The sequence below is a fragment of the Marinobacter sp. H13 genome (genome assembly GCF_059072335.1).
In genome coordinates this window covers 1,990,891-2,047,791 of record NZ_JCACRU010000001.1, presented here as the reverse complement: position 1 = coordinate 2,047,791, position 56,901 = coordinate 1,990,891, and the positions used below count along the sequence as shown (strand labels likewise).

The 56,901-nt window shown below is 56.0% G+C and carries 55 protein-coding genes and 1 riboswitch (2 of these 56 cut by a window edge); of the genes, 45 read left to right on the top strand and 10 right to left on the bottom strand.

Annotated features, from left to right (window positions below):
* Positions 1–1,542, top strand: the end of a protein-coding gene (locus AC5JQH_RS09525; protein ID WP_493805517.1) for an efflux RND transporter permease subunit. Its footprint begins 1,605 nt before the window's first position; 1,542 of the gene's 3,147 nt are visible here — the last part of the coding sequence; the start codon falls outside the window, past its left edge; its stop codon occupies positions 1,540–1,542.
* Positions 1,543–1,554: 12 nt separating this feature from the next.
* Here AC5JQH_RS09525 and AC5JQH_RS09520 read toward each other — a convergent pair whose 3' ends face one another.
* Positions 1,555–2,820: an EAL domain-containing protein gene (locus tag AC5JQH_RS09520; RefSeq protein WP_493805516.1), complete on the bottom strand. Its 1,266-nt coding sequence runs from the start codon at positions 2,818–2,820 to the stop codon at positions 1,555–1,557.
* 228 nt (positions 2,821–3,048) lie between these two features.
* On the opposite strand from AC5JQH_RS09520, the gene AC5JQH_RS09515 reads away from it, so the two are divergent.
* From AC5JQH_RS09515 to AC5JQH_RS09415, 21 genes are all read left to right on the top strand, one after another.
* Complete coding sequence (locus AC5JQH_RS09515; protein ID WP_008172565.1) at positions 3,049–4,347, top strand: MFS transporter; 1,299 nt, start codon at positions 3,049–3,051, stop codon at positions 4,345–4,347.
* Between the two features lie 339 nt (positions 4,348–4,686).
* Positions 4,687–6,573: a tRNA uridine-5-carboxymethylaminomethyl(34) synthesis enzyme MnmG gene (gene mnmG, locus AC5JQH_RS09510; protein ID WP_092030658.1), complete on the top strand. Its 1,887-nt coding sequence runs from the start codon at positions 4,687–4,689 to the stop codon at positions 6,571–6,573.
* A 9-nt stretch (positions 6,574–6,582) separates the two neighbouring features.
* A complete protein-coding gene (gene rsmG / locus AC5JQH_RS09505) occupies positions 6,583–7,227 on the top strand; it encodes a 16S rRNA (guanine(527)-N(7))-methyltransferase RsmG (protein WP_008172570.1) in 645 nt (214 codons plus the stop codon).
* A gap of 50 nt (positions 7,228–7,277) precedes the next feature.
* The gene (locus AC5JQH_RS09500; protein ID WP_008172572.1) at positions 7,278–8,072 is read left to right on the top strand and encodes a ParA family protein; all 795 of its coding nucleotides are present in this window, start codon (positions 7,278–7,280) and stop codon (positions 8,070–8,072) included.
* A gap of 60 nt (positions 8,073–8,132) precedes the next feature.
* Positions 8,133–9,008: a ParB/RepB/Spo0J family partition protein gene (locus AC5JQH_RS09495; RefSeq protein ID WP_039881967.1), complete on the top strand. Its 876-nt coding sequence runs from the start codon at positions 8,133–8,135 to the stop codon at positions 9,006–9,008.
* A gap of 272 nt (positions 9,009–9,280) precedes the next feature.
* Positions 9,281–9,679, top strand: a complete 399-nt coding sequence (locus tag AC5JQH_RS09490) for a F0F1 ATP synthase subunit I (protein WP_008172578.1) — start codon at positions 9,281–9,283, stop codon at positions 9,677–9,679.
* A gap of 19 nt (positions 9,680–9,698) precedes the next feature.
* Complete coding sequence (gene atpB, locus AC5JQH_RS09485) at positions 9,699–10,571, top strand: F0F1 ATP synthase subunit A (protein ID WP_008172580.1); 873 nt, start codon at positions 9,699–9,701, stop codon at positions 10,569–10,571.
* Between the two features lie 74 nt (positions 10,572–10,645).
* Positions 10,646–10,903: a F0F1 ATP synthase subunit C gene (atpE, locus tag AC5JQH_RS09480; RefSeq protein ID WP_012138088.1), complete on the top strand. Its 258-nt coding sequence runs from the start codon at positions 10,646–10,648 to the stop codon at positions 10,901–10,903.
* Between the two features lie 69 nt (positions 10,904–10,972).
* Positions 10,973–11,443, top strand: a complete 471-nt coding sequence (locus tag AC5JQH_RS09475) for a F0F1 ATP synthase subunit B (protein WP_482902258.1) — start codon at positions 10,973–10,975, stop codon at positions 11,441–11,443.
* 15 nt (positions 11,444–11,458) lie between these two features.
* A complete protein-coding gene (locus tag AC5JQH_RS09470) occupies positions 11,459–11,995 on the top strand; it encodes a F0F1 ATP synthase subunit delta (protein ID WP_008172588.1) in 537 nt (178 codons plus the stop codon).
* A 28-nt stretch (positions 11,996–12,023) separates the two neighbouring features.
* Positions 12,024–13,568, top strand: coding sequence for a F0F1 ATP synthase subunit alpha (gene atpA / locus AC5JQH_RS09465; protein WP_008172590.1), 1,545 nt, complete (start codon positions 12,024–12,026; stop codon positions 13,566–13,568).
* 75 nt (positions 13,569–13,643) lie between these two features.
* Positions 13,644–14,507, top strand: coding sequence for a F0F1 ATP synthase subunit gamma (gene atpG / locus AC5JQH_RS09460; RefSeq protein ID WP_008172593.1), 864 nt, complete (start codon positions 13,644–13,646; stop codon positions 14,505–14,507).
* A 55-nt stretch (positions 14,508–14,562) separates the two neighbouring features.
* Positions 14,563–15,957, top strand: a complete 1,395-nt coding sequence (atpD, locus tag AC5JQH_RS09455) for a F0F1 ATP synthase subunit beta (RefSeq protein ID WP_008172594.1) — start codon at positions 14,563–14,565, stop codon at positions 15,955–15,957.
* Between the two features lie 47 nt (positions 15,958–16,004).
* A complete protein-coding gene (locus AC5JQH_RS09450) occupies positions 16,005–16,427 on the top strand; it encodes a F0F1 ATP synthase subunit epsilon (RefSeq protein ID WP_008172596.1) in 423 nt (140 codons plus the stop codon).
* Positions 16,428–16,576: 149 nt separating this feature from the next.
* Complete coding sequence (glmU, locus tag AC5JQH_RS09445; RefSeq protein ID WP_493805515.1) at positions 16,577–17,941, top strand: bifunctional UDP-N-acetylglucosamine diphosphorylase/glucosamine-1-phosphate N-acetyltransferase GlmU; 1,365 nt, start codon at positions 16,577–16,579, stop codon at positions 17,939–17,941.
* Between the two features lie 30 nt (positions 17,942–17,971).
* A complete protein-coding gene (gene glmS / locus AC5JQH_RS09440; protein WP_008172600.1) occupies positions 17,972–19,804 on the top strand; it encodes a glutamine--fructose-6-phosphate transaminase (isomerizing) in 1,833 nt (610 codons plus the stop codon).
* Between the two features lie 101 nt (positions 19,805–19,905).
* Positions 19,906–20,376, top strand: a complete 471-nt coding sequence (locus AC5JQH_RS09435) for a hypothetical protein (protein WP_491713567.1) — start codon at positions 19,906–19,908, stop codon at positions 20,374–20,376.
* Between the two features lie 55 nt (positions 20,377–20,431).
* Positions 20,432–21,391: a helix-turn-helix transcriptional regulator gene (locus AC5JQH_RS09430; RefSeq protein WP_491713568.1), complete on the top strand. Its 960-nt coding sequence runs from the start codon at positions 20,432–20,434 to the stop codon at positions 21,389–21,391.
* A 106-nt stretch (positions 21,392–21,497) separates the two neighbouring features.
* Positions 21,498–23,651, top strand: coding sequence for a TonB-dependent siderophore receptor (locus AC5JQH_RS09425; protein ID WP_493805514.1), 2,154 nt, complete (start codon positions 21,498–21,500; stop codon positions 23,649–23,651).
* Positions 23,652–23,991: 340 nt separating this feature from the next.
* A complete protein-coding gene (gene nhaB, locus AC5JQH_RS09420; protein ID WP_491713571.1) occupies positions 23,992–25,497 on the top strand; it encodes a sodium/proton antiporter NhaB in 1,506 nt (501 codons plus the stop codon).
* A 91-nt stretch (positions 25,498–25,588) separates the two neighbouring features.
* Complete coding sequence (locus AC5JQH_RS09415; protein WP_493791913.1) at positions 25,589–26,425, top strand: substrate-binding periplasmic protein; 837 nt, start codon at positions 25,589–25,591, stop codon at positions 26,423–26,425.
* Between the two features lie 13 nt (positions 26,426–26,438).
* On the opposite strand, the gene AC5JQH_RS09410 is transcribed toward AC5JQH_RS09415, so the two are convergent.
* A complete protein-coding gene (locus AC5JQH_RS09410) occupies positions 26,439–27,170 on the bottom strand; it encodes a DUF3047 domain-containing protein (RefSeq protein ID WP_493805513.1) in 732 nt (243 codons plus the stop codon).
* A gap of 152 nt (positions 27,171–27,322) precedes the next feature.
* Positions 27,323–27,501: riboswitch (cobalamin riboswitch) on the top strand.
* A 129-nt stretch (positions 27,502–27,630) separates the two neighbouring features.
* On the opposite strand from AC5JQH_RS09410, the gene AC5JQH_RS09405 reads away from it, so the two are divergent.
* Positions 27,631–30,396, top strand: a complete 2,766-nt coding sequence (locus tag AC5JQH_RS09405; protein WP_288367896.1) for a ribonucleoside-diphosphate reductase subunit alpha — start codon at positions 27,631–27,633, stop codon at positions 30,394–30,396.
* A gap of 30 nt (positions 30,397–30,426) precedes the next feature.
* Complete coding sequence (locus tag AC5JQH_RS09400) at positions 30,427–31,485, top strand: ribonucleotide-diphosphate reductase subunit beta (protein ID WP_493805512.1); 1,059 nt, start codon at positions 30,427–30,429, stop codon at positions 31,483–31,485.
* Between the two features lie 14 nt (positions 31,486–31,499).
* Here the strand turns inward: AC5JQH_RS09400 and AC5JQH_RS09395 are convergent, their stop codons facing one another.
* Positions 31,500–32,459 (bottom strand): integron integrase, encoded by a 960-nt coding sequence (locus tag AC5JQH_RS09395; protein WP_092030678.1) that lies wholly within the window; start codon positions 32,457–32,459, stop codon positions 31,500–31,502.
* A 229-nt stretch (positions 32,460–32,688) separates the two neighbouring features.
* On the opposite strand from AC5JQH_RS09395, the gene AC5JQH_RS09390 reads away from it, so the two are divergent.
* From AC5JQH_RS09390 to AC5JQH_RS09335, 12 genes are all read left to right on the top strand, one after another.
* Positions 32,689–32,985 (top strand): hypothetical protein, encoded by a 297-nt coding sequence (locus AC5JQH_RS09390; RefSeq protein WP_008171112.1) that lies wholly within the window; start codon positions 32,689–32,691, stop codon positions 32,983–32,985.
* Positions 32,986–33,998: 1,013 nt separating this feature from the next.
* Positions 33,999–34,823, top strand: a complete 825-nt coding sequence (locus AC5JQH_RS09385) for a helix-turn-helix domain-containing protein (RefSeq protein WP_239247914.1) — start codon at positions 33,999–34,001, stop codon at positions 34,821–34,823.
* A 43-nt stretch (positions 34,824–34,866) separates the two neighbouring features.
* On the top strand, positions 34,867–35,265 hold the full coding sequence (locus AC5JQH_RS09380) for a VOC family protein (RefSeq protein ID WP_239247912.1): 399 nt from the start codon (positions 34,867–34,869) through the stop codon (positions 35,263–35,265).
* Positions 35,266–35,360: 95 nt separating this feature from the next.
* On the top strand, positions 35,361–36,056 hold the full coding sequence (locus AC5JQH_RS09375) for an HNH endonuclease (protein ID WP_493805511.1): 696 nt from the start codon (positions 35,361–35,363) through the stop codon (positions 36,054–36,056).
* Between the two features lie 562 nt (positions 36,057–36,618).
* A complete protein-coding gene (locus AC5JQH_RS09370; protein WP_054641851.1) occupies positions 36,619–36,933 on the top strand; it encodes a hypothetical protein in 315 nt (104 codons plus the stop codon).
* A complete protein-coding gene (locus tag AC5JQH_RS09365) occupies positions 36,926–37,225 on the top strand; it encodes a helix-turn-helix domain-containing protein (protein WP_062373489.1) in 300 nt (99 codons plus the stop codon). Before AC5JQH_RS09370 ends, AC5JQH_RS09365 begins: the two co-directional genes overlap by 8 nt.
* Before the next feature lie 84 nt (positions 37,226–37,309).
* Positions 37,310–37,693 carry a hypothetical protein gene (locus AC5JQH_RS09360; protein ID WP_008170671.1) on the top strand — a complete coding sequence of 128 codons (384 nt, stop codon included), beginning with the start codon at positions 37,310–37,312 and terminating at the stop codon, positions 37,691–37,693.
* 166 nt (positions 37,694–37,859) lie between these two features.
* Positions 37,860–38,138, top strand: a complete 279-nt coding sequence (locus AC5JQH_RS09355; protein WP_349557827.1) for a type II toxin-antitoxin system RelE/ParE family toxin — start codon at positions 37,860–37,862, stop codon at positions 38,136–38,138.
* Between the two features lie 10 nt (positions 38,139–38,148).
* On the top strand, positions 38,149–38,463 hold the full coding sequence (locus AC5JQH_RS09350) for a HigA family addiction module antitoxin (protein WP_200365435.1): 315 nt from the start codon (positions 38,149–38,151) through the stop codon (positions 38,461–38,463).
* A 97-nt stretch (positions 38,464–38,560) separates the two neighbouring features.
* Positions 38,561–38,839, top strand: a complete 279-nt coding sequence (locus AC5JQH_RS09345) for a hypothetical protein (protein ID WP_228346582.1) — start codon at positions 38,561–38,563, stop codon at positions 38,837–38,839.
* 188 nt (positions 38,840–39,027) lie between these two features.
* Positions 39,028–40,908: a type VI secretion system family protein gene (locus tag AC5JQH_RS09340; protein WP_092030687.1), complete on the top strand. Its 1,881-nt coding sequence runs from the start codon at positions 39,028–39,030 to the stop codon at positions 40,906–40,908.
* A gap of 17 nt (positions 40,909–40,925) precedes the next feature.
* Positions 40,926–41,549, top strand: coding sequence for a DUF2931 family protein (locus AC5JQH_RS09335; RefSeq protein WP_092030689.1), 624 nt, complete (start codon positions 40,926–40,928; stop codon positions 41,547–41,549).
* A 166-nt stretch (positions 41,550–41,715) separates the two neighbouring features.
* On the opposite strand, the gene AC5JQH_RS09330 is transcribed toward AC5JQH_RS09335, so the two are convergent.
* Genes AC5JQH_RS09330 through AC5JQH_RS09315 form a run of 4 tightly spaced genes read right to left on the bottom strand, consistent with a single transcriptional unit; the run spans position 41,716 to position 43,409 of the window.
* The gene (locus AC5JQH_RS09330) at positions 41,716–42,171 is read right to left on the bottom strand and encodes a DMT family transporter (protein ID WP_068440519.1); all 456 of its coding nucleotides are present in this window, start codon (positions 42,169–42,171) and stop codon (positions 41,716–41,718) included.
* The gene (locus tag AC5JQH_RS09325) at positions 42,168–42,404 is read right to left on the bottom strand and encodes a tautomerase family protein (protein WP_068440516.1); all 237 of its coding nucleotides are present in this window, start codon (positions 42,402–42,404) and stop codon (positions 42,168–42,170) included. The genes AC5JQH_RS09330 and AC5JQH_RS09325 overlap by 4 nt, the downstream gene beginning before the upstream one ends.
* Positions 42,391–42,783, bottom strand: a complete 393-nt coding sequence (locus AC5JQH_RS09320; protein ID WP_068440513.1) for a nuclear transport factor 2 family protein — start codon at positions 42,781–42,783, stop codon at positions 42,391–42,393. The genes AC5JQH_RS09325 and AC5JQH_RS09320 overlap by 14 nt, the downstream gene beginning before the upstream one ends.
* Positions 42,780–43,409 carry a glutathione binding-like protein gene (locus tag AC5JQH_RS09315; RefSeq protein WP_068440509.1) on the bottom strand — a complete coding sequence of 210 codons (630 nt, stop codon included), beginning with the start codon at positions 43,407–43,409 and terminating at the stop codon, positions 42,780–42,782. The genes AC5JQH_RS09320 and AC5JQH_RS09315 overlap by 4 nt, the downstream gene beginning before the upstream one ends.
* Before the next feature lie 124 nt (positions 43,410–43,533).
* Between AC5JQH_RS09315 and AC5JQH_RS09310 the strand changes: the two genes are divergently transcribed.
* Together AC5JQH_RS09310 and AC5JQH_RS09305 are read left to right on the top strand one after the other, a co-directional pair.
* On the top strand, positions 43,534–43,896 hold the full coding sequence (locus tag AC5JQH_RS09310; protein ID WP_194856958.1) for a winged helix-turn-helix transcriptional regulator: 363 nt from the start codon (positions 43,534–43,536) through the stop codon (positions 43,894–43,896).
* A gap of 194 nt (positions 43,897–44,090) precedes the next feature.
* Positions 44,091–44,423, top strand: a complete 333-nt coding sequence (locus AC5JQH_RS09305; protein WP_092030690.1) for a putative quinol monooxygenase — start codon at positions 44,091–44,093, stop codon at positions 44,421–44,423.
* A 57-nt stretch (positions 44,424–44,480) separates the two neighbouring features.
* Here AC5JQH_RS09305 and AC5JQH_RS09300 read toward each other — a convergent pair whose 3' ends face one another.
* Positions 44,481–46,583: a molybdopterin-dependent oxidoreductase gene (locus AC5JQH_RS09300; protein WP_493805510.1), complete on the bottom strand. Its 2,103-nt coding sequence runs from the start codon at positions 46,581–46,583 to the stop codon at positions 44,481–44,483.
* Between the two features lie 163 nt (positions 46,584–46,746).
* Between AC5JQH_RS09300 and AC5JQH_RS09295 the strand changes: the two genes are divergently transcribed.
* Positions 46,747–47,520 carry a CLCA_X family protein gene (locus AC5JQH_RS09295; protein WP_092030693.1) on the top strand — a complete coding sequence of 258 codons (774 nt, stop codon included), beginning with the start codon at positions 46,747–46,749 and terminating at the stop codon, positions 47,518–47,520.
* Here the strand turns inward: AC5JQH_RS09295 and AC5JQH_RS09290 are convergent.
* Positions 47,478–49,952: a 7TM diverse intracellular signaling domain-containing protein gene (locus AC5JQH_RS09290; protein WP_493805509.1), complete on the bottom strand. Its 2,475-nt coding sequence runs from the start codon at positions 49,950–49,952 to the stop codon at positions 47,478–47,480. The genes AC5JQH_RS09295 and AC5JQH_RS09290 overlap by 43 nt on opposite strands.
* Before the next feature lie 240 nt (positions 49,953–50,192).
* Here AC5JQH_RS09290 and AC5JQH_RS09285 point away from each other — a divergent pair, with 240 nt between their 5' ends.
* The 6 genes from AC5JQH_RS09285 (at position 50,193) to ahpC (ending at position 56,580) form a co-directional block, all read left to right on the top strand.
* The gene (locus AC5JQH_RS09285; protein WP_053113332.1) at positions 50,193–50,405 is read left to right on the top strand and encodes a hypothetical protein; all 213 of its coding nucleotides are present in this window, start codon (positions 50,193–50,195) and stop codon (positions 50,403–50,405) included.
* A 195-nt stretch (positions 50,406–50,600) separates the two neighbouring features.
* On the top strand, positions 50,601–51,194 hold the full coding sequence (gene betI / locus AC5JQH_RS09280; protein WP_014578776.1) for a transcriptional regulator BetI: 594 nt from the start codon (positions 50,601–50,603) through the stop codon (positions 51,192–51,194).
* Positions 51,195–51,257: 63 nt separating this feature from the next.
* Positions 51,258–52,727, top strand: a complete 1,470-nt coding sequence (betB, locus tag AC5JQH_RS09275; protein WP_493791770.1) for a betaine-aldehyde dehydrogenase — start codon at positions 51,258–51,260, stop codon at positions 52,725–52,727.
* A gap of 27 nt (positions 52,728–52,754) precedes the next feature.
* Complete coding sequence (gene betA / locus AC5JQH_RS09270) at positions 52,755–54,440, top strand: choline dehydrogenase (protein ID WP_008172628.1); 1,686 nt, start codon at positions 52,755–52,757, stop codon at positions 54,438–54,440.
* A 196-nt stretch (positions 54,441–54,636) separates the two neighbouring features.
* Positions 54,637–55,854 (top strand): BCCT family transporter, encoded by a 1,218-nt coding sequence (locus AC5JQH_RS09265; RefSeq protein ID WP_491713698.1) that lies wholly within the window; start codon positions 54,637–54,639, stop codon positions 55,852–55,854.
* Between the two features lie 162 nt (positions 55,855–56,016).
* Positions 56,017–56,580, top strand: coding sequence for an alkyl hydroperoxide reductase subunit C (gene ahpC, locus AC5JQH_RS09260; RefSeq protein ID WP_008172630.1), 564 nt, complete (start codon positions 56,017–56,019; stop codon positions 56,578–56,580).
* Between the two features lie 77 nt (positions 56,581–56,657).
* Here the strand turns inward: ahpC and AC5JQH_RS09255 are convergent, their stop codons facing one another.
* Positions 56,658–56,901, bottom strand: partial view of a peroxiredoxin gene (locus AC5JQH_RS09255; RefSeq protein ID WP_008172631.1) — the 3' portion only. 233 nt of this gene lie beyond the right edge of the window; only the last 244 of its 477 coding nucleotides appear in the window; its start codon lies off the right edge, out of view; it ends in the stop codon at positions 56,658–56,660.

Sequence of the window (56,901 nt, the reverse complement as noted above, 5' to 3'; positions counted from 1 at the left end):
GTCGGGCTGGTCATTGCCGCCGTGGTGTATCCGAAATTGCCTCAGGAGCTGGCGCCTACCGAAGACCGTGCAGTGATCATCATGCCCACCAGCGCGCCCCGTGGCTCAACGGTGGAATACACCGACCACTACGTTCGGCAGGTGGAAGAAACACTGCTCCCGTATCTGGACGAGGGGATAGCCAACCGTTTGCTTGCTATCGTCGGATTCCGCAATGAAGAGGACAACGCGTTCATGATCATGGGCCTGGTACCCTGGGAAGAGCGGGATATCAAGCAGCAGGAGGTGACCAGCGAAATCCGCAGGAAGTTGGCTGATGTGTCCGGCATCCGGACCGTGGCCGTCAATCCGGCGGGTCTGGGCCAAAGGGGTTTCAGCCAGGCGATCGAGTTCGTGGTGGCTGGTCCGGACTATGAGTCGGTTCAGGCCTGGAGCCAGGAGATCGTGGAGCGCGCCAAGGAAAACCCGAATCTCCAGAACCTGGATACTGATTTCGAGCTGACCCGGCCGGAACTTCGGGTGAACATCGACCGGGAACGGGCCGCGGATCTGGATATCACGGTAGAAGACGTGGGCCTCACCTTGCAGACCATGCTGGCTTCCCGGCAGGTAACGACTTACATCGATCGAGGCCGCGAATACGATGTAATCATTCAGGCGGAAGATGCCAACCGGGCAACGCCCGAAGACCTCGGCCAGATTTTCCTGCGGCCCCGGGAGGGCGGTAACCTGATCCCATTGCAGGCACTGGTTTCCGTGCAGGAGATCGGCGCCAACCCGGACCTCCGCCGCATCGACCGCCTGCCCGCTGTGGTGATCAGTGCGTCTATGGCGGATGGTTACGACCTGGGTTCGGCATTGACCTACCTGAACAATCTGGCTGTGGATAACCTGCCGCCGGAAGCCCGCATTAGTTACAAAGGCCTGAGCCGGGAATTCCAGGAATCCTCGGCGGCAATCTACGTTACCTTTGCGCTGGCTTTCGTCATCGTGTTCCTGGTGTTGGCAGCCCAGTTTGAAAGCTGGATCCATCCGCTGATCATCATGTTGTCGGTGCCGCTGGCGGTAACCGGGGCTCTCCTGGCGCTCTGGTGGACGGGTATCAGTCTGAACATCTACAGCCAGATCGGCATCATCATGTTGCTGGGGTTGATGGCGAAGAACGGGATACTGATCGTGGAGTTCGCCAATCAGCTCCGGGACAAAGGCTACGAGGTGCGAGAGGCGATTCTCGAAGGCGCCTGTCTGCGTTTCCGTCCGGTACTGATGACCACCATATCAACGATTTTCGGTGCCGTGCCCCTGGTGATTGCCACCGGCGCCGGAGCCGAGAGCCGGGAGTCGATTGGTATGGTCATTCTGGGCGGGCTGATCTTCGCCACCACGCTGACCCTGTTCATCATTCCGGTGCTCTACAACCTGTTGGCCCGGTTTGCCAAGTCTTCCAATGCGGTGGAAAAAGAACTGGAACGTCAGGCGTCCGGACAGGCGGGTGGCACTGGATTGGCCGCCGCGCCACAGAAACGCGCCGACGATTTCTGACTGACCGGATGATTACAGGGTGGCCGGGAACTCCAGCTGGCCGCCAAATATCTCATCCGGATGTATGTCGAGGCAGAAGACCTGTTGCCCCGGCAGCATTGTTGAGAGGGTGACGGTACGTTTTGCATCCGGCAGACCGACATAGGGCCGACAGCTGCTGATGTGCTGGGGCCGTTCCAGGGCATTCCGGAAGTACTCCCGGTGGGTCCATTGAGCGCCGGCGGAATGATACAGCGGATTGAACTTTCCGCGATGAATGTCCGGATTGGCGCGGGCAAGGTTGCCTTGCTGAATGCCCTGGGGATTCAGCAGGAAGCAGCGTTTCACGCCATCCACTTCCAACAGCTTGTTGCAGGCGGTGCTGAACGGCAACTCCCGGCTCAGGGAATGGCAGGCTTCGAGAATTTCGAAACGCAGAAGGCGGAAATAACTCTCCTGATCGCGTATGTCCTGGGCTGATGACTCGCTGGAATCGGCAATGATGCGTTTTAGCGCCTGTTCGGTCAGCTCCGGCTCGTGTTGTTTCAGGTTGGACGGCCTTGCGAACAGGAAACCCTGCAGAAGATCGGCCTCCGTTTGCAGGGCAATGTGAGCCTGGTTGTGGTTCTCGATCCCTTCCAGAAGCACGAGGCTGCCGCTTTCGCGGATCATCTTTACCAGACTCTCCAGCAGCATTCGGGCGCGACTGTTGTTCTCGGCGTTTACCAATAGGCTCCGGTCGAGTTTCACAATGAGCGGATTGATGCGCCACAGGCGCTCAAAATTGGAATCGCCCATACCGAAATCGTCGATAGCGATCTGAAAGCCGTGTGCTTTGGCCTTGAGGATGAATTCCAGAAGTGCGGCCGGGTTGTCTGATGCTGTTTCGACCAGTTCCAGAACCACTTTCTCGGGATCTATTCCGCTACGCTGGCATTGCAGAGCAAGCTTCTCCAGGGAAGCTTCCGGATGGATGCAGGTACCGGGATTGATATTCAGGAACAGCCAGACGGCCTGGGAGCTGGCCGCAAAGTTGTCCAGGTGAAGCTGCAACAGGTGCCGATCCAGCTCCGGTGTCTGGTTGTTTTTTTCGGCCTGTTCGAAAAGCGTAAACGGAGAGATGCTCTCATTGTTCTTTCTGACCCGGACCAATGCCTCGTAGCCAACCAGTTTTCGATGGGTTGGGCTCAGGATCGGCTGGTAAACAGAACTGAAATCATAGTCGTCGATGATCTTGGGAGTCCTGGATATTTCGGCTCCGCGATAGATGCGCCTTGGAAGTCGGACTACGCTGCTCATGGTCAGGAACCTTTATAGTGCCAATAATCCAGCCATCCTGGCCTGATAAAATAGTGTCTGAACAAGGAGATCAAGCGAATTGCGTACCAGACGGCCAAAAATCAAGCGTTTAACTAAGCTTAACCCCGTCAAATAAATGAACATGATTGCCGCTTTCTACGCTACCGCACCGGATCCGGGCAGATTTTCGGTCGCAATGCCGGCAACGCACCAAAACAGGGTTTCTTGATGCCATCGAAAAGTCAGTTCCGTTTGCTTGGCCAACGCCGGTTCCTGCCGTTTTATCTGACCCAGTTCTCTGGCGCCTTCAACGACAATCTGTTCAAGAACGCGCTGCTGCTGCTGATCACCTACAGTGCCGGCGGTCTGATGGGGTTGTCGGTGAATGTGGTGGTTAACCTGGCCGCTTTCCTCTTCATACTGCCGTTTTTCCTGTTTTCGGGTATTGCCGGCGAGATGGCGGATCGTTACGAAAAATCCCGGATTATCCGGAATGTGAAGCTGGCGGAAATTGTCATCATGGCCGTTGCCGCACTCGGACTGTGGTTCGGCTGGTACGAGTTGTTGCTGGTTCTGCTGTTCCTGATGGGTACCCAGTCCACGTTCTTCGGTCCGGTGAAATACGCGATCCTGCCCCAGGTGCTGGCGGACGATGAGCTGGTGGGCGGCAATGGCCTGGTTGGTATGGGCACGTTTGTGGCGATTCTTCTGGGCACCATTGCGGCAGGGCTTTTGATGGGCTTTGAGATGGCCGCCCGGCTGACGGCGGTTGCCGTTTTTGTCATGGCGGTGTTCGGCTATCTGGCGGCGCGTCAGGTTCCGGTGACCGAATCCGATGGTTCCGGTGTCAATGTCCGTTTTCGCCCGGTGCTCGAAACCTGGAAACTGATGGCTCTGGCGGCCGAGCGCCGGCAGGTGTTGCTGGCGGTGCTGACGATCTCCTGGTTCTGGTTCCTCGGAGCCGCCTATCTGACCCAGTTTCCCAATTTTGCCCGCACCAACCTCCTGGGTGACGAGACCGTGGTGACCCTGTTATTGGCCATGTTCACGATCGGCATTTCTATCGGCTCCATGATGTGCGAGCGACTCACCAAACACCGCATTACCCTGTCACCCGTGCCCTGGGGCGCCCTGGGGTTGAGCCTGTTCGGAATAGACCTGTATTTTGCGGTGCCGGATGATCCCATGGCCTCCACCTGGTGGACCCTGTTGACCGATCCTGTCTATCTGAGGGTTTTGATGGATCTGGTCGGTATCGGGATTTGCGGCGGTCTTTTCATCGTGCCTCTGTACGCCTTTATCCAGCACGAAACGCCACGGACCAAACGTGCCCGTATCATTGCTGCGCTGAATGTCATTAATGCGTTGTTCATGGTGGTGAGTGCCCTGGCCGGAATTGTGGTGCTTGGTGTATTGGAGGTAAGCATTCCGGGGTTTTTCCTCCTGCTCTCGCTCCTGAACGGGTTGGTATTGCTGGTGGTCTGGCGGCTTCGACGAAAAACAGCCGGCAGTTCTGTGGATAATTAGTTGGACAACCTACGGAAAGCCTCTGGATTACTTTCTGTAAAATAAAATAAAACAATAGCTTAGGTGTTTTTTTAGGGTGATTAATAAGTAGTCTTGCATGTGGATAACTTTCTTGAAAACTTTTCTGAGAAGAGTGATCCAAACCCATGAAAAGCCGTAGGTTTCGGTTTTCCACTATCCATTTAACGCTCGGAAAAGTCCCCTTTGAGCCCTGACCAGGCCACTGCCGCTTTCAACGTAGTTCGTCTCTGGTTAAAATTTGCACATCCTGACTGCAATTTCCCGGGTGAAGCGTTATACTCGCCGCCCGATTTTATCCCCCGATTTCCGAGGTGAGCTGTGGATTTTCCGACCCGTTTCGATGTCATTGTCATTGGTGGTGGCCATGCCGGTACCGAGGCCGCGCTGGCGGCTGCGCGCATGGGTTCCCAGACCCTGCTGCTGACCCACAACATTGAGACCCTGGGCCAGATGTCCTGCAACCCGGCCATCGGCGGTATTGGTAAAAGCCATCTAGTGAAAGAAATCGATGCGCTTGGCGGTGCCATGGCCGAGGCCACGGACAAGGCTGGCATCCAGTTCCGGGTCCTTAACAGTCGCAAGGGACCGGCCGTGCGCGCCACCCGTGCCCAGGCTGACCGTGTGCTTTACAAAGCCGCCATCCGCCATACCCTGGAAAGCCAGCCAAACCTGACACTGTTCCAGCAGGCGGCGGACGATCTGATTGTGGAAAACGACCAGGTGACCGGTGTCGTGACCCAGACCGGTATTCGCTTCAACGCCAGGACCGTGGTGCTTACCACCGGTACTTTTCTGGGCGGTGTTATTCACATTGGTATGCAGCACCATGCCGGCGGCCGTGCCGGTGATGCGCCGGCCAATGCCCTGGCACAGCGCTTGCGGGAACTGCCGTTCAACGTTGGTCGCCTGAAAACCGGCACGCCGCCTCGCATCGACGCCCGGTCTGTGGATTTCTCGGTGATGCAGGAGCAGTGGGGGGATGACCCCACCCCGGTGATGTCCTTCATCGGCAGCCGTAGCCAGCATCCGGAACAGGTGTGCTGCTACGTGACCCGGACTACCGAACAGACCCACGATATTATCCGCAGCGGTTTCGACCGTTCGCCGATGTTTGCCGGCAGCATCGAAGGTGTGGGCCCCCGCTACTGCCCGTCGATTGAGGATAAGGTAAACCGCTTTGCCGACAAGGATTCACACCAGATCTTTGTAGAACCGGAAGGCCTGACCACCAACGAGCTCTACCCGAACGGGATTTCCACCAGCCTGCCGTTTGATATCCAGTTGGCGGCGGTGCGTTCGATTCCCGGTTTTGAAAATGCCCATATCACCCGGCCGGGTTACGCCATCGAATACGACTACCTGAATCCGCAGGACCTGCGCCATACCCTGGAAACCAAGTTTATCCAGGGCCTGTATTTTGCCGGCCAGATCAACGGCACCACCGGCTATGAAGAAGCGGGCGCCCAGGGCCTGCTGGCCGGGATCAACGCTGCCCTGCGGTCGCAGGAAAAAGACGAGTGGTACCCGCGCCGGGACGAGGCTTACCTGGGTGTGCTGGTGGATGACCTGATCACCATGGGCACGTCCGAGCCCTATCGCATGTTTACCAGCCGCGCCGAGTATCGCCTCATCCTGCGCGAGGACAATGCCGATCTGCGTCTGACCGAAACCGGTCGTAAGCTCGGCCTGGTTAATGATGAGCGCTGGCAGAAGTTCAATGACAAGCGCGAGGCGATCGCTACCGAGCGTAGCCGCCTCGAGGTCACCCGGATTCATCCGAATACCGAGGCCGGTGAGCGCGCCAACGGCTTTCTCAAGCAGCCGATGACCCGTGATCAGTCCCTGGCAGAGCTGCTGCGCCGGCCCGAGATTGTCTACAGCCACATTGCCGAGATCGGTGCCGAGAAAGCGGAAGATCCGGTGGTCGCGGATCAGGTGGAAATCGAGATCAAGTACGAGGGTTATATTTCCCGTCAGACGGACGAGATTGAGCGGCTCCGTAAAAACGAGAACACCGCCCTGCCGGTGGATCTGGATTATGACGTCATCGGCGGCCTGTCCAACGAGATCAAGCAGAAGCTCAAGACCGTGCGGCCGGAAACCGTGGCTCAGGCCTCACGTATCCAGGGTGTGACCCCGGCGGCGGTGAGCCAGATCCTGGTGCACCTGAAAAAGCGCGACCTGCTGCGCAAACAGTCGGCCTGATCCGCGCCCATGACCAAGTCACTCTGGCACGGCCAACTCCGGGATGGACTGGCCACGATGGGCCTGTCCCTGGATGAGGATCGGCAGGAAAAGCTGCTGGCTTTTCTGGGCCTGCTTAACAAGTGGAACCGGGCTTACAACCTCACTGCTGTACGTGATGAGCGTGTGATGGTGTCCCGGCAACTGCTCGACAGCCTGAGCATTCTGCCGTGGGTAACGACGGACCATCTTCTGGATGTGGGCGCCGGCGGCGGTCTGCCCGGTATTCCCCTGGCGATCGCCCTGCCCGAGAAGCGCTTTACCCTGCTCGACAGCAACGGCAAGAAGACCCGCTTTCTCAACCAGTGTGTGCTGGAGCTCGGCCTGAAAAATGTCGAGGTTGTCCACGGGCGCGCGGAAGATTGCAATCCTCCGGAACCCTTCAGCCAGATCAGCAGCCGAGCCTTTACCGCGCTCGAGAATCTGGTGAGCTGGTGCGGTGATCTGTTGGCAAATGAGGGTGAGTTCCTTGCCATGAAAGGTCAGTTTCCGGATGATGAAGTGTCTGCCCTTCCGGCTGGCTGGCAGGTAACATCCAGCCATTCCCTGGACGTACCGGGCGCCGATGGCGACCGCCATCTGCTGGTGATCGCCCGGACCGTGAATTCCCGGTAGTTTGGCAGTCCGATTTCTGAACCGGTAACCCATAAACAAGGAGGCAGGACATGGCGCGCGTGATTGCAGTGACCAATCAGAAAGGCGGTGTGGGCAAAACCACCACCTGCGTCAACCTTGCTGCCTCCCTGGCCGCCACCAAGCGTCGGGTGCTGCTGGTGGATATGGATCCCCAGGGCAACGCCACCATGGGCAGCGGTGTGGATAAAAACGCCCTGGAACTGTCTGGCTACGACATGCTGACCAAGCGCGCCAGCGCCGCCGAGGTGATCATTCCCGCCGAGGCTTCCGGCTTCGATATCCTTCCGGCCAACGGTGACCTGACGGCGGCCGAAGTGGAACTGATGAACGAGATCGGTCGCGAACACCGCCTGAGACTGGCGTTGAACACCGTTCGTGATAATTACGATTATATCCTCATCGATTGCCCGCCGTCGCTCAGCCTGTTGACGGTGAATGCCCTGTCGGCGGCAGACTCTGTGCTGATTCCAATGCAGTGCGAGTACTACGCCCTTGAGGGGTTAGCGGCGCTGATGAACACCGTTGAGCAGATTCAGGAAACGGTCAATCCGAATCTGCAGGTGGAAGGCATTCTGCGCACCATGTACGACCCTCGCAACAGCCTTACCCTGGACGTTTCCGGCCAGCTGAGCGAGTACTTTGGCGACAAGGTGTATCGTGCAGTGATTCCCCGCAATGTCCGTCTGGCCGAGGCCCCCAGCTATGGGGTTCCGGCCCTGAAATACGACCGCGCCTCCAAGGGTGCGATCGCCTACCTGGCCCTGGCCGGTGAAATGGTACGCCGCCACGGTTCAAAAAAGACATCCGCGCCGGTTGCGGTGTAACATACCGCCCTGTCACTCACTTAAGCACAACGATATTCAACGGGAAGAATGACTGACACCATGGCGGCGAAGAAACGAGGTTTGGGTGAACGCGGACTGGGCGCCCTGCTGGCGGGCTCCAAGGTCAATCTTGACCAGGAGCTGAAAGACCACGACGGTGAGCTCCGCGAAGTTCCCATTGATCTGATCCAGCGCGGCCGGTACCAACCCCGGCGCGACATGGACCCCGCCGCCCTGCAGGAACTGGCGGATTCCATCCGCCAACAAGGCGTGATGCAGCCGGTGGTGGTTCGTCCCATCGCTGAAGGACGTTACGAGCTGATCGCCGGTGAGCGCCGCTGGCGGGCCACCCAGATGGCCGGCCTGGACAGCATCCCTGCCATCATCCGGGATGTCCCCGATGAAGCCGCCATCGCCATGGCGCTGATCGAGAACATCCAGCGTGAGAACCTCAATCCTATTGAGGAAGCTTTCGCTCTTCAGCGCCTGCAGGACGAGTTTGGCCTGACCCAGGCCCAGGTGGCCGAAGCCGTGGGCAAATCCCGTACGACTATTACCAACCTGCTTCGACTGATCGGTTTGTCCGAAGACGTTCGTATTATGCTCGAGCATGGCGATCTGGAAATGGGCCACGGCCGGGCAATGCTGACCCTGGCGCCAGAACTGCAGATGCAGGTGGCCAAACAGGTGGTGGCCAAATCCCTGTCGGTTCGCCAAACTGAAGCCCTGGTTCGGCGGGTGCAACAGGAAACACCGGACAGCAAATCCCGGAAAAAGGGAGTGGTGGACCCCAACATTCGCGCGCTTCAGGATGATCTGGCGGAGCGATTGGGTGCACGAGTGTCGATCGATCATGGCCAGCGTGGCAAAGGCAAGCTGGTGATCGAGTACAGTTCCCTTGACGAACTCGACGGCATACTGGGCCACATCAAATAAAATCGTCGGGGTTTTGTGCGTCGTCCGACCCCCCTACGAAAGTTCGTATCTGGTTACGTACACAACATGTAGTGGTGAAAAACTGAACGGCCGTCTATTTGTGACGAAAATTGCCAAAACCCAGTTATTACGCCGCTTTTGACGGATCAGCCGGTTCCCGGTTTTGTTGATTCGTGCACATTGAACACATATAATCTGCGGCGCTCGTGTCGGTGTATTTGCTTACTTTTTAAACGACATCGACCGAAAAGCACCGTACTTCCGGAACGAACATGACGAAGGCAGCTTCAGGCGGCATTGGCCGTCCACCCATCGCACGATGGTTTGTTATAGAGAGTGTGGTACTTGTCTTCGTCAGCCTGGCGTTTCTCTTGCGAGGCGAGGTTTCCGGTTATTCAGCGCTGCTGGGTGGACTTATCTTTCTGATCCCCCATGGTTATTTTGCGCTCAAGGCATTCCGCTACGCCGGCGCGCGGTCTGCCAAGAAGATCATGACGTCTTTTTATCAGGGTGAGGCCGGCAAGCTCATCCTGTGCGCCATCCTCTTCACGATGGTGTTCAAATGGATTCAGCCGCTTGATATTGCGGCACTTTTTTTAACATTTGCGATCATGCTGGTCACCAACTGGTTGACACCGCTTCTGGCGGGCAGCAATACGCAGCAAAGCTAACTGGACCTGGGAAACCGTTATGGCAGGAAGTGCATCCGAATATATCCAGCATCACCTCCAGAACCTCACCTACGGTAAACTTCCGGCAGGCTATGAGCGTGCCGACGGTACCGTACTTCAAGATGCAACCTGGACGCTGGCTCACACCGGCAGGGAAGCATCCGACATGGGCTTCTGGGCTCTGCACATCGATTCACTGGGCTGGGCAGTCGCCCTCGGTGCCCTGTTCCTGTTTATTTTCCGCTTGGCCGCCAAGCGCGCCACCTCAGACCAGCCCGGCGGGCTCCAGAACTTTGTTGAAGTGATGGTTGAGTTTGTCGATCAGAGCGTCAAGGAAACCTTCCACGGCAAGAACAAGGTGATTGCGCCGCTGTCGCTGACCATCTTCTGCTGGGTATTCCTGATGAACCTGATGGACCTGGTGCCCGTGGACTTCCTGCCCCAGCTGTTCCACCTGATGGGTCTGGAATACATGAAGGTCGTTCCGACTACGGATGTAAACGTAACTCTGGGCATGTCCCTGTCCGTATTCGCTCTGATCATCTATTACAGCCTGAAAGTGAAGGGCGTGGGTGGCTTCGTTGGTGAGCTGACCCTGCACCCCTTCTCTTCAGACAACCTGTTCCTGAAGATTTTGCTTGTCCCGATCAACTTCCTGCTGGAAGGCGTGAGCCTGATCGCCAAGCCGATCTCACTGGCGCTGCGTCTGTTCGGTAACCTGTACGCAGGCGAGCTGATCTTTATCCTGATTGCACTGCTGCCGTTCTGGGCACAGTGGGCACTGTCTGTACCCTGGGCGATTTTCCACATTCTGGTTATCACCCTGCAGGCATTCATCTTTATGATGTTGACGATCGTGTACCTGAGCATGGCTCACGAAGACAGTCACTGATCGGACACCATTAAGCCGTAGTTCTAAACCTAAACCCTTAAACTGAAAAACCTAACTGAAAACTGGGAGTTATCATGGAAACTGTAGTTGGAATGACCGCTATTGCCGTTGCACTGCTGATTGGCCTGGGTGCCCTGGGTACTGCGATTGGCTTTGGTATCCTCGGTGGCAAGTTCCTGGAAGGCGCTGCGCGTCAGCCGGAAATGACCCCGATGCTGCAGGTTAAAATGTTCATCGTTGCAGGTCTGCTGGACGCCGTAACCATGATCGGTGTTGGTATCGCACTGTTCTTCACTTTCGCCAACCCGTTTGTCGGCCAGATCGCCGGTTAATCGAGTCGCCAGAGCCGGGGTTTTGCCCCGGTCAGATGATTCTTAACAAAACAGGCGAGAGGTGAAGACGTGAACATTAATTTGACGATGATTGGTCAAGCCATCGCGTTCTTTATCTTTGTCGTCTTCTGCATGAAGTACGTGTGGCCGCCAATCATGGCCGCACTGCAGGAGCGTCAAAAGAAGATCGCTGACGGACTGGCTGCCTCAGACCGCGCTGCGCGCGATCTGGAACTGGCTCAGGAAAAGTCAGCTCAGGAACTGCGTGAAGCCAAGCAGCAAGCTGCTGGTCTGATTGAACAGGCCAACAAGCGCGCGGCCCAGATTGTGGAAGCATCCAAGGATGACGCCCGCAAGGAAGGCCAGAAGCTGATTGAGCAGGCCAAGGCCGAAATTGAACAGGAGCGGAATCAGGCTCGTGACGCTTTGCGTGCAGAAATTGCCAGCATTGCCGTTGCCGGTGCCGAGAAGATCCTGGAAACCTCTGTCGATGCCTCCAAGCACAACCAGATGTTGGAAAAACTGGCGGCAGAACTTTAAACGACGAGGTTCATCATGGCAGAACTGAGAACGCTGGCCCGTCCCTACGCAAAGGCAGCATTTAGTGCCGCTCAGGAGCATGAACAGCTGGCTGAGTGGTCCAAGGTGCTGACGATCGCCGGGCAGGTCACCGCGAACAAAGACATTCGACAGCTTCTCGCGAATCCGGGTCTGGAAGAGCAGAAGAAGGCTGAACTGATTCTGGAGGTCGCTGAAGATGGCGTCACCGATCAGGTCCGCAACTTTTTCGCTGTACTGGCTGAAAACCGCCGGCTGACTCTTCTTCCTGAGATTGCAGCGCTCTTCAACACGTACCGGGCTGATCTGGAGCGCACTGTTGATATCGAAGTTACCGCGGCTTTCGAGCTGACGGACGAACAGCAACAGAAGCTCGCCCAGGCACTTTCGAAGAAACTCGAGCGGCAAGTGTCACTCGCAGCGTCATTGGACAAGTCTCTGATTGGCGGCGTGATTATTCGCACCGGCGATCTGGTCATTGACGCATCTGTACGCGGAAAGCTGACCAAGCTGGCCGACGCTCTGGGCTCCTGATTTCAGCACAAGGTTTGAGGATATTGGCATGCAGCAACTGAATCCATCCGAGATCAGTGACATCATCAAGAAGAGAATCGAGAAACTCGACATCTCTTCCGAAGCAAAGAACGAAGGTACGATCCTGTCGGTATCCGACGGTATCGTGCTGATCCACGGTCTGGCCGACGTTATGTACGGCGAGATGATTGAATTTGCCAACGGCACGTTCGGCATGGCTCTGAACCTGGAGCGTGATTCCGTTGGTGCGGTTGTGCTGGGTGACTACGAAGATCTGGCTGAAGGCCAGAAAGTTCGTTGCACCGGCCGCATCCTGGAAGTACCGGTTGGTCCGGAACTGATGGGCCGTGTGGTCGACGCTCTGGGTAACCCCATCGACGGCAAGGGCGACCTCGGTACCGACCTGACCTCTCCGGTCGAAAAGGTTGCACCGGGTGTTATCGCTCGTCAGTCCGTTGATGAGCCGGTTCAGACTGGTCTGAAGGCAATCGACACCATGGTGCCGATCGGTCGCGGCCAGCGTGAGCTGATCATCGGTGACCGTCAGATCGGTAAGACCGCTGTCGCCATCGACGCGATCATTAACCAGAAAGACACCGGCATCAAGTGTATCTACGTTGCCGTCGGTCAGAAGCAGTCTTCCATTGCCGCCGTTGTGCGCAAGCTGGAAGAGCACGGTGCCATGGATCACACCATCGTGGTTGCCGCCGGTGCCGCCGATCCTGCAGCGATGCAGTTCCTGGCTCCGTACTCCGGTACCTCCATGGGTGAATACTTCCGTGACCGTGGTGAAGACGCCCTGATCATCTATGATGATCTGTCCAAGCAGGCTGTGGCTTACCGCCAGATCTCCCTGCTGCTGCGTCGTCCGCCAGGCCGTGAAGCATACCCGGGTGACGTATTCTACCTGCACTCCCGTCTGCTGGAGCGTGCGTCCCGTGTTAACGCTGATTACGTTGAGCAGCTGACCAACGGTGAAGTGAAAGGCCAGACCGGTTCCCTGACCGCTCTGCCGATCATTGAAACCCAGGCTGGTGACGTATCCGCGTTCGTACCGACCAACGTAATCTCCATTACCGACGGTCAGATCTTCCTGGAAACCAACCTGTTCAACTCCGGTATCCGTCCGGCGATGAACGCCGGTATCTCCGTATCCCGGGTAGGTGGTTCGGCCCAGACCAAGATCATGAAGAAGCTCGGCGGTAACATCCGTCTGGCTCTGGCCCAGTATCGTGAACTGGCAGCTTTCGCACAGTTTGCTTCCGACCTCGACGAAGCAACCCGTCAGCAGCTTGAGCACGGTCAGCGTGTAACGGAACTCATGAAGCAGAACCAGTACAGCCCGATGTCTGTGGCTGAAATGGGTACGGTTCTGTTCGCAGCCAACGAAGGCTTCCTGGACGACGTTGATGTCGACAAGGTAGTGAAGTTTGAAGCGCAGATGCTCGACTGGATGCGCTCCGAGCAGAAAGACCTCCTCGACAAGATCAACGAGAAAGGCGATTACAACGACGAAATCGCTGCCGGCCTCAAAGCTGCACTTGAGAAATTCAAGACCACTCAGAGCTGGTAAGAAAACGGGCCTGCGGCAATTGTCGCGGGCCGCTTTTCGTAGCAACGAGTGTCTAACTTGAGAAGGCAGTGAGTTATGGCCGTCGGCAAAGAAATACGTAACCAGATTTCAAGCATCAAGAGCACGCAGAAAATCACCAGCGCCATGGAAATGGTGGCTGCGAGTAAAATGCGTAAGGCTCAGGAACGCATGCAGGCAACTCGCCCGTATGCCGACAAGATGCGTCAGGTGATCGGGCACATTGCCAAGGCGAATGCTCAGTACAAGCACCCGTTCATGGTCGAGCGCGAGGTCAAGCGCGTGGGCTATATCGTGGTGTCAACTGATCGTGGCCTCTGTGGTGGTCTGAACATCAACCTGTTCAAAGCGCTTGTCCGTGAAATGAAAGCGTGGAAAGAAAAAGGAGTGGAAACCGATCTGTGCGCCATCGGGCAGAAAGGGGCTTCCTTTTTCCGGAGCTACGGCGGCAATGTCGTCGCGGCGCTGACCCATCTGGGGGACAGCCCGAGCTCTGAAAAACTCATCGGCAACGTCAAGGTTATGCTGGATGCGTTCTCGGAAGGCAAGATCGACCGTCTTTATGTGGTCAGCAACGAGTTCGTCAACACCATGACCCAAAGCCCGAAGGTGGAGCAGCTTCTGCCCCTGCCTGAGAGCGAAGACGAAGAAGAGATCAAGAACCAGTGGGATTATCTCTACGAGCCCGATGCCAGGCAGATCCTCGATGGCCTTCTGCCACGTTTTATTGAATCCCAGGTGTACCAGGGTGTGGTAGAAAATCTGGCATGTGAACAGGCAGCCCGGATGATCGCCATGAAGAGCGCAACTGATAACGCCGGTAGCATTATCGACGAGCTTCAGTTGGCTTATAACAAGGCGCGTCAGGCAGCCATTACCCAAGAGATATCGGAGATTGTGAGCGGCGCCGCTTCGGTCTGATCCGACCCACAATCCAACTGGTTTTATTGACTATCAAGATAACGAGGAACCGAGCATGAGTAGCGGACAAATCGTTCAGATCATTGGCGCGGTTATCGACGTGGAATTCCCACGTGACTCCGTACCCAAAGTATATGACGCACTGCTGCTTGAAGGTGGCGAAACAACTCTGGAAGTCCAGCAGCAGCTGGGTGACGGCATTGTTCGTACCATCGCCATGGGCAGCACCGAAGGCCTGAAGCGTGGCCTGAAAGCAGAAAACACCGGCAACCCGATTTCGGTACCGGTTGGTACCCAGACTCTGGGCCGTATCATGGACGTTCTGGGTCGTCCCATCGACGAAGCCGGCGAGATCGGCGAAGAAGAGCGTTGGGCGATTCACCGTAAGGCACCGGGCTATGCCGATCAGGCAGCGTCTGCGGACCTGCTGGAAACCGGCATCAAGGTTATCGACCTGATCTGCCCGTTCGCCAAGGGTGGTAAGGTTGGCCTGTTCGGTGGTGCCGGTGTTGGTAAAACCGTAAACATGATGGAGCTGATCAACAACATCGCGAAAGAGCACTCCGGTCTCTCCGTATTCGCAGGTGTTGGTGAGCGGACCCGGGAAGGTAACGACTTCTACTACGAAATGAAGGAGTCCAACGTTCTCGATAAGGTTGCCATGGTTTACGGCCAGATGAATGAGCCCCCCGGAAACCGTCTGCGTGTGGCCCTGACCGGTCTCACCATGGCCGAGAAGTTCCGGGACGAAGGTCGTGACGTACTGTTGTTCGTCGACAACATCTACCGTTACACCCTGGCAGGTACCGAAGTATCCGCACTGCTCGGCCGTATGCCGTCTGCGGTAGGTTACCAGCCGACTCTGGCTGAAGAGATGGGTCAGCTGCAGGAGCGTATTACCTCCACCAAGAACGGTTCCATCACGTCCATCCAGGCGGTATACGTACCGGCGGATGACTTGACTGACCCGTCGCCTGCAACCACCTTCTCGCACCTGGATGCTACCGTTGTACTGAGCCGTGACATCGCTTCCAAGGGTATCTACCCGGCGATCGATCCGCTGGATTCCACCTCTCGTCAGCTGGATCCGCTGATCATCGGTCAGGAGCATTACGAAGTGGCCCGTGGCGTGCAGACCAACCTGCAGCGCTACAAGGAGCTGAAAGACATCATCGCCATCCTGGGTATGGATGAACTGTCAGAAGAAGACAAGCTGACTGTAGCCCGTGCCCGTAAGATCGAGCGTTTTCTGTCCCAGCCGTTCCACGTTGCTGAAGTATTCACCGGTTCCCCCGGTAAGTACGTTTCCCTCAAGGAAACCATCAGCAGCTTTAAGGGCATCCTGAATGGCGACTATGATGAACTGCCCGAGCAGGCGTTCTACATGGTTGGTACCATTGAGGAAGCGGTCGAGAAAGCGAAGGAAATGAAGAGCAAGGCAAAGAGCTAATCTGAGCCGACGCATTTGTTTCCGGATCGATCAAAGAGGCAACTGACATGGGTATGACCGTGCATTGTGATGTGGTAAGTGCCGAAACAAAGATCTATTCCGGATTGGTGGAAATGCTGATCGCAGCGGGCTCTGAAGGTGACCTGGGTATTGCCCCGGGTCACACCCCGCTGCTGACCCAGCTGAAGCCGGGCCCTATTCGGATTATCAAGCAGGGCGGTGAGGAAGAAATTCTTTACGTGTCCGGCGGGTATCTGGAAGTCCAGCCCAATCTGGTGACTTTGTTGGCGGATACCGCTGTTCGTGCAAAGGATGTGGACGAAGCAGCCGCGCTCGAAGCTCAGAAAGAAGCCGAGAAAGCACTTGCCAACAAGACTGGTGAATTCGAGTACTCCCGTGCCGCTGCAGAGCTGGCCGAGGCTGTTGCCCAGCTTCGTACCATCCAGCAGCTGCGTAACAAAATGCGCTAAGCATTTCCGTTTCGGGTTTGCCGAACACCGAAGCCGCATCCTGAGCGGCTGGAAGACCAACGTGTTGCGTTGGCTGTCCGGCCCTGAAGGGTGCGGTTTTTTTATTTTCAGCATTTAGAGAGTAAACACTCCGGGAGCCTGACTTTTCCATGAGCCCGCTACACGTCGTCATTCTGGCCGCTGGCCAGGGTTCCAGAATGAAATCCGCACTGCCAAAGGTGCTGCACCCGATTGCCGGCCACCCTATGCTTCATCACGTGATCGACACCGCCAAACAGCTTGGCGCCGAGAGGATCCATACGGTCATAGGTCATGGTGCTGACAAGGTTCGGGAAACCACCGATGAGGCCTCGGTAAACTGGGTCACCCAGAGTGAGCAGTTGGGTACCGGCCACGCTGTGGCTCAGGCCCTGCCGGATCTTCCCGATGACGCCCGTGTTCTTGTGCTTTACGGCGATGTGCCTCTGACTCGTCATGAGACACTCGATGGATTGGTCGGGACACTTGATGACCACACCCTGGGTTTGTTGACCGTCACCATGGACAATCCCCAGGGATACGGACGGATTGTCCGGAATGCTGATGGCGACGTGCAGTCGATCGTCGAGCAGAAAGACGCCTCCGCCGAGCAGCAGCAGATCCGCGAGGTGAACACCGGGATTCTGGCGGTGTCGGCGAAACACCTGAAAACCTGGTTGCCGACGCTCTCCAACAGCAACGCCCAAGGCGAATATTATCTTACCGACATCATTGCCATGGCGGTGGAACAGGGTCTCCGTATTGCGGTGTCCCAGCCGGAGAATCCCTATGAAGTGCAGGGAGTCAACAATCGCCTGCAACTGGCTGAACTGGAACGCTGGTTCCAGCGCCAGCAGGCTGACCGGCTGATGACAGAAGGAGCGACACTCGCGGATCCCGCCCGAATAGATGTCCGTGGCGAGCTGAGTATCGGCAATGACCTCTGGATTGATGTGAACGTGGTGTTCGAGGGCAAGGTCAGCCTTGGCAGTAATGTATCCATTGGCCCTGGTTGCGTCATCAAGGACGCCACCATTGCAGATGGCGCGGAGATCAAGGCCAACAGCGTGATTGAAGGGGCCGTAATTGGCGCCAGCGCCCAAATCGGGCCGTTTGCACGTATCCGGCCGGGCACGGAACTGGCGGCCAACACCAAAGTGGGCAACTTCGTGGAAACCAAAAAGGCCATTGTGGGTGAGGGCAGCAAGATCAACCATCTCAGCTATGTGGGTGATGCCTCACTGGGCCGTAATGTGAATGTGGGTGCAGGAACCATCACCTGTAATTATGATGGTGTGAACAAGTACCGGACGGTGCTCGGCGATGGTGTTTTCGTAGGTTCTAATTGTTCGCTGGTCGCCCCGGTTACCGTTGCGGCCGAGGCCACCATTGGCGCAGGATCGACCATAACTCGCGACGTTGCCGACCACGAGTTGGCTGTCGCACGGGGCCGGCAGCGCAATATCGCCGGTTGGGAAAAGCCGAAGAAACACTGATACAAACGATCAACAGACAGGTAGAACAGCATGTGTGGAATTGTAGGCGCGGTTTCGGAAAGGGACGTTCAGGGTATCCTTCTTGAGGGTCTGCGCCGTCTGGAATACCGGGGATATGATTCGGCCGGTATGGCTGTAATCGGTGGCGACCACAGTGTCCAGCGCGCTCGGGAAGTGGGTAAAGTTGCCGCACTCAGCGATGCCATGGAAGCAAACCCTCTCGCGGGCCACCTGGGCATTGCCCATACCCGCTGGGCAACCCATGGCGAGCCCTCTCAGATCAACGCCCATCCGCACATGTCCGGCGACCGGCTGGCTATTGTCCACAACGGGATCATCGAAAACTATCAGGAGCTGCGTGAAGAATTGCGGGCTGACGGTTTCGAGTTTACGTCCCAGACCGATACCGAAGTCGTCGCGCACCTGATTGAGAAACACTACCGCACACTGGGTAATCTCCATGATTCCGTGCGTTCGGCGATCGCCCGTTTGCGTGGAGCCTATGCCCTGGCGGTGGTACACGCCGACGAACCGGAGCACCTCGTGGTATGCCGTGAGGGCAGCCCCCTGGTCATTGGTGTGGGTATTGGCGAAAACTTCATCGCGTCTGACCAGCTGGCGCTGCTGCCAGTGACCGACCGGTTCATGTTCCTGGAAGAAGGCGATATCGCCGATATCCGAAAGGACGCCATTGCCATACTCGATCGCGATGGCAGCCCCGTCGAGCGGGAGGTAACCCGCTTTGAGCACGGCACCGACTCGGCGGATAAGGGCGAGTACCGTCACTTCATGCTCAAGGAAATCTACGAGCAGCCGAAAGTGATCAAGGCCACCATGGAAGGCCGGGTCACCAAAACCCGGGTGCTGGAACAGGCCCTGGGTACCGAGGCTGCGAACCTCCTTGAGAACGTTCGTCATGTCCAGATCATTGCCTGTGGCACCAGTTACCATGCCGGTATGGTGGCCCGTTACTGGATTGAGGAGCTGGCGGGCGTTGCCTGTTCCGTCGAGGTGGCTTCCGAATTCCGCTATCGCAAACACGTGATCCAGCAGGACACCCTGTTCCTCTGTATTTCCCAGTCCGGCGAAACCGCCGATACCCTGGCGGCCCTGCGTCAGGCGAAAAAAGCGGGTTTCCGGGCAGCATTGGCCATCTGTAACGTGCCGGGCAGTTCCCTGGTTCGCGAATCCGACCTGGTGATCATGACCCAGGCGGGGCCGGAAATCGGCGTGGCCTCTACCAAGGCGTTCACCACCCAGCTCACGGCTTTGCTGATCTTTACCCTGGCCCTGGCCCGTCATAATGGGCTGCCCGAGGAGCAGGAAGCTGAAATCGTCGAGGCTCTTCACCTCGTGCCTGGCCAGGTCAGCGATGTGCTGGCCCTGGATGGCGAGATCGCCGAGATGTCCAAGGCATTCATGGATAAGAACCACAGCCTGTTCCTGGGGCGCGGTTCCCAGTTCCCGGTGGCTCTTGAAGGTGCCCTCAAGCTCAAGGAAATCTCCTACATCCACGCCGAGGCCTATCCTGCCGGCGAGCTCAAGCACGGCCCCCTGGCCCTGGTTGACAGCGAAATGCCGGTTGTCACTGTCGCTCCCAACAATGACCTGGTTGAGAAGCTGAAATCCAACCTGGAAGAGGTCCGGGCCCGCGGCGGCGAGCTATTTGTCTTCGCCGATAAAAAGGCCGACGTCAAAGCGGAAGAGGGTCTGCACGTGATGCAGATTCCGTCCGTGCATCCGATTACCGCGCCGATCGTGTACACCGTGCCACTGCAGTTGCTGTCCTACCATGTGGCCGTGTTGAAGGGTACCGATGTGGACCAGCCGCGGAACCTGGCCAAGAGTGTCACTGTAGAGTAGCCCCGCAGGCCAGCAAGGCCTTGATCACAGAATAAACGTTTTCTTGTATTTCACGATAATGATAACTATTATCATTATCGTGAATAAACAAGGAGAACGTGATGGAATTTCTGTGTCCCAATCACCGCCAACAGTTCGCGGACCTGCCGCTGGAAGAACGCAAAGACCTGTGGCTGTTCTGGATGGAGAATGCCCACGACTGCAGTGAGCAGGGGCAGTGGCGGGATGTTATCTCGCTGGCTGGCAGCGCTTTCGATCTTGCTTGCCTGCATGGGTCGCGGGATGAATCCTGCATGCACATCGAACTGACTCTCTCAGCCATACTGGTCTCCCGGGCCCTTTCCGATCGCGGTGAGCGGGCCGGTACGGACGCGGTGATTCTCCGGGCACTGGAGAGTCTTCAGCACCCGGACCATGCCGCCCCCATCGACGGTTGCTGTGATATCCACGACTGCGTTTCTGTGCTTATAGATCCTTCACGGCACGCAGACTTTTTTGCCGACTACCTGAACTGGCCCTCCTTACCTTTCGTTCCACCAAAACGGGCAACTATGGTACGGACGCTCCATTGACCTCGTAACCGGACAACAGAGGCATAGTTAGCAGACCAGGTTGGATAGGCGTGGAGTGGACAGGTTGCACACATTCAGTCAGGCAGATTTCGAACGTTTCGGGCAGCTTTACGACATAGAATTTCGGTTCCCGGCCATCCAGGGCGACACCGGAAGTGATGACCGTATCGTTGCCCGGGGTGAGATTGCCGAGTACAGCCTGGCTTCGGGTTTTCGGTTTACGTTTTCTTCGCTTCAGGTGCTCCAGGCGTATGAATCAGTCTCTTCTGGTCATGCGCCGTTGCTTGTGCTGGTCGTTCTCGATGGCACCGTTGAGCTTACCCTCGGGTCGGTCGAACACGTTCTGTCACCGGGTAATGCTGTCAGCATGCAGCTGCACCCGGACTATCCGTTACGGGCGCACCAGCCTGAGCAAGAGCATATGCAAATTGTGGCACTCGCTTTCGACCCACGCGGCGCAACATTGGGCCACGTCTCCCCCAGCTTACAAGACCTGACCATTCTTCCCCGGGTTCCCCTGCGCCAATGGAGTGTGCCCCACCCGTTCGAGGAGTTGCTGCGGACCCATGCACGCCTCACGATGACCGTCGCACAGAAAAACCTGGTTTTGGAGGGCCTGGCACTGCAGCTTGCGGGACTGGGTCTGGTAGGCGAAGAGCATGAATCTCCGGATGTTCCGGTGGTTCCGGTCCAGCAACGTCAGCGCCTTGAGTTGGTAAGGCAGCACCTCGAGTTCACGCCGGATCATCATCACACTCTGAAAGACCTCGCCGACATGGCGGCTATGAGCCCAAGCGGCCTGCGAGCGAAATTCCGGGCGATGTACGGCGTGCCGGTGTTCGACTATCTCAGAAAATGCCGACTTCGGTTGGCAAAACATTATCTGGAGCAAGGCTTCAGTGTTGAACAGAGCGCGAACAGTGTGGGTTACACCCACGCGACCAATTTTTCGACGGCGTTTCGCCGGGAATTCGGATTTTCTCCCCGACAACGCACCCTTGACCAAAAAAAATAGCACTCCGCATAGATTTTTTGTCTTCCTGAATACCAAATATCGGATATAAACGACAATAATTCGCATTACAGTTTAGCCTGTAAAGCGCGTTGTTTGGAGCTGATCAATGAATTCGTTACGTGATAATCGCCAGTACTTACTCCCGTCCGGCCTGGCCGTGGCCATAGCCGGGGTTCTGGCAAGCCCGATAGTGTACGCGCAGGAAGCGAATATTACCGAGCTGGATGCCATTGAAGTATCGGCAGATGCCGCCGAACCGAGCGGCACCGCACCGAGTGATGGCTACACCGCAGAGGCGACCGTTACCGGCACGAAAACAACCACCAACGTGGTTGAAACGCCCCAGTCCATTTCCACAGTCACAGCGGATCAGATCGAGGACCAGAACGCGGCCAACCTGGGCGAAGTTCTGCGTTATACAGCCGGCGCCCGAGGCGAGACCTTTGGTTTCGAGCCGCGCACCACGTTTCTGAGAATACGCGGCTTCGATGTGGCCACCAGTGGCTTGTTTCGTGACAACCTGAAACTGGCGAACCCCGGGTTTGCCGCCGGTTACAGCCTGGAGCCCTATGGCGCCGAGCGCATTGATGTGCTCAAGGGGCCTTCTTCCGTTCTGTACGGACAAGCGGGCCCGGGTGGGTTGGTGAACTATGTGTCCAAACGTCCTACTTTCGACACCCGTCGAGAAGTGCGCGTTGAGGCTGGTACCAACGATCTGGTCCAGGGTCAGTTTGATATCAGTGGGGCGGTGAACGACAGTGATACCCTCGCGGTTCGCCTGGTAGGCCTGGTTCGCGACAGCGAAACCCAGGTGGATTTCGTCAACGACGACCGAAAGTACCTGGCCCCCAGCCTGACCTGGCAGCCCACGGACGCCACCCGACTGACGGTATTGGCGCACTGGCAGTACGACGATACCCAGCCATCTCAACGTTACCCGTTGCAGGGCACGTTGGAGCCAAATCCGAATGGCCCGATTCCTGACAACCGGTTTACCGGCGAGCCAGGGTACGATGCCTATGAGCGTCGCGAGAGTGCCATCGGCTACGAGTTTGAGCACCGCATCAATGACCAGATAGTTCTGCGTCAGAATGTCCGGGACTACCGTAACGATGTTGACGACCAGACCATCTACACCACCGGCTTGCTGGCGGATCAGAGAACCATTACCCGGTCGCGCTTCGACAGTTTCGGTCGCATTGACGGACTGGCCATGGATAACCAGCTGCAGTTGACTGCCCAGACGGGCTCGGCAGAACATACCGTTTTGGTCGGCCTCGACCATCAGGATATCGACGTGTCATCCCGGCAGTTCTTTGGGGCCGCCAGTAACCTGGACATCTATGACCCTGTCTATGGAGCGCCTGTCCCTGATGCCCCGTTGTTTAAAGACGAGGACGGACAACTCAAACAGACCGGCATTTACCTCCAGGATCAGATCCGGGTAGATCGTTGGACGGTTTCCCTTGGCGGCCGGTATGACGTGGCCCGTTCCGAGACACTCAATAATCTCACCGGCGCCACAGCTAGCCGGGAAGACGAGGCCTTCACTGGTCGTGCCGGTGCCAGTTACCAGTTCGCGAATGGCTTTGCCCCTTATGTGAGCTACATGGAGTCGTTTCTCCCCACCACAGGTACCGATGCGGCCGGCAACCCGTTCGAGCCCGAAACCGCACACCAATATGAGGTGGGCGTAAAGTACCAGCCCAATACGGACACGCTGGTGACACTGGCCTGGTTCGACCTGACCCGGGAAGACTACCTGACCACCAACCCATCGACCTTCGCCAATGAGCAGAAGGGCGAGGCCAACTCACAGGGCCTTGAGATGGAAGCCCGCACCCGTCTGTTCCATGCGCTGGATGTGATCGCGAGCTATAGCTATACCGATGCCGAGATCACCAAAGCCAGCAACCCGGTGGAAGAGGGCGAGCCGCTGGAATACACACCGGAACATGAAGCAGCGCTATGGGGTAAATACAATTTCCGGGGCGGTATGCTGCATGGCCTGGGGTTGGGCGCCGGTGTGCGTTACATCGGCGAGAGTTTTGGCGCGGCATTCAACGCGGCCAATTCCGCCCTGGAAGTACCGGATGTAACCCTTGTAGATGCCGCTGTTACCTACGACATTGGCCAGGTGTCGCTAGGCCTGCATGCCCAGAACCTGCTGGACGAGAAATACGTGGCAACGGCTTTCGACAGCTCGGGCACCTACGGCACCCGCCGTGAAGTCACAGGTTCGGTTACTTACCGGTTCTGATTACATTATCCTCCCGGCGCAGGGACGCGCCGGCTCCGACAAATTTTCTCAATAGACCCCATCAGTGCCCTTCTCCCAGAACATTTGTGTATTTTTTTCACAAAGCGACCTCACAGCCACGCAAATCGGTTAAAATACGCGCGCTACATTTTTGTTGATCAAGTAATACTACGAAGATATCTGTGTTGATCAGCGCCCATTCCCCATTTGCTTGTTAGTAAGACCAAAATCGGTCTTCATTTTGTACCTTTGGCCCATACCCCGGTACGCGAATATCAAGGAGGATGCGGGCCTGCTGGCACATAATACCAATAACCCGTTTTCTCAGAAGATTTCCGTAATGCCCAATACCGTTATCTCCGGCTTTACCCACAACTTCCTTGGCAAGGCGCCCGTCTGGTACAAGCAGGTCATCCTGCTGTTTCTCATCGCCAACCCGATTGTCATGTGGACCCTGGGGCCGGGCACGGCCGGCTGGCTTCTGATTGCCGAATTTATCTTTACCCTGGCCATGGCACTGAAATGTTACCCGCTCCTTCCAGGTGGCCTGCTGGCAGTGGAGGCGTTGCTGATTGGCCTGACCACGCCGGATGCGGTCTATCTGGAAGTGCTCACCAACTTCCCGGTGATATTGCTACTGATGTTCATGGTGGCGGGCATCTACTTCATGAAGGAGCTGCTGCTGGTGACTTTCACCCAGATTCTGGTGGGTGTGCGTTCCAAGTCGGCGTTATCGTTGCTGTTTTGTAGCGCAGCAGCACTGCTTTCGGCCTTCCTCGATGCTCTGACGGTTACTGCGGTTATTATCAGCGTGGCGGTCGGGTTTTACGCGGTTTACCACAAGGTGGCCTCCGGCAAAGGCTACCAGCACAAGGATCACAACGCCGGCAGCGATGACGAAGTAATCGAGCTGCACCGTGAAGATCTGGAAAATTTCCGGGCGTTCTTGCGAAGCCTGTTGATGCATGGTGCTATCGGTACCGCCTTGGGCGGCGTTGCCACCATGGTGGGTGAGCCCCAGAATCTGTTGATTGCCAAAGTCGTGGGTTGGGACTTTGCCGGTTTCTTCCTGCACATGGCGCCAGTGAGTTTGCCGGTATTGGCGGCTGGTTTATTTACCTGCTGGGCCCTGGAGAAGCTGCGTTGGTTTGGCTACGGCGGGCGTTTGCCCAAGCCTGTGCGTCAGGTGCTGGAAGAATTTGCGGAGAACGAGCGGACCAAGCGGACCAAGGCTGATCAGGCGGCTCTCTGGGTACAAGCCTTTGCCGCCGCGATCCTGGTGGTGGGCCTCGCTTTCCATCTCGCCGAGGTCGGCCTGATTGGCCTGCTGGTCATCATCCTGATTACCTCCTTTACCGGCGTTACCGACGAGCATCAAATTGGCAAGGCCTTCCAGGAATCCCTGCCGTTTACCTCGCTGCTGGTGGTGTTTTTCGCGGTGGTTGCGGTGATCCACGAACAGCACCTGTTCAAGCCGATTATTGATTACGTGCTGTCGCTTCCGGAAGCCCGGCAGCCTGGCATGTTCTTCATTGCCAACGGCGTGCTCTCAATGATCAGCGATAACGTCTTCGTAGCGACTGTTTATATCAGCGAAGTCAAACAGGCTCTGGATGCAGGGGCCATCAGCTACGAGCATTTCCAGAAGTTGGCAGTTGCCATCAACACAGGTACCAACCTTCCCAGCGTTGCGACTCCCAATGGCCAGGCGGCTTTCCTGTTCCTGCTGACGTCTGCCATAGCGCCGCTGGTTCGGCTGTCCTACGGCAAGATGGTGGTGATGGCGTTTCCCTACATGCTGGTAATGGGCGGTGTTGGTCTGTACATGGTTATCAACCATATTTGACATTCTGTCGGGATTTTTGCGGGCAGTGTCAGTGCAGATTTGCACGGGTCTGTTAATCTTTGCCTTAACAGACCCCAACAATACGGATTCCATGTCCAGAAACTGCCCGGTCCATTCTTCCCGACTCACTGAAGTCATGCATTTGATTGTTGTCCGGCTGTGGATATTGCTGGCAGGTCTATTATTTACGTCCGCCTCCCTTGCCGCGTCGGAATCCGTGAACAAGACTCTGCGCATTGCCTATGTGGAGTTTCCCCCTATTACCTATCAGGCCAGCGATGGCCAAGCCGCTGGCAGCTTTATAGAGCTTACCCGGAAGATCGCTGTGGAAGCGGGTTACGAGCCGGAATTTCTCTTCTTGCCCATCAGCCGGGTATACCTGTATCTGCGCAACGGTAGAATTGACGTTTGGCCAGGTTCGGCCAACGTTCCCGCCCTTAATGGTGAAGTTCTGGAGACCTGGGTCACTCCCCTCGCGACCCAGCTCAGTGCCTGGTATCTGGAGGGAACCGAACCAATTACACATTTTGATCAACTGCAGGGCAAGACCGTCATCACGATAGGCGGGTACACCTATGGAGGGCTCTTGTACTGGCTGGAGGCGGAAGGTTCGATTGACGTCACCCAGGCTCCAAACTATCGGGCTGCTCTGGAAATGCTCAAGCTTGGCCGAGGCCATTACCTGTTTGGCCATCGGGATCCGGTTGTGGAAACCCTGACCATGCCCAAAGACGAGAAAATCCGTGAATCGGCGATCCGTTTGAGGAATCTGACCTGGCTGTTCTCGCTGGCCAATCCCCGGGCAGCGATCCTGCGGGAAGAGTTCGATGATGCCTACATCCGTCTGGCTGAAAAGGGTGAAGTGCCGCCGATACGAAACCTTGGAGAAAGCTTTGTGATCCCCGGATTTCCCGAGCAATACCGTTAGTAGTGTTCAGGGCTCAGGAATCCGGGTTCAGAAGGATGTCCCCATACCAGGCCGTGGCCTTTTCACCGGTGTTGTCCGAATCCGACATGATGGCAATGCCCACGACCGGTGGCGGTTCCTCGCCAAACGCTTCCCGATAATCGGCCATGATATCCCGCTCCACCGTGACCCATTCGCCGACCTGTTCTGATCCGGAATTCACGGCAATCATCATGGTTTTCTCGGTGTACGGGTTGGGCACAATCTCGCCCTTCGGGAGAGTATTGGCCCAGATGTAGTTGAGGGCATTGCCCGGCAGGGACTCACCGAATAACACCTCGACTGTCTTGCGTTTGGCGCGCTCGAAAAACCCCGCCTTCTCGGGCTGGAACTCGAACGCCACATAGATTCTGGCCGGGTAATCGTCCCCGGACTTTTCCCGGGCATCCCCGTTTTCGAAGACATTCGAGACCTTCCAGCGCCATTGCAGAATCAGCGAATCGGTTGGCTCCAGCCTGACCCGTGCGATCAGTCCCGACGCACCGCCGTCCGTGGTCGCCCGCACGACCTGCTGACCGTCTTCGGTTGTCAGTTCATAGCGGCTGAGCTGATCGATCTTGGGAAATTCCAGGGGTTCCCAGCCATCGTTCAGGGACTGCATCTGGGAGAAGGGTGTCAATGTACTCTCTTGCGAACTGACCGGTGCAGACAGCAGCATGGAAATGAGGAGCGGGCCCCAGATTCTTTTGTATCCGACCTTCTCCATAGTGCCTCTCCTCTTGTCAGGGTGTTTCCGTTGCAGACAGATCTTTTACCGGAAAGTGCCTTGTCCTGAAAAGTGGACCTGTATATAGTGTTTCTATCCTTGGTCAAATACCAGATGTAGTGATCAGCGCGTAACCAACTCGGTCAACGTGTGATCATCTCAGCCATTCTGGTATCGGGAATCCGGTGAGACTCCGGAACTGACGCGCAGCGGTATTGGGGAACAAGCGTGGCATCAAGACACTGGCGAAAGCCGGGAAGTCGCCACACGAGGCCGAATCTATCGATTCACGCCCCTGAGTCCGAAGACCTGCCAGGGATGAAGGAGCCTTACGGCTCCCAACTGCACCTTCGCGACCCAGGGTGAGCAGACCGGTTATGCCCAGCCATTCCCATGGCGAGGTGTGCCCCTGCGTACGCGATGGTGAAAGGAACTCAACGCGTATTCAGGAGAACACTGCATGTCTGCCTCAGCCCTGGCCGAACCCCGGCCAACCTCGCACACGGACACCGAATCCCTTCAGGTCATCAAGCGCAACGGCACGCTTGTCGGCTTCGACCCCTCGAAGATCAGCATCGCCGTAACCAAAGCCTTCCTCGCAGTTGAGGGCGACACCGCCGCCGGTTCCGCGCGTATCAATGACGCGGTACACCGGGTGACCGACCAGGTTATCCAGGCGATTGGCCGTCGCCTGAAGGCTGGTGGCAAGGTACATATCGAAGACATCCAGGATCAGGTGGAACTGGCCCTGATGCGGGCCGAAGAACAGAAGGTGGCCCGCGCCTACGTCCTGTATCGGGAAGAGCATGCCCGCGAGCGCGCCCGCCATGCGCCGGTTGAGGCGCACCCCCATCTGACGGTGAAAAAGACCAGTGGCGAGATTGCTCCGCTGGACCTGGGCCTGATGAAACTGCAGGTGGAACAGGCCGCCACAGGGTTGGAGGGCATCGACGGTGATTCCCTGGTGGACGATGCCCTGACCAACCTGTACGACGGCATTGCCGAGGAAGACGTGCTGTCGGCCTTGATCATGACGGCCCGCAGCCGGATTGAGCGGGAGCCGGATTACAGTGCGGTCACCGCCCGTCTTCTGCTGGAACAGCTGCGTTTGGAGAATGCCGCCGCCCTGGGCCTGCCCATCAGTCTGCCATTGGCTGAGATTTATCCACAGGCACTGAGCGCCTTTGTCGAGGCGGGAATCCGGTACGAATTGCTGGATGACGCGCTGGCCGCCTTTGATCTGGAGCGCCTGGGTGCAGCCCTTCAGCCGGAACGGGATCTGCAGTTCGGCTTCCTCGGTCTGCAAACCCTGTACGACCGTTACTTCCTGCACTGGAACAAGGCCCGCCTGGAATTGCCTCAGGTATTTTTCATGCGCGTTGCCATGGGCCTGGCCCTGCGCGAAGACGACCCGAATGCCCGGGCCATCGAGTTCTACAACCTGTTGTCGTCGTTCGATTACATGGCGTCCACACCCACGCTGTTCAACAGCGGTACCCGCCATTCTCAGCTGTCGTCCTGTTACCTGACGACGGTGGGCGACGATCTTGAAGACATCTACGGCGCCATCCGCGATAACGCCATGCTGTCGAAATGGGCGGGCGGTCTGGGTAACGACTGGACGCCAGTCCGTGCGCTGGGCTCCCACATCAAAGGAACCAACGGCCAGAGCCAGGGCGTGGTGCCCTTCCTGAAAGTCGTCAACGACACCGCCGTGGCGGTGAACCAGGGCGGCAAACGCAAGGGCGCGGTGTGTGCCTACCTGGAAAGCTGGCATCTGGACATCGAGGAATTCCTGGAACTGCGTAAGAATACCGGCGACGAACGCCGCCGAACCCACGACATGAATACAGCCAACTGGGTGCCCGATCTGCTGATCGAGCGCATGCGCGAAGACCGTGACTGGACCCTGTTCTCTCCCAGCGATGCGCCGGATCTGCACGACCTGTACGGCAACGCCTTCCGTGAACGCTACGAGCATTACGAAGCCCTCGCAGAGCAGGGCAAAATCAAGCTGTTCAAGAAAATCCCGGCCAAGCAGCTCTGGCGCAAGATGCTCACCGTGCTGTTCGAAACCGGCCACCCCTGGATCACGTTCAAGGACCCGTGCAATCTGCGCTCTCCCCAGCAGCATCGGGGCGTGGTGCACAGCTCTAACCTGTGCACGGAAATCACCCTGAACACCAGTGCCGACGAGATCGCCGTATGCAACCTCGGTTCCGTGAACCTGGCGGCCCATATTGCCAACGGCGAGCTGGACGTGCAGCGCCTGGAACAGACGGTAAACACCGCCGTGCGCATGCTCGATAACGTTATCGACATCAACTATTACGCCGTGCCCCAGGCCCGCAATTCCAACCTCAGGCATCGCCCGGTCGGTCTCGGCTTCATGGGTTTCCAGGACGCGCTCTATCAACTGGGCCTGCCATATTCCAGCCCGGAAGCGATTGAGTTCGCTGACCTTGCCATGGAGCAACTCAGCTACTTCGCCATCCGCGCCTCGGCTTCGCTGGCGGGTGAGCGAGGCGCCTATGAGAGCTATGAGGGCTCACTCTGGCAGCAGGGCATCCTGCCGATCGACTCCATCAACCTGCTCAAGGAAAACCGCCGGGAAGGGGACCTGTCCGTGAATACCAACGCCCGGCTGGACTGGTCTCCCGTGCGCGAACTGATCGCGAAAAACGGCATGCGCAACAGCAACGTGATGGCGATCGCTCCGACTGCCACGATTTCCAACATCGTGGGTGTGTCCCAGTCCATCGAGCCGGCGTACCAGAACCTGTTCGTGAAATCGAACCTCTCCGGCGAGTTCACCGTGGTGAATCCCTCTCTGGTCCGGGACCTCAAGGCCGAAGGACTGTGGGACAACGTGATGGTGAACGACCTCAAATACTTCGACGGCAGCGTGCAGCAAATCGACCGCATCCCGAACGAACTGAAAGCGCGATACGCCACTGCCTTTGAGATCGACGCAAGGTGGCTGGTGGAGGCCGCGGCCCGGCGCCAGAAATGGCTGGACCAGGCCCAGAGCCTGAACCTGTACATGGCCGAGCCCAGCGGCAAAAAGCTGGATGCCCTGTACCAGCTGGCCTGGGAACGTGGCCTGAAAACCACCTATTACCTTCGCTCCCTGGGTGCCACCGGTGCTGAAAAAACCGCTCCGGTTGCCGCGCCCCAACCCCAGGTGTGCAGCATCGACGATCCGGACTGCGAAGCCTGTCAGTAACTGCTCACTTAACGATTTCGAGGCAAAACCATGCTTGATTGGGACGACGAACCAAAAACGGAATCCAAAGCGGCGCCTCCCGGCGCCCCGGCACCGGTGAACGTGGACGACAAACGCGTCATCAACGGCGAAACCGACATCAACCAGCTGGCACCGTTCAAGTACCCCTGGGCCTGGGAATACTTCATCAACGCCAACAAAAACCACTGGACTCCCCTGGACGTGAACATGGCCCAGGATGTTCATGACTACCACCATCGGCTCACCGCGCCGGAAAAACACGTCTACGAAAACGTGCTGGCTTACCTAACCACCTCCGACATCCTCGCCATGCGCAACATTGGCCTGGCCGTGATGGAGAAGATGAGCGCGCCCGAGCTGCAGATCTACCAGGCCCGGCAGGTATACGAGGAAGCCATGCACACCTGGGCCTACCAGCACTGCATCGAAACCCTCAACCTGGACCAGAGCGAGATTTACAACCGCTACCGCGTGGTACCGGCAATCAACGGCAAGATCCAGATTGCCAACCGCCGCCTGGATGCGGCCATACGGCCAGACATGAACTTGCGTAACAAGGACGACCTTCAGGAGTTCATCATGTCTTACCTGTTCTTCGCGGCGGTGTTCGAAGGCACCTGGTTCTACAACGGCTTCAGCCCCATCTTCGCCCTGCAGCGCCGGGGTCTGATGCGCGGCACCGGCGAGCAACTGCAATACATCCTGAGGGACGAGGCCATGCACTTCTCCTTTGGCTTGAAGGTGGTGAACCAGATCGTGGAGGAGGAGAACATCACCTTCGATCCGAAGGCCGTGCGCGAGATGTGGGACGAATCCGAAGCCGCCGAGAAGGCCTATGCAGATTACATCCTGCGGGACCCGATTCTCGGTTATTCGGCTGAGTATCACAGCGAACAATTCCGCTTTGTGGCCAACCGCCGTGCCCGCACCGTCGGCCTGGAAGAGCCGTTTCCGGGCGCAAAAAACGTCTCGCCCTGGTTAGACGAGCAGGCCACCCTGCGCAAGGAAAAGAACTTCTTTGAAACGCGGGTGATTGAATACCAGACCGGGGCTCAGTTGGAGTGGTGAGGGCTTACTGACCGCTAGCCGAGCGGACTGCGCACCCCTGCGAAACCTTGTCCGAGGACGTGGGTATAAATTTGGGTGGTTCGCAGATCCGCATGGCCCAGTAAATCCTGAACCGTGCGGATGTCGGTTCCCCTCTTCAGGAGTTCCGTGGCAAAGGTATGTCGAAAGGTGTGGCAGCCAGCGCGCTTACCAATGCCGGCTTCTTGTGCAGCCGCGCGCACAGCCCGCTGTACAGAGGATATATGGCGATGATGGCGAGCGACATTACCAAGATTATCCGTGCTGAGCGTGGGGGAGGGGAACATCCACTGCCATTCCAGCGATTTCCCGGCATTGGGGTATTTGCGGGCGAGAGCAAACGGAAGGCTTACCGGATGCAGGAATTCCTCATCTCGCCGTCTCCAGGCCTTGCGGATGGCGTCAACATGATCGTGCAACGGCCCAAGGAGCGTTGTGGGAAGAAGGGTCGTCCGGTCTTTGGCGCCTTTACCATCCCGCACCGTTAACACCTGCTGCTGAAAATCCAGGTCCTTGATGCGCAAGCGACAGGCCTCGGTAACCCGCAATCCCGAACCATAGAGCAGGGAAGCAATCAGCCTGTCGGTTTTACCAAGCCGGTCGATAATCTGCATGGCTTCCTCGTGCGTCAAAACCACGGGTAATTTCCGGGGTTTCTTTGAGCGAATAACTTCCCCAATCTCACCGAGCGGCTTATCCAGCACCTTGTCGTAGAGAAAAACGAGAGCATTCAGGGCCTGCGCCTGAGTGGCTGCCGCGACATTACGATGGACAGCGAGCCAGGTCAGAAACTCATTGACTTCGCGGGGCCCCATATCGCGAGGGTGCTTCATTTGCTGAAAACGAATGAAGTAACGGATCCAGTACCAGTAGGTTTTTTCGGTACGGATGCTGTAATGATTCACGCGGATAACCGCATGAACCTGGTCCCGTAAGCGAGGTTGTTTTCCCTTCATGCGTCCCGGCTCCCTGCCAATACTGTTTATTTATACAGTATTATTGGTAGCGTGGATCACAGATGTCAAATGATTACATGGAAAGCCAGTTTGTAGTGGGCTAACCTGTTGTTTTATAAATTTATGGGCACTGCGTACTGTGATCCAGAAGCCGCAATAACGAAGCGGTCAAATTTCTGCAATCATGAAGCGCTCTGTCTAATTGCTGTTAGCACCAAAAAGTTCAGATATGGCAAAGGTTAAGAAAAAGCTCACTCCGGCTCAAAAGAGAGCAAAGAAAGCCGCGAAGGCAGAGCGGCAAAGGAAGTACCAGTGGGTCTTTATGAACGGTAAGCAAGTCAGAATCAAGCGGCCACCAACCGTGGATGGTATGCCTGTAGATCAGTTCATCCAGGAGAATGCTGATCCGATCTGGCTCCATCAGAACGAGTTGTGGGAGCTGATGCCAGTTGAAGACGCACTTTTTGGCCCAGAGCCGTCTACCGAATTAGATGCAACAGAAGACGAAGACGGATTACCATTTTGACTTTAGCCGCAGGTGTTCAGTTGAGCAGTGCTAACCAGTCATTCCAGTACGTTACGGGCCTAACGGCCCTCCACCGGACGGCCTTTTCTCCGCTTCGCTACGCAAAGGCCGCCGCTGAATATTGGCGTTAGTTGGTAGTGCATTGTCCCTTGTGGGTGGCTGGGTTCTAAGGCCTTGGCCGAAAGCTGGCAGTAAAGCCGGACGGTTTATTGCTCTGCCAAGGCCCGATAAATTGTCGCCTTGCTGGCAGCCCAACTGGCTATCGGTAGTGGTTTAAAATTTGGCGTTGGCCGTGTGGGGCTGTCCGCCGGTAAACGGTTCCTTGCTTACTTGCTACTCTGATGTTCAGGTTCATCCACCGCATCGTTGGCGGTGGTTTCAATAATGATGCACCGGCGAATTTGGGTGCAAGGGCAGCGGTGTAGGCTGCGATGTTGGTTGCCAGGGATTGGGCTTTATTGATGCCCCCAACTAACCAGTCGCTGTAGTACGTTCCCGGCCCAAGGGCCGTCCACCGGATGCCCTTGTCAGGGCACCGCTAAGCTCAGCGTTAGTTGGTAGTGCATTGTCCCTTGTGGGTGGCTGGGTTCTAAGGCCTTGGCCGAAAGCTGGCAGTAAAGCCGGACGGTTTATTGCTCTGCCAAGGCCCGATAAATTGTCGCCTTGCTGGCAGCCCAACTGGCTATCGGTAGTGGTTTAAAATTTGGCGTTGGCCGTGTGGGGCTGTCCGCCGGTAAACGGTTCCTTGCTTACTTGCTACTCTGATGTTCAGGTTCATCCACCGCATCGTTGGCGGTGGTTTCAATAATGATGCACCGGCGAATTTGGGTGCAAGGGCAGCGGTGTAGGCTGCGATGTTGGTTGCCAGGGATTGGGCTTTATTGATGCCCCCAACTAACCAGTCGCTGTAGTACGTTCCCGGCCCAAGGGCCGTCCACCGGATGCCCTTGTCAGGGCACCGCTAAGCTCAGCGTTAGATTTCTGGAGGGCTGGTAGCCAGAAAAGTTTATGTTTTGTATATCAATACTAAAATGCTTTTAGAGTATAACCCGACTCAAGGAAAAGTCGCTGACGACCGCGCCTATAAAACGTGGCAGATATTGCCGCCGTTAAATCGTTGGGTGCAATCGTATTGGCAGCTCACAGTCCCCAAAGGCCAGTTTCAATACCATAGTGTGCCGGATAACTGTGTTGATTGGATCATCAATCAAGATTGCTTCGACGATAATTTTCTTATTCCGCCATTTCTCTCATCTACTTTATTTCATATAGATGGCCCAGCGTCTTTTTTTGGTATTCGTTTTCGAATTCTAGGGCATAAAGGCTTGATCTCTGTGCCTTTAGGGGAGTGGGGTGAGGCTGGTAGTGTAAAGGCGGAAGACTTATTACCCGCAGATATCGTTTACTCTGTATTTGAAGTCATTAGTAACGCAAAGAGCTTTGCTAAGCGCTGCAATAGCTTGTCGGCAGTAATACTTTCTACCATAACGTTTGCCAACGTTGACCCTCGCCTAGCTCGTTACATTCGATACTGTTACGAAAATGTCAGCTCTAATCTTGACCTGTCAGATAGCCGGAGCACTGAATTTGGTGTGTCTGCACGTCAGCTTAGACGGTTGGCCAAACAGCACGTTGGCTTACTTCCCAAAGATTTTGGCAAGGTGCTAAGATTTCAGAGTGCTCTCAAAGCGATGAATGCACCGCAACACAGCAAGGCCTACCTAGATCATTACTACGACCAGCCCCATTTTGTGCGCGAATTTAAACGTTTGTCTGGAGTCACACCGACACAGTTCAGAAAAATGTCCGTTTTATACAATCACTGCTCTTCTGAGTGAAGAATAATGTTATTCATCTAATCAACGGTAAGAGGTTAATAAGATGATTGAAATAGACGCGATGTTTCCTGTGATGGTAACGGCAAACTTAGAAGCGGTGAAAGCATTCTATGAATCCGTGTTTGGCTTTAATGCCGTATTTTACGACGCCGACTTTTACTTGCATTTGGTGTCCCCCAATTCGGGTGTTCAGCTTGGCTTCTTGATGCCAGAGCACGCAAGCCAGCCAGACTTTCTTCGACCATTAATGTCTCCCGATGGCTATGTGATATCACTAGAAGTTAAAGATGCAGCTCACGCCTATGCCGAAGCACAAAAAATGGATTTGACGATGGCTATGGAGCTCAAAGAAGAAGTTTGGGGACAGGTACATTTTATCCTGGAAGACCCGGCAGGTTTTCGAATCGACGTGGTCCAACATTTAGAAATTTCAGGTAATTAGTCAGAGCAAAATCTAACAAGGCGCTGCACTCGGAAAAATTACTCACTACGCTCCTAATTTTCCGGTGAGCGCAGCGTTAGCTGTAAAGAGAGAGTATGGAAGATCTGGCCGAAATTTTGATTGAGATACAGGATAAGCTGGTCCCGTTGCTGGATAGCTACGAACAGGCGATATACCACTATCTCTTCCGTCATACCTATCTTGCAGCTAAAGAGCAGACGCTCTTTAGCACCCGTACAGCTGAAATTGGGTTTGGCAGTGGTGATAGAACAAAACCTCCGAGCTGGAAAACGCGTTCTGACCGCCTTAAGACACTTGAACAGAAAGGTTGTGTGAAGATTGTTGAACGCTCAAATAAGGGAATGCTAGTAGAAATTATACTCCCCGGTCAGATGCCATTTCTCCAGCAGGTTGAAGCTCCGCCTAGTGAGATAAATATCGAGGAGTTGGATTTTTACAAAGATCGCAGGTTGCTCCAAAGCATTCTGGAGCGGGAGGATTTCAAGTGCTTTTACACTGGGCGCAAAATATCAGCCGATAATTGCTACTTGGATCATGTTACCCCTCAAGCAAAAGGTGGCAATAATTCATATCGAAATATTGTTGCCGCGTGCTTTGATGCCAATTCAATGAAGAATGACAAAGATGCCGACGATTTCATTCGTTTTCTTTACCGCGAGGAGCTAATAACTCTCGTTGAGTTTAATTCATTGAAGAGCAAGCTTGTGGCGTTAAGAGATGGTGAATTGGCACCAAGTTTAGAGACTCTGAAACGTGCCATTTACAGCTAACAAGGCCAGGCACGGCGACGGCTTTTTCGTTGCGGCTTCGCCTACACTACAAAGCCGCGCGTGCTGGCGGCGTTAGTGGCTGTGGCTTCGGTCCTTTTGGGCTGCGGTGTGCCAGTGGCCTTGGTGCCGTGCTTGGTTGCCAAACCCGCATATTCTGGTGAGCACCAAGGCCGTCCGAATCCGCGTTCGGTTTGGTTGCATCAGTAAGCAAGAGTTTTGGCGGGAAATTCGGTGTTCACCGTGTGGGGTCGTCCGCCGAAAATTGGGTCTGGATCTGCTACCTTTGAGTTCAGGTTCATTCACCGCATCATTGGCGGTGTTTCAAACAGAGTGCATCGGCTCATGTCGGTGCCGGGTTACGGAGTAGGCCGTCAAGGTCAGTGCCAGGGAGCCGGCAGTGTCATTACCTGCCACTAACCAGTCGCTGTAGTACGCGGCCGATGGCCGCCGGACGCCCTTTTCATTGCGGCTTCGCCTCCATTACAAGGGCGCCGCTAAGCTTCGCGTTAACCCTTGTGACCAGCATCTTGCAAAACTCCGTCAATGACGTATATTGACTGTCATGTTTACCATCATCGAAACCCCTACATTTGAAGCAGATGCCAGAAAAATCTGGACTGAGGAAGAGCGAAGCGCTTTCTTTGCCTGGCTTGCGGCAAGTCCGGAAATTGGTGACCCCATTCCGGGTAGCGGCGGATGTAGAAAGGTTCGTTGGTCGGTAGCGGGTTCAGGGAAGCGCGGTGGGGTGCGAGTCATTTACTTCACCAAGTTGGCAAATGGTGAGATCTGGTTATTGGTGATCTACAAGAAAGCCGTCAGGGGCAATATACCCGCTCATATCCTGAAGTCGATTCGTGAGGTATTGGAAAATGAGTGACGAGACACTAAGTGCTGAGGAGCTTGGCAACAAGTTGCTTCAGTCTGTTAAAGAAATGAAAGCGGGCAAAACTGCACGAGTCAGTCGTGTTGAGCCTAACGAGGTGGCAGAGGCTCGAGGCAAAACCGGACTGACTCAGGTCGAGTTTGCTGAGGTACTGCATATTTCCGCGCGAACCCTGCAGGAGTGGGAGCAAGGTCGACGTGAACCCTCTGGTCCAGCAAAAGCGCTCATTGAGATTGCTTCCCGTCATCCCGAGGTCATTCGAGAAGGCCTCGAGCTACGGGGTTAACAAGCGGCTGTTGTCGGACGCGCCTACGCTGCGCTCCGGCACGCCGCAAAGCCGGGCGTTAAAAGTACACAAGGAGGTTGTTCTATGGCTGGTAATCAACTGTTTGAGCGACAGTTACGTCATTTCTCGCCCCATACCTACAATGCACTAACCAAATTGGTTATGGCCATGGCCGCAGTCACAAAAAATACCGGCAAGAAGACATTATTTGGCCGTGATAAGGGGCAGGAATCATATTCCAAATTTTTGGAAGCGCTGAAAGTGAGCCTCCAAGCCATGATTTTGGACAGGCTTATTCAGGAATCAACGTCGTCAGAAGAAGCCGTCAGTATTCTTGTGGGAAAACTCAAAGAGTTCGAGTTGGCTCATCCAAACTGGCAGGATGCATACGCGTTTTCAGGATATTTTTTCAAAGAAAATCAGGCCGATGCGGTGGTTGTAACAGAGCGACTGCGAGGAACCCCGTAAGCGGAGCACCTTTTAACCAGTCAATCAAGTTCGTTCCCGGCCTGACGGCCGTCCACCGGACGCCCCTGTCGGGTCGCCGCTTATTATTGGCGTTATGCCTTTCTCCAGATCTATTTGCCAGATAATGACGCTTGACGTTAATAACGCACCCCGTCATTATTGAGCCATGATCATATCGTTCAAGTGTAAGGATACTGAGAAGCTAGCAAGCGGACGCCGCGTCAGACGCTTCGTCAATTTTGAGCGAGTTGCCTTGAGGAAAATTCGGCAACTTCAGGCTGCAAGCCAGCTGGATGATCTCAAAGTACCGCCCGGAAATATGTTGGAGCCATTGCATGGTGACCGCCAAGGTCAGCACAGCATTCGAATCAACAGGCAGTTCCGGGTTTGCTTCCGCTGGACCAAGGCCGGCGCGGAAGATGTCGAAATTGTTGATTACCATTAGGAGGTGGCTCATGCGCAACATTGACGCTGTTACACCAGGCGAGTTGCTCAAAGAAGATTTTCTGGAGCCGATGGGCATTTCTCAGTACCGCCTGGCCAAAGAAATCGGGGTGCCCGCCCAGAGAATAGGCCAGATCATTGCGGGAAAACGTTCGATTACCGCCGACACGGACCTGCGGCTCTGTCGTTTCTTTGGTTTGTCTAACGGCTACTGGTTGCGAGCTCAGGCAGCCTATGACACTGAGATTGCCGAAGATGCCCTAGAGGATCAGTTGAAGAATATTCGTCCGTGGACTGCTGTATCCGAAATCGGACATAGGGCATAACCAGCGGCTGCACAGCGACCGATTTTCCGCCGCTTCGCGGCTCCAAACCGGCGCGTGAGCCGGGCGTTATGTGGGCAGAACCAGCGAGTAATTGAGGATGCTGCAACGAGTTGTTATAGGGATTTTTGTCGCCTCGCTTTTGGCAGCTGCCGTCGCGATGTTTATGGGGTATCAATCTCCAGCCAAGTATATCGCTGCGCCTGCACTAGTTTTTTCTGGTTGGGCTGCGTTGGGTCATTTGGTTACCTTGGACGATGACGCTCCAGGTGAGTGGTCAAACCCAGAGGGTTCGAAGGCAACATGGCATCGCTCGATCGGAGAGTTAATCATTAAGATCGTGGTTTTTGCGGCAGTGGGGATAGCTTTCTATGCCTAGCCACATAACCAGTCGCTTAAGTACGCTCCGGGCCGTCGGCCCTCCACCGGACCGGTTTTCCGTTGCACTCCAAACCGGCCGCTTAGCTCAGCGTTATGTAGTGCTGACCATGCTACAATTTCGGGATTTGAACCATGTTTAACCAAGGGTAGCCAGGAAGCTACTTTTTATTGAAAGGAACTCTCACTATGAGCAATCTGATTGCCGCCTGCGTCGGCGATATGCATGTTTGCCCGATCAAAGGGCACGGCTCCTCTCCCATCATGCCAAACGGCTCCAGCATCCTTGTTGAAGGCAAACCCATTGCCCGGGTTGGCGATGTCACCGGCTGCGGTGCGGTCATTACTCAAGGCTACCCATTGGCTCAGGCCGATGGCATGCCCGTGGCATACCTTGGCAGTCCCACGAGTCATGGCGGTTCCATTGTCAGTGGTAATCCCCGGGTCATTCTCGGCGTAGCGACCAACACCGCGCCAGTTGTCGACTTCGCCATGGCGGGTGCATTGGATGATAAAGGCCAGCTTACCCCTGCCGCTAAAGAGTTGCTGGATAAAGATCCGCAGGAATTTGTTCGCAAAGCTGCGCAGAAAGGCGCGTTGATTGATGAAGGCTTGCCGGACGAGTCACCGGAGGACTCGCCCGAAGAAGAGGAGCGCCCCAAAGTCCGGGTAGAGGCTGGCATCTTTTTCGATGGCACTGGCAATAACCGGGACAATACCCAGACGTATCAGCAGCAGGTGGACGAGTGTCTGACGGCCAATGCCGCTGGAGCTATCTCAGAAGAAGAATGCAGTAGTGAACTGTCGCAGATTATGGGTGGTAGCTACCTCAATGCTGAAACCAACGTGTCCAAGCTTGAGAACCTGTATCAGCGAACAGGTGGCCACGGCGAAAATGGCGAGACCATAGTCAGGATTTCAACCTACGTGCCTGGCGTCGGTACAAAGTCTGGTGATCCTGATGACGGTCCGAGCATGGGACTTGGCCTTGGTGAGCAAGGCATACTAAAAAAGATTGAGGAAGGCAGTAATGATTTCGCTTTCCGATTAAGCCGTGCCGTCACCGAACCCATCGACGAACTGGTCCTCGACGTGTTTGGTTTCAGCCGTGGGGCGGCAACCGCCCGGCATTTCGTCAGCCGGGAGATCCATGACACCACTGGCTCTTTATACGGCGAGTATAAAGGTAGGTTGGTCAAGGCCTTCGAGCGGGAGGGAATTCCCTGGCCGAACAAGGTTACTGTCCGTTTTCTAGGGCTATTTGATACCGTAACTGCGGTTGCAGACCTGGATAATCTCGATTTTTCTGCCCACGATGCCGATACGGGACGCATCAACGTTAACGTAAAACCGGGGCACGTCGAGCGAGCCGTGCAATTTGCTGCCCGAGATGAACGTCGACACAACTTTTCACTGAACAGCCTGCGAAACGAATCCGGAAACTTACCTGAACATTTCAGCGAATGGGTGTTGCCGGGTGTTCATTCCGATATTGGTGGCGGTTACCCGGATCGTTTTCAGGAGCGTATCGAAGTTCGCCCGCCCCTCGTGGTCAAAGGAAAGGATCGCCGCAATCCCGAAGCAAGTTTTGAGTTCTCTCGCATGTTGCAAGAGCGCGCACTGATTAAAAGTGAGGGCTGGATTGGGCCACTGAATCCGCTTGCTACGCTGGAGATAGAACAGGAGCGCCAACGTGGTTTGCCTGGCGGAGATGTCACGCTTCGCCTGTGGCTGGATCGAGAAGTTCGGGGCGAATATTCCCGAATTCCGCTTTATCTGATGCACAAGTTAGCAGTGGATGCGGGGGTACCTTTTGATGAAATCGATCCGAAAGATTCTTCCTATGCTTTACCTCAAGAGCTTGTACCCGTTGCCAGGAACCTTGCCGCCCATGTGTGGTATGGCAATGAACTGCTGATCTCCCCGGAGTCCAAGGCACTATTGAAGCAACGGTATATCCACCACTCCGATCATTACCTGACAATGTACGTGAAAGGCGCATGGCCGATTTACCCGTTTCAGCCGGCCAAATATGGTCGACGTGTTATCCATCCAAACAAGACCAAGTGATTTGAAGGGGAAGCGCTATGAAAATTCAAGGCCTTGTGCTCAGTGTATGCCTACTTTTGTTGTCAGGATGCTCGGAGCAGACAGCCTCCGAAGGATCAAAGCCAGGTCCCAACTCGACTTATCGGAGTATCGGTGTTGTGGCGCCTAGGCATTACGATGTCTGGGTGGATAAGTTTTATATTGAGTCCTTGTCAGAGGATATAGGTTGGCGTCGCCCATTTGGGATTGTCTCTTGTTGCTGGAAAAGCGCTCCGCTGTCCGGCGCTGAATGGCAAACCACCCCTGAACTGTTCCTGATACGTTGGTTTTCATTCGCGGAGCAGCAGTCCTACGAGGCTGTGATCAAGCTGGATAATCCCGACGAGATTGTGGAGAAAATGAGAGAACCCGCACCGTTTGAGAGCTTTGGTGAGATTGCAGTTCGGCCTCGGGACACGCTTGTGCTGGGGCTGGCACCTGGCGGTACTGTGGTGCTCTGGATCATGAATCGTGGGGAAAATGCCATTGAGGTTGGGCGGTACCAGGCGAAACCATACGATTACCAAAAAGAAGGAGAGGACTATACTCGCCGGACTGAAACCTACCTTGAAAGAGAGGGGGACTTCCTGCAAAAAAATGGAATACGATATGATGGTTGGTGAATGAGTACTTCTGACTAATGAGCCAAGCACCACATAACAATGCCATGCACCGGATGCCAAACCCTCCGCTTCGCTGCGGTTTTGTCACCGGTGATGGCGAGCGTTAAACAGCGCATGTCTGCTCCACTGCTATCAGCTCTTTTAGCTACAGAACCCGAGCCGCCGATCATAGTATCAGCGGCTTGCGCGCCAAATAGACACCTGCAGCCATGAGCGCGATACCGAGTCCACGACTGACAGAGAGAGTTGATACTGGCGTGCCGAACCATCCAAAATGGTCGATTAGAGCAGAGGCGGCAATCTGACCGAGAAGCACGAAAAATATCGCATTGCCGATGCCAATCTTTGGTGCAATCCATGTGATGGATAGAATGTAGAAGGCGACGAAAATGCCGCCCATGAAATAATGAAGTGGCGTCGCCTCAAACAGACTAGTTTCGGGAAGCGGCCTGCTGAGGGTGAACGCCAGACTCACCATCAATGCCATGCCCAGCAGGATGCTGGAAGCTGCCACGGGATTACCCAGCCGGACGCCTAGCCCACTGTTGAGTGCCGCCATGATTGGTATCCCTATTCCGGCGACCACCATGACGACACTCATCCCGAAGGTTTCATTGCTCATTGATCTTTGTTGTTAGTATCACCGTTCGAGGTAGCCCTGTTGCGCCTGTATTCCTCTACGGGTAGACCGCCAATACCCCAGTTCTCCATTTCGACCTCATCGATAACAACCATCGTGGTTGCCGGAGATTTTTGGAGTACATCAACAAGCAGATTAGTTACTCCTTTAATCAATGCCGCTTTCTGCGATTCTGTTACCCCTTCACGGGTGACCTTGATGTTAACGTAAGGCATTGCTCTCTCCTTGTTTTTCAATGATTTGAAATATTTTGGCGATAATGTGCCAACGACCTTCGGTACGGACGAGCGACAGCATGTCAACGAAGTCGCGCTCGCCGATGGAACAACGAACACGAGCAAAAGCCGTGTTGTCTCCCGCAAATTCAATGGAATCCACGACATCTCGACGCTGCTCATTGCGCGAGGCTGGTGAGCGGCGCTGCGCAATTACCTCGCGGTACGCGGGCATGCTCCGGTAGAGCAATGGTGCCTCGTCAGCCGTGGCATATATCGCCTGCGGATGAAAAACCACATCAAACTTTTGAATGTCGCAGTAATACAGTGTGTCGAAGTACTGATCGAGCAACTCGTGAACTTCGGAAAAAGCATTCATTGAGGATCCTCCACCGGCAATAGCCCTTCAGTCTCAAGTGCCTTGACGACGCTCGGATGTGAGCGAAGTTTCTTCCAGAATGCATAAGTGGATGGCCATGGGCTTAGCGAGAAGCCGATGAACTGAGTCCAGTTGAGAATTACGAACGCATAGAAGTCGGCTACACCGAGTTGGTCCCCCAGCAGATTAGCGCGTGTATGCGACAGTCGAGCTTCAATAGGATCGATCCGTTTAGCAATTTTTGTTTCCGCCTCCTGCTGCTCTTCTGTTGTCAGCTCACCGCCAGAAAAAAAGGGGCTAAACGCCTTGTGTAACTCCGAGGACAGGAATGTGAGTAATTCCCGTAGTCGCGTGCGTTCGAAGGTGCCTTCCTGCGGTGCCAGGCCTTTTTCTGGCATGAGGTCAGCTAGGTATTCTAGAATCGCGGGATTCTCGGTCAGTACCAGACCGGGCTCCAGTTCCAGGGCGGGCACGTAACCGTTCGGATTGATGTCGGCATAGCTCCGCCCAGTCTCCGTGACGCCTTGCGCGGTATCCGTTCGCTCGAGAGAGAAGGCAATATCCAGTTCATTGAGTACTATGTGCGAGGCCAAGGAGCAAGCGCCGGGTTTGTAGTATAGCTTCATGCGTAGTTATTCCTCATGTTTAGTGGTCGACACGCACATGATATCTAACGGGTAGTTAATTACTAGAAGTAACTGGCCATTTGCAGGTAGAATTGGGTTACCTCAAGGAAACTTGGTTACTCCTATGTCACTGAAAGTTCGTCTTAACAAAAGCCCAGCGCCACCCGAGCCTTGCATGCTTACTGAGTGCATGGCGGTGATAGCAGGTGCTTGGGCACCCAATGTAATTTGGTGCTTGCGGGTTGGACCGCGGCGGTTCAATGAGTTGAAAATTGACATTCCGCCTGTTTCAGCAAAAGTGCTCTCAACCCGCCTAGCAGAGTTGACAGAGCGCGGAGTCGTCCAGCGTCACGTCCGGGACACTTCACCGCCTTCAGTTGAGTACGAACTGACCGAGCTTGGTCAGGAACTGATCCCAGCATTGGATGAGATCGTTAAAGTTGGCCACAAACTTAAGGCAAAGGGGCACCTTCCCGTTAAAGGCTAATTAATGTACTGAAGCGTTTTCAGTCTTGACGCGAGGGGTCGGCTGGGAAAATGAGCTGTAGGCTTCATAATGAAGATGGCGTTCATTAGAGTCTAGCGCTGTTTAACAAAGCCATTAAATTCGCTCCCTACGGTCGCCGGACGCTCGTTCCTCGCGCCGTTTATGGCAGGCGTTAGCACTCAGAGAGAAAATGAATGTTTGTTGCCGTTTATGAGTTTGAAATCAAGGAAGGCACAGAGACTTCATTTCGAGAAGCCTGGCTTGAAGTGACGAAAGCGATCTATGAGCACTGTGGCAGTTTTGGTTCAAGACTCCACACTTCAGACAAGCCGAATATCCTGGTTGGTTATGCTCAGTGGCCTGATCGGGAAACGTGGCAGAAAGATCGTCACGTAATCGATGAAAAATATCATAGGGCACGTAAACAAATGCTCGACTGCCTGGTTCAATCGAAAACTGTCTATGAATTGGAAGTCAGTGACGATTACTTGCGTGCCAATCTGTCCCGTAGTCCCAACCAGGACTGACTGACAGCCTTCCCCCGTTCAGCAAGACGCGCAACCTTCTCCATGCCATATCTCACATCAGGCTGCGCGTACGGCTACCCTCGTACCGTTGAACGCCGCATTGCCCGTCAACGCGTCAATGCGCCCGGAATCGGTGACGTCGTTCATGCTCACGCCGGGTTGTCCCTCGGCGATCGACATGGCGGTGTCCGGCCGGTTATGGCCCCAGCCCTGGGGCATGCTGATCACACCCTCGAACATATCGTCGTCGATTTCTACTGGCAGGTTGATGCTTCCGGAAGCCGACGTAACCGTGGCCAGTTGTCCGTCTTCAAGCCCGATTTTGAGGGCATCTGACGCGTTCATCTGCAAAGTGCACGGGTTCTTGCCTTTTACCAGCCGGTGGGAGTTCTGGGTCCAGGTATTGTGGCTGCGGGGCAGGCGGCGGCTGACCAGCGTGAACGGATAGTCGCTGGTCTCATCTGCCTGCAACAGGCCTGAGGCATCCAGGCGTTTCAGATCCTTCAGGTATAGCTCGGGGGCAATGCGGATCTTGCCGTCCTCGGTCTGGATGCGCTGCGCCAGGCAGGGCTGCAGTGGTCCCAGATCCACACCATGGGGGTTGGCTTTCAGGGTCTCCAGGCTCATGCCCTCTTTTCCGTAGGCGCCGTGTTTCAGGCCCAGATCCAGCATGGCCTCCGGCGTTACGCCATCGTCTTCCAGGCCCGTTAACTGCAGGGCCAGATCCCGCAGAATCTCCCAGTCGTGTTTCTGGCTCGGTCCTTTCTCGAACATCGGTTCCGAGAACTTGGCGGTATTGCGAACGGCGAAAGAGTTGAAGAACACATCGAAGTGCGGCACTTCCAGCCCGGTTGTGGCCGGCAGGATGATGTCGGCATGGCGGGTGGTTTCGTTCAGGTAGATATCCACCGACACCATGAAATCCAGGGCATCGAAGGCGTCTTCCAGTCGGGCTCCGCCGGGCGCCGAAAGCACTGGATTGCCGGCGATGGTGATCATCGCGCGGATCTGGCCCTCGCCCGGGGTCAGGATCTCATCGGCCAGGGTAGCCACGGGGAATTCGTTGTTGAAGTAGGGCAGTTTTCGCACCCGGGACTCGTAACGGCCATAGGAACTCGGCTTGCCCTTTTTGTCCCTGACAAGATCAAAGGCCGGCTGGGGGAACATGGCGCCACCGCGGCTATCGAAGTTGCCGGTGAGAATGTTCAATACATTGTTGAGCCACTGGCAGAGGCCGCCGAACGACTGCGTCGAGGCGCCCATGCGGCTGTAGCAAACGGCGCTCTTCGCAGCTGCCATCTCCCGGGCCAGCTCGCGGATGGCCTCCGCGGTCATACCACAGGCTGCCGCCACGTTTTCCGGGCTATAGGGTTTTACGGCCTCGGCCAGTTGCTCCAGCCCGTCGATCCGGTCTTCCAGATGACCAAGGGTAACCAATTGTTCCTCAAACAGGGTGTGAACCATGGCCAGCATGAACAGGGCATCGGTTTCCGGGCGGATAAACAGGTGCTGGTCGGCCTTTCTCGCAGTCTCGGTGCGCCGTGGATCAACCACCACCACCTTGCCGCCACGTTGCTGGATGGCCTTCAGGCGTTTGCCGACGCCGGGGGCGGTCATCAGGCTGCCGTTGGAAACAATCGGGTTGGCACCAATGATCAGCATGAAATCCGTATGGTCGATGTCCGGCACCGGAATCAGCATGCCGGCACCCAGCATGTAATTGGAGGCCACGTGGTGTGGTAACTGGTCCGCCGATGCGGAGCTGTAGCGGTTATTGGTGCCCAGCGCCTTGAAGAACCGCGGCAGCATGATGGCGTTGCCGAAGTTATGGGCGTTTGGATTACCCAGATAAACCCCGACCGCATCCTGCCCGTGTTCCTGCTGGATGCCGCGAAACCGCGAGGCGATTTCCTCGAAGGCAGCTTCCCAGCTGATCTCCTGCCAGCCGTCCGCGGTGCGCTTCATAGGTGCTTTCAGGCGGTCCTTGTCATTGTAGAAATCCTGCAGTGCAACGGCTTTCGGGCAGATATGGCCGTGGCTGAACGGGTCGTTGCTGTCGCCCTTGATGGACAGGATCTCGCTACCCCGATGCTGGATTTCGAGGCCACACATGGCTTCACAGATGTTACAGGTGCGGTAATGGGTCTGGGTGTCGGTCATGGCAAACACTGGGTCCGGATATTGTCGTTATTGGTACTGGCAGTGTGGCACAAGCCGGCGGAAAATCAGACGGTCATAATTCACATAAAACCGGTCAATCCCGCCAAATACTGTTTCTCTCGGTGCCTGAAAGACAGGCCGGAATTTCATCGTACAATAGCCCATGGCTAAAACCTTTTACCGTCGGGGCCCGGACCATCGAGCCGGAGCGCCGGTTACCTTTCTCGACGTCCGCCGTCGTTTCCAGTTCCGTTCCATCGAGCTTGGCCGCTGGGTCACCGAGCCGGAAAAACAGCGCAGTGCGTCGCTGTTCTACGATGCCCTGTGCGACCTGATGACCATTCTTGGCGGCACCGAGTCTCTGGTTTCCCTGCGTGGCACCCTGGCTCTTCAATATGGCATTGGCGGCCGACCGGGTGTGTCGGCCCACTACACGCCGGCCACGCGCAGCTTCTCACTGGCCAAAAATGCCGGGCCCGGCAGCATCGCCCACGAGTGGTTTCACGCCTTTGATCATTACATCGGCGAGAAACTTTTCGGCGAGGCCCACAGAGGCCAGTTTGCTTCGAAGCTCTGGCTTGGCCGTGACGACGCTGTGCGGCATCCGCTGAACGATCGACTGCAGGCCTGCTTCAAGGCGATTCTGCTGGACGAAAAAGGCGCAGAGCCCAGCGAGCTCTTCCGGTGCTCGGTGAGGGCGGACAAAGCGGCAGGAATTCAATATTTCAGCTTGCCTGAAGAGCTTTGCGCCCGGGCGTTTGAAGCGTTTGTGCAGGATGCAAACGTGAAGAACGCCTTTCTGGTGAGCGGAACCCGAGAATCCGAAGACGCAAAACTGGGGCTCTATCCGGTTGGCGCGCAACGGGAAAGAGTCAACCGCGCGTTTCACCGTTATTACACGTCTCTTGGCCGGGCGCTTCGCTTGGCAGAGGAGTAAACGTCTCCTCGGCCCGTGACTTGTCTTCCAACATCCAGCCAGGCTTTGAGATCTTCAAGTGAATTCGGTGGGCAGATCCAGTAGCCCTGGAGCATTTCCGCTCCGAGAGATTCAAGGAGGTGTGCCGATTTTTCGGTCTCAATGCCTTCGGCAACCACCCGATAACCCAGGCCCTGGCCCATACTGATGGCGGTTTCCACAATCATCCGGGCGCTGTCGCTGGACTCGATGTCCTGCAGCAGGGTGCGGTCCAGCTTTATTTCGCTGGCGGGCTGCTTCTTCAGGTAGGAGAGTGAGGAGTAGCCGGCGCCGAAGTCGTCAATTGAGAGCTTGAGCCCGATCGCCGTCAATTCATTCAGGGCTTTCAGGCCCCGGTGTGGATCGTCCATGGCCGCGGTTTCGGTGAGTTCGATGATGACCTGTTCCGCCTGTAGCTGATATCGCTTTATGCGGGTTTCAAACAGGCCAATCAGTTCTGGAGAACTGAGATCGCGAGCGGAGATATTCACTGAGATGGTCAGCTCCGGATCAATCTCGTGGAGTGCTTTGAGATCGTTCATAGCCTGATAGTAGAGCTCGGTCTGATTGTGGTGCAGTGCCTCCCGGAGGTCGGACATCAACGTCAGCCGGCTTTCGTCATAGATGTCATCCTTGCGGGAATACAGGCCGGTTTGATAAGGGCCATGAGGCGCCATTTCCATGCCGACATGGGCATTGCGGATCAGCAGAGCGGCTTTCTTGCCATGTTCCGGATAGCTGGCGGCACCGAACCGGGGATTGGGCTCTATGGCGATGTTATCCAGCAACACGGGTTCCGCCAGTTGTTTAAGTGCGTTATCCAGCGACTGGAAGTCGTCTGCCGTTTTACTGACGTTCACCAACAAACCAAAACTGTCGCCAGACAGCTGATATACCCGCTCATCGTTCCCACGCGCATCGACGGTTTGATGAACCATGGGCAGGCCTGAGGCCAAACGGGTCATCTGCTCTGCCATGGCCTTGAGCAAACGTTCGCTACGGTCCAGGCCCAGGGTCCGGTTGATTTCCTTGAGCTGCGTTATCCGGGTAACGCCCACCATGAAGCGCCCGTTGGGGTTTTCCCGCAATTGCTCATCCACCATCCATTCGAACCGGTTCCGGTTTGGTAGCCCGGTCACCGGATCGTGGGTCAGTGCTTCATTCAACTGGGTCTGGGCTTCGTTGCGGGCCTTCTGTTGTTTGAGGATATCGGCCTGAGCCTGGATTTTCTGTTCCCGTTCCCGGTACAGGCGGTCGGCGAGGGCAAGCGTGAGAATGAAAGCCTCGAGCCCGGAGCCGATCTGCATGGCGTACTCGGTAAAGAAATTCTCTGGCAACAGGCCCAGGGCCCGCCCCGCCGTTGCCGAGACCCCTATCGTAAGAGGTGTCCAGGCGATCGTGAAGAACACCCCGGCCCTGACACCGGCAGCCCAGGCCACAGGGCCGGCCACCAGGAGCAGCGAGAAGAATGCGAACGCGGAAACGGCCGCCACCCGGATACCGGTGTCGTAATCCAGCAGCGGCGCAGACAGGAAAAACAGCATCTCAAACAAGAGCATCGCCTGCAGGGCCCGGTACAGCCTGGGGCTGTTAGAGCGCACCTGGAGGAACTCCATGCAGAACAGTATCGAGAACATCGCCAGGAATGGCATCGACAGCAGAAGCACATGCGTGTGAAGAAACGGTGCGCCCGGGTAGATGTGCTGAAGTGTATAGCCGCGCACAGCGGCGAAGAACAGGAAGTAGCCGGAAATGGCCAGGGCGTAGAACAGGTACAGCTTTTCTCGCAGGGTCAGGAACACGGCCAGGTTGATCAGGATGATCACTGCCAGACTGCCGTAGTAGAAAAAGTGCAGTTTCTGCTCGTTGGCAGCGGCTTCGTAAAAATCATTCTGCTGCCAGATCTGCAGCGGCACCACCATCGTGCCCTGGGTGGCGACCCGGATATAAAGCGTTTTCGAGGCGTCCGGGGCTACATGGAATCGATATAGCATGTTGGGATGGTCGACATCCCTGGGGTAGAAAGAGCGGGTGTCCCCGGTGGCGAATTCTCGGAGCAGGGTGCCGCCGGAGAGCTCGTGAAACACCACGTCATCAAGCTGGGAATAGCCCAGCTCTGCAATCAGAAGCTGGTCGCGGCCGGTCTGGTTTTGCACCTCAACCCGCAGCCAGTAGGCGGAATCGGTAATCCCGAAGGTGGCCTTACCCGATGGATTGGTCTGCCAGGCGCGATCGGGAAGGGCGCGAACATCGGCCAGTTCCGCTTCGGCGCTGGCGTCTTCCCAGTACTGGAAATGGCTTTCAATCGGTTTTTCTGAGGCAAGTGTGACCGGGGCGCTATTCGCATGCGCAAACTGCGACGTGAAAGTCGCCAGACTCAGTAAAAAGATACGCAGAGCAGTGCTGAGGATCACCAACAGTAGACCCCGTTATATCGCCATCAGGCTTTTTTATTTTCCTGATCATCAGCTTAACAGCCTTTCTTCACCGGAAAAGCCGAGAACCAATATTTAATGTAGCGAAATGTCTCATATCTGCAGATTCTCCGCCTTGCCCACCCGTCCTTTTGTGCTCCCCGTAGCCCTCAAGCACCTGTCTCGATAGCGGCCCATCTGCTACGTTGAAAGGAGACATTCATTCCCAAGGAGGCCTCTATGTTCGTCGCTGAAAAAGCAACCGGGCACCTGATCGAAGTTCTGGATACACAGGCGCTGTTTGATCCCCATAGCCAGCAGGTGCGAGGCAGCCTCCATTACGGAGAGGAGGCGCAGGATCCTGAATTGTTTAAAAAAGCCGAACTCGCATTTCCCTCCGGTGAAGCGCTTCCTGTGTGCTGGACAGACCCGGATTACCGTCGCCATAGCTGATATTTGCTTGCCCTTCCTGCCGTCACAACCGCGCCATATCAGAGTGGCGCGAGGCTTCCCTGCTTTCTGATCAGGTTTGAATTCCCCGCCTCGCTTCTGTAAGATTTTTATTAATTGAACGTTCAATTAATAAAAAGCAGGGCTGATTGGTGCTGCTTTTCAACACCGGAAACAAGACGAGTAACCGAAGCCGCCATGCCAAAAGTTGGGGTCAAAGACACACGCAAGCAGCAGCTGATTGAAGCCACCATGCATTCGATTGCCGAGCTGGGCATGCAGAACACCACCATTGTGAGCATCAGCAAACGGGCGGGCATGTCCTCCGGGATTATCAGCCATTATTTCGGCGGCAAGCAGGGTCTGATTGAGGCGGCCCTGCGTTATCTGCTCGATCAACTGGGCAAGGAACTGCGGGAGCGCATGGCCAAGACCGACCGCTCCCCGGAACAGCGGCTCAATTGCATCATCGAGTCGAACTTTTCCGAGTTTCAGCGTTCTGCGCTGGCGGCCAAGACCTGGCTGAGCTTCTGGGCCCGGTCGATGCATGAGCCGGGGCTCAAGCGGCTGCAGCAGATCAACAACGCCCGGCTGTACAGCAACTTGCGATATTCCTTCGCACAGGTGCTTGAACCCGGCGCAGCGACCGAGGCCGCCCGGCAAACCGCGGCAATGATCGATGGGTTCTGGTTGCGCAGTGCCCTGAGCCTGGACCCGGCAGAGAGCTTTGAAGCCGGTGAGCGGCTCTGCAAGAAATTTGTCCACGAGACACTGGCCCAGGCAACCGCCTGAACCGAGATTGATTCGAACGGCCCACAAGGCCTGAAGACACCGAACCGAGGTTAATTACCGACTATGTCTGCATCTCTTCCTGTTGTTCAGAATTTCGTCCATGGCCGTTTCCTGGCCAACAGCACCGGCGAAACCTTCCCCGTGGTGAACCCGGCCACGGGTCAGGTTATCTACGAAGTGGAAGTGGCGGATGAATCCGTGCAGCAGGCCGCCATTGAAAGTGCCCGTGCCGGTTTTGCCGAGTGGTCTGCCATGACTGCCATTGAGCGCAGCCGGATTCTGCTTCGGGCGGTTGCGCTTCTGAGAGAGCGTAATGATGAATTGGCTGCCGCAGAGGTGCGCGATACTGGCAAGCCCTGGCAGGAAGCAGAAGCCGTGGATGTGGTCACCGGTGCCGATGCGGTTGAGTTCTTTGCCGGCCTGGCACCCTCCATCGAAGGTAACCAACAGGACCTGGGCGGTGATTTTTACTACACCCGCCGGGAGCCCCTGGGCATCTGTGCCGGCATTGGCGCCTGGAACTACCCGATCCAGATCGCCTGCTGGAAATCCGCGCCGGCCCTGGCCTGCGGCAACGCCATGATCTTCAAGCCATCCGAGGAAACCCCCATGGGTGCGGTGAAGCTGGCGGAAATCTTTACCGAAGCGGGCGTGCCGTCGGGCGTATTCAACGTGGTGCAGGGCGCCGCCGAAGTGGGCCAGTGGCTGACCCACCACCCCGAGATTGCCAAGGTCTCCTTCACGGGAGAAGTGGCCACCGGCAAGAAGGTGATGGCAGCGGCATCCTCCACCCTGAAGGACGTCACCATGGAGCTGGGCGGGAAGTCACCGCTGATCATCTTTGACGATGCGGATCTTGAGAACGCCATTTCCGCCGCCATGGTCGGCAACTTCTACACCCAGGGTGAGATCTGCACCAACGGCACCCGGGTGTTTGTTCATGAAGATCTGTACCCGCGCTTTATCGTACGTCTGCTGGAACGCACTCGCAACAATATCAAGCCCGGCGACCCGATGAATCCGGACACCAATTTCGGCGCGCTCATCTCCGCAAAACACCGGGATCTGGTGCTCGATTACATCGCCAAAGGCCTGTCCGAAGGCGCGACTCTCAGCCACGGTGGTCGGGCCTTCGAGCCGGAGGATTCCAAGGGCGGCTATTTTGTGGAACCCACCATTTTCACCGACTGCACCGATGATATGACCATCGTGAAGGAAGAGATTTTCGGGCCGGTAATGTCGGTCCTTACTTTCCGCGATGAGGACGAGGTGATTGCCCGCGCGAATAACACGGATACGGGTCTGGCCGCTGGCGTGTTCACCAACGATATCCGTCGGGCTCACCGGGTGATTCACCAGATCCAGGCCGGCATCTGCTGGATCAACAGCTACGGCGCCTCCCCGGCGGAAATGCCGGTCGGCGGCTACAAACTCTCCGGTATCGGCCGCGAGAACGGGCGCGAAACCATTGCGCACTACACCCAGATCAAGTCGGTGTATGTGGGCATGGAAGACCTCGACGCCCCGTTCTAATCCCGCACACGACACAGGAGAACGCGTATGACAGAAAATCGATACGACTACATCATTGTGGGTGCGGGTTCCGCCGGTTGTGTACTGGCCAACCGCCTGACCGAGGACGCGCGCCACCGGGTGCTGCTGCTGGAAACCGGCGGCAGCGACAAGAGCATCTTCATCCAGATGCCCACCGCCCTTTCCATTCCCATGAACACCAAGAAATACGCCTGGCAGTTCGAGACCGAGCCGGAGCCGTTCCTGGACAACCGTCGCATGCACTGCCCACGGGGCAAGGTGCTGGGGGGGTCTTCCTCCATCAATGGCATGGTCTATGTCCGTGGCCACGCCCGGGATTTTGACGAATGGGATTCCGAGGGCGCTACCGGCTGGCATTACCGCAACGTCCTGCCGTATTTCAGGAAGGCCGAAACCTGGGCCTTTGGCGGCAACGACTACCGGGGCGATAAGGGCCCGCTCGGTGTGAATAACGGCAATAACATGCAGAATCCGCTCTACAAGGCCTTTATCAGGGCGGGTTCCGATGCCGGTTACTTTGAGACCGATGATTACAACGGTACCCAGCAGGAAGGCTTCGGCGCCATGCACATGACCGTGAAGAACGGTCGTCGCTGGTCCACTGCGAACGCCTATCTGCGCCCGGCCATGGAGCGCGATAACCTGACTGTGGTCACCCATGCCCTGGTGCACAAGGTGTTGCTCGATGGCAAAACTGCCACCGGTGTCCGTTACGAGCAGGGCGGAAAGGTGCACGAGGCGAAAGCCGCCGAGGAAGTCATCCTGTCAGCGGGCTCTATCGGTTCACCCCACCTGCTTCAGCTGTCCGGAATTGGCAAGCGTGAGGTACTGGAGAAGGCTGGTATCGAGGTAAAGCACGAGCTACCCGGCGTTGGTGAGAACCTGCAGGACCACCTGGAGTTCTACTTTCAGTACCGCTGCAAACAGCCGGTGTCGCTCAACGGCAAGCTGGACTGGTGGAACAAGCTGAAGATCGGTGTTCGCTGGATTCTCCGCAAGGACGGTCTGGGCGCCACCAATCACTTCGAGTCCTGTGGCTTTATCCGGTCCAAGGCCGGCGTCGAGTGGCCCGACCTGCAATATCACTTCTTACCGGCAGCCATGCGCTACGACGGTAAAGAAGCCTTCAACGGAGACGGATTCCAGCTGCACATTGGTCACAACAAGCCGAAGAGTCGGGGCTTTGTGCATGTGCAATCGGCCGATCCAAAACAGGCACCGACCATCCGCTTCAACTATCTGCAGCACGAGGCAGACCGGGAGGGCTTCCGGGACTGTGTGCGCCTGACCCGGGAAATCATCAACCAGCCGGCCATGGACGAGTACCGCGGAGCGGAGATCCAGCCCGGTGCCGAGGTCCAGACCGACGAGGAAATTGATGCGTTTGTCCGCCAGGCCGTGGAGAGCGCCTACCACCCGTCCTGCTCCTGCAAGATGGGCACCGACGAGCTGGCGGTGGTGGACCCGGAGACGCGGGTTCACGGTATCCGGAATCTCAGGGTGGTGGATTCGTCCATCTTCCCGACCATACCCAACGGCAACCTGAACTCGCCCACCATCATGGTGGCCGAGCGGGCAGCCGATCTGATCCGGGGCAGGGAGCCCCTGCAACCTTCTGACGCGCCTGTGGTGATGGACGACCAGTGGCAGACACGTCAGCGACCGGGACAGGCAAAGCGCGCGCTTGCATAGCGCGTCGTCATCCCACCCGGGCGTGCAACGCGCCCGGGGTTTTGCAAGCCCTCAGGATTTCCCTATCAGCGCGACGGTGTTCTGCCGTTTTCGGGCGCCCGATAGGCAAGTCCTGGGTTTGTGTCCGATTCGAACCAAGTAGAGGAGGAACACCCATGCTGTTTATCAAAAAGAAAGAAAGTAACCGGAGGACGTTATGACACTCTGGTTATCCGCAGGTCTGATCTTCACCTTCGCCGCCATTGTGCTGATCCTGTACAAATGGTGGGACATCCAGTGCATCGGCGTAACGCCGGTACGAACCTTCACCTTTATCGCCATTCTGTTCACCTCCGGTCTGGATGTGGGGCTGATCATGTTCCCGCTGACCGAGTTCGGTGGCTATGGCGATCTGTCGGCAAGCCCGGAGTACGGCTTTGCCAATCCGCTGGCTATCGAATTCGGGTTCTGGGCGTTCCTGATCTGGGGCTTCTATTTCCTGACCTGTTTTTACTTCGCGATCATTGAGCCGCGGGTGCAGTTCTTTGAGATTCCGTTGGAGAAGGTCGTAAACAACGTGGTGATCATCGGCACCTGTGCGTTTACCGCCTATCTGCTGCTGGTGAATCTGCCCTGGTACCTGCCCATGCTCGGTGATGGCGAATCGGTGGTACCAGCGTTCTACTTCATTGTATTTGCCTCGATTGCGCTGGCGGTCTATTCCAGCTCCAAGATCAAATATGTGCGCATCCTCAGTCTGGGCTCGAGCCTGTTGTTTATTGCCCTGATCGTGGGCATGTGGTTCCGGGCGTTCGTTATGGGTGCGGGCTCACCGGCAGACTTCTTTGGCACCGCCGGATTGATCGGCGAGTACTTCGCCAACATCCACCAGTTTGCCCTGCCGATCAACGACTACCACGAGTTCTACCTGTTCTGGTGGTTTGCCTGGAGCATCATGATTGGCCAGTTTACCGCGCGTTTTGTGAGCGGTATCCGTACCTGGCAGCTGTTGATTGCCATGCTGGTGGTGCCGTCCATCGCCATTGGTGTCTGGTTTACCGTGCTTTACCACTACCACGCGGAAGGCCTGCAGATTGCGGCGTTCACCAATATCGCCATGATTTCGGTGGGTGTTTTGATGGTGGTGAACTCGCTGGATTCATTGATCCGGCTCTATACCGACAACCTCAATCTCACTGCCCAGCGCCTCGGGCGGGTGAACTATGTGGTGTTCAATTTCCTGGCGATGGTTGGTCTGACCATGCTGTTCCAGCTGGATTTCTTGCGGATTCAGTGGGTTGGTGCCCTGGTGATTGCGCTGTATTTTGGCTGTTTCGTCTATATCCTGGCGAACAAGCGGGCAGAAGTGGCTGCCATTAAAGTGTCACCGAAAGAGAATATTCTGGACTTTGGAAAGATTGAACTGGCTGGTTAAGACCCCATAAACGGGGTGGCGGAAAAATTCCCTTCAAAAGCCAGAGATAGGTTTTTTCTATCCCTGGCTTGGGAATTATCAATTTTATCCGCATCGCCGATATCCGTACTGTGGGCGCCACAAATTCATTAACCTATGAATCCATCAACAAGGAGTTCTTTAATGGGCATCATTAACAGCGAGATCAAACCGTTCAACGCTACCGCCTTCAAAAACGGCGAGTTCGTTGAGATCAGCGAAGCAGACGTGAAAGGCAAGTGGGCGGTATTTTTCTTCTACCCGGCCGACTTCACTTTCGTGTGCCCGACTGAGCTGGGCGACGTGGCTGACAAGTACGAAGAGCTGCAGAAACTGGGCGTTGAAGTATTCTCCGTGTCTACCGACACGCACTTCACCCACAAGGCATGGCACAGCAGCTCCGAGACCATCGGTAAGATTAACTACTACATGGTTGGCGACCAGAACGGCACCATCACCAACAACTTTGGTGTGATGCGCGAAGGTCAGGGCCTGGCAGACCGCGCTACCTTCCTGATCGATCCGGACGGCGTTATCCAGGCCATGGAAATCACTGCTGAAGGTATCGGCCGTGACGCAGACGACCTGATGCGCAAAGTGAAAGCCGCCCAGTACGTTCGCAAGAACCCTGGCGAAGTATGCCCGGCCAAGTGGAAGGAAGGCGAAGAAACGCTGACTCCGTCACTGGACCTGGTTGGCAAGATCTAAGCTCTCCTGACGGAAAGCTTGGTTACAAAAAACCCCGGAAAATCCGGGGTTTTTTATGTCTGATGAAAAAGTGAGGTTCAAAGAGCCTCTAGGATGGTTTCGGCGCTGGTCTGGTCCAATCCCTGGGCGTCGATATTCAGCAGCTCGACCTTGCCGTCGTTCACGATCATGGCGTAGCGCTGGCTACGAATGCCCATGCCGTTCGCAGTCCGATCCTGGGTCAGATCCAGAGCCTTGGCGAACTCTGCCACGCCATCGGCCAGCATGACGATTTCTTCGGCGTTGTGGGCCTTGCCCCAGGCGTCCATTACAAACGCGTCG

What these genes read in the sequence shown, in the direction of transcription:
- AC5JQH_RS09310 (WP_194856958.1), top strand. Translation starts at nt 43,534, where the DNA reads ATGTCACTGAAAGTTCGTCTTAACAAAAGCCCAGCGCCACCCGAGCCT.
- AC5JQH_RS09285 (WP_053113332.1), top strand. Translation starts at nt 50,193, where the DNA reads ATGTTCGTCGCTGAAAAAGCAACCGGGCACCTGATCGAAGTTCTGGAT.
- AC5JQH_RS09380 (WP_239247912.1), top strand. Translation starts at nt 34,867, where the DNA reads ATGATTGAAATAGACGCGATGTTTCCTGTGATGGTAACGGCAAACTTA.
- AC5JQH_RS09425 (WP_493805514.1), top strand. Translation starts at nt 21,498, where the DNA reads ATGAATTCGTTACGTGATAATCGCCAGTACTTACTCCCGTCCGGCCTG.
- AC5JQH_RS09340 (WP_092030687.1), top strand. Translation starts at nt 39,028, where the DNA reads ATGAGCAATCTGATTGCCGCCTGCGTCGGCGATATGCATGTTTGCCCG.
- AC5JQH_RS09295 (WP_092030693.1), top strand. Translation starts at nt 46,747, where the DNA reads ATGGCTAAAACCTTTTACCGTCGGGGCCCGGACCATCGAGCCGGAGCG.
- AC5JQH_RS09350 (WP_200365435.1), top strand. Translation starts at nt 38,149, where the DNA reads ATGCGCAACATTGACGCTGTTACACCAGGCGAGTTGCTCAAAGAAGAT.
- AC5JQH_RS09390 (WP_008171112.1), top strand. Translation starts at nt 32,689, where the DNA reads ATGGCAAAGGTTAAGAAAAAGCTCACTCCGGCTCAAAAGAGAGCAAAG.
- AC5JQH_RS09490 (WP_008172578.1), top strand. Translation starts at nt 9,281, where the DNA reads ATGACGAAGGCAGCTTCAGGCGGCATTGGCCGTCCACCCATCGCACGA.
- AC5JQH_RS09315 (WP_068440509.1), bottom strand. Translation starts at nt 43,409, where the DNA reads ATGAAGCTATACTACAAACCCGGCGCTTGCTCCTTGGCCTCGCACATA.
- AC5JQH_RS09405 (WP_288367896.1), top strand. Translation starts at nt 27,631, where the DNA reads ATGTCTGCCTCAGCCCTGGCCGAACCCCGGCCAACCTCGCACACGGAC.
- AC5JQH_RS09450 (WP_008172596.1), top strand. Translation starts at nt 16,005, where the DNA reads ATGGGTATGACCGTGCATTGTGATGTGGTAAGTGCCGAAACAAAGATC.
- glmU (WP_493805515.1), top strand. Translation starts at nt 16,577, where the DNA reads ATGAGCCCGCTACACGTCGTCATTCTGGCCGCTGGCCAGGGTTCCAGA.
- AC5JQH_RS09515 (WP_008172565.1), top strand. Translation starts at nt 3,049, where the DNA reads ATGCCATCGAAAAGTCAGTTCCGTTTGCTTGGCCAACGCCGGTTCCTG.
- AC5JQH_RS09360 (WP_008170671.1), top strand. Translation starts at nt 37,310, where the DNA reads ATGGCTGGTAATCAACTGTTTGAGCGACAGTTACGTCATTTCTCGCCC.
- AC5JQH_RS09520 (WP_493805516.1), bottom strand. Translation starts at nt 2,820, where the DNA reads ATGAGCAGCGTAGTCCGACTTCCAAGGCGCATCTATCGCGGAGCCGAA.
- AC5JQH_RS09265 (WP_491713698.1), top strand. Translation starts at nt 54,637, where the DNA reads ATGACACTCTGGTTATCCGCAGGTCTGATCTTCACCTTCGCCGCCATT.
- AC5JQH_RS09435 (WP_491713567.1), top strand. Translation starts at nt 19,906, where the DNA reads ATGGAATTTCTGTGTCCCAATCACCGCCAACAGTTCGCGGACCTGCCG.
- betB (WP_493791770.1), top strand. Translation starts at nt 51,258, where the DNA reads ATGTCTGCATCTCTTCCTGTTGTTCAGAATTTCGTCCATGGCCGTTTC.
- AC5JQH_RS09375 (WP_493805511.1), top strand. Translation starts at nt 35,361, where the DNA reads ATGGAAGATCTGGCCGAAATTTTGATTGAGATACAGGATAAGCTGGTC.
- AC5JQH_RS09330 (WP_068440519.1), bottom strand. Translation starts at nt 42,171, where the DNA reads ATGAGCAATGAAACCTTCGGGATGAGTGTCGTCATGGTGGTCGCCGGA.
- atpE (WP_012138088.1), top strand. Translation starts at nt 10,646, where the DNA reads ATGGAAACTGTAGTTGGAATGACCGCTATTGCCGTTGCACTGCTGATT.
- rsmG (WP_008172570.1), top strand. Translation starts at nt 6,583, where the DNA reads ATGACCAAGTCACTCTGGCACGGCCAACTCCGGGATGGACTGGCCACG.
- nhaB (WP_491713571.1), top strand. Translation starts at nt 23,992, where the DNA reads ATGCCCAATACCGTTATCTCCGGCTTTACCCACAACTTCCTTGGCAAG.
- AC5JQH_RS09500 (WP_008172572.1), top strand. Translation starts at nt 7,278, where the DNA reads ATGGCGCGCGTGATTGCAGTGACCAATCAGAAAGGCGGTGTGGGCAAA.
- AC5JQH_RS09370 (WP_054641851.1), top strand. Translation starts at nt 36,619, where the DNA reads ATGTTTACCATCATCGAAACCCCTACATTTGAAGCAGATGCCAGAAAA.
- AC5JQH_RS09495 (WP_039881967.1), top strand. Translation starts at nt 8,133, where the DNA reads ATGGCGGCGAAGAAACGAGGTTTGGGTGAACGCGGACTGGGCGCCCTG.
- AC5JQH_RS09335 (WP_092030689.1), top strand. Translation starts at nt 40,926, where the DNA reads ATGAAAATTCAAGGCCTTGTGCTCAGTGTATGCCTACTTTTGTTGTCA.
- betA (WP_008172628.1), top strand. Translation starts at nt 52,755, where the DNA reads ATGACAGAAAATCGATACGACTACATCATTGTGGGTGCGGGTTCCGCC.
- AC5JQH_RS09395 (WP_092030678.1), bottom strand. Translation starts at nt 32,459, where the DNA reads ATGAAGGGAAAACAACCTCGCTTACGGGACCAGGTTCATGCGGTTATC.
- AC5JQH_RS09355 (WP_349557827.1), top strand. Translation starts at nt 37,860, where the DNA reads ATGATCATATCGTTCAAGTGTAAGGATACTGAGAAGCTAGCAAGCGGA.
- AC5JQH_RS09415 (WP_493791913.1), top strand. Translation starts at nt 25,589, where the DNA reads ATGTCCAGAAACTGCCCGGTCCATTCTTCCCGACTCACTGAAGTCATG.
- atpB (WP_008172580.1), top strand. Translation starts at nt 9,699, where the DNA reads ATGGCAGGAAGTGCATCCGAATATATCCAGCATCACCTCCAGAACCTC.
- AC5JQH_RS09325 (WP_068440516.1), bottom strand. Translation starts at nt 42,404, where the DNA reads ATGCCTTACGTTAACATCAAGGTCACCCGTGAAGGGGTAACAGAATCG.
- atpG (WP_008172593.1), top strand. Translation starts at nt 13,644, where the DNA reads ATGGCCGTCGGCAAAGAAATACGTAACCAGATTTCAAGCATCAAGAGC.
- atpA (WP_008172590.1), top strand. Translation starts at nt 12,024, where the DNA reads ATGCAGCAACTGAATCCATCCGAGATCAGTGACATCATCAAGAAGAGA.
- glmS (WP_008172600.1), top strand. Translation starts at nt 17,972, where the DNA reads ATGTGTGGAATTGTAGGCGCGGTTTCGGAAAGGGACGTTCAGGGTATC.
- AC5JQH_RS09305 (WP_092030690.1), top strand. Translation starts at nt 44,091, where the DNA reads ATGTTTGTTGCCGTTTATGAGTTTGAAATCAAGGAAGGCACAGAGACT.
- AC5JQH_RS09410 (WP_493805513.1), bottom strand. Translation starts at nt 27,170, where the DNA reads ATGGAGAAGGTCGGATACAAAAGAATCTGGGGCCCGCTCCTCATTTCC.
- AC5JQH_RS09300 (WP_493805510.1), bottom strand. Translation starts at nt 46,583, where the DNA reads ATGACCGACACCCAGACCCATTACCGCACCTGTAACATCTGTGAAGCC.
- AC5JQH_RS09365 (WP_062373489.1), top strand. Translation starts at nt 36,926, where the DNA reads ATGAGTGACGAGACACTAAGTGCTGAGGAGCTTGGCAACAAGTTGCTT.
- atpD (WP_008172594.1), top strand. Translation starts at nt 14,563, where the DNA reads ATGAGTAGCGGACAAATCGTTCAGATCATTGGCGCGGTTATCGACGTG.
- AC5JQH_RS09345 (WP_228346582.1), top strand. Translation starts at nt 38,561, where the DNA reads ATGCTGCAACGAGTTGTTATAGGGATTTTTGTCGCCTCGCTTTTGGCA.
- AC5JQH_RS09400 (WP_493805512.1), top strand. Translation starts at nt 30,427, where the DNA reads ATGCTTGATTGGGACGACGAACCAAAAACGGAATCCAAAGCGGCGCCT.
- ahpC (WP_008172630.1), top strand. Translation starts at nt 56,017, where the DNA reads ATGGGCATCATTAACAGCGAGATCAAACCGTTCAACGCTACCGCCTTC.
- AC5JQH_RS09320 (WP_068440513.1), bottom strand. Translation starts at nt 42,783, where the DNA reads ATGAATGCTTTTTCCGAAGTTCACGAGTTGCTCGATCAGTACTTCGAC.
- betI (WP_014578776.1), top strand. Translation starts at nt 50,601, where the DNA reads ATGCCAAAAGTTGGGGTCAAAGACACACGCAAGCAGCAGCTGATTGAA.
- AC5JQH_RS09470 (WP_008172588.1), top strand. Translation starts at nt 11,459, where the DNA reads ATGGCAGAACTGAGAACGCTGGCCCGTCCCTACGCAAAGGCAGCATTT.